The sequence below is a fragment of the Actinomadura sp. NPDC048394 genome (genome assembly GCF_040651755.1).
Taxonomy (GTDB): Bacteria; Actinomycetota; Actinomycetes; order Streptosporangiales; family Streptosporangiaceae; genus Spirillospora; species Spirillospora montaniterrae.
Genome location: NZ_JBEZJL010000005.1, coordinates 1 through 56,071, shown reverse-complemented (window position 1 = coordinate 56,071; position 56,071 = coordinate 1). Strand labels below are relative to the sequence as shown.

At 75.2% G+C, this 56,071-nt stretch carries 51 protein-coding genes (1 of these 51 cut by a window edge); 23 read left to right on the top strand and 28 right to left on the bottom strand.

Translation table 11 applies throughout. The features are described from left to right. Positions 1-536, bottom strand: the 5' portion of a protein-coding gene (locus AB0C78_RS04270) for a phosphatase PAP2 family protein (protein WP_360741488.1). The gene continues 157 nt to the left of window position 1, outside the view; only the first 536 of its 693 coding nucleotides appear in the window; the start codon lies at positions 534-536; the stop codon falls past the left edge of the window. Between the two features lie 106 nt (positions 537-642). Between AB0C78_RS04270 and AB0C78_RS04265 the strand changes: the two genes are divergently transcribed. Then, the gene (locus tag AB0C78_RS04265) at positions 643-1,401 is read left to right on the top strand and encodes a TetR/AcrR family transcriptional regulator (protein WP_360741486.1); all 759 of its coding nucleotides are present in this window, start codon (positions 643-645) and stop codon (positions 1,399-1,401) included. A 167-nt stretch (positions 1,402-1,568) separates the two neighbouring features. After that, positions 1,569-2,627, top strand: a complete 1,059-nt coding sequence (locus tag AB0C78_RS04260) for an alpha/beta hydrolase family protein (protein WP_360741484.1) — start codon at positions 1,569-1,571, stop codon at positions 2,625-2,627. 115 nt (positions 2,628-2,742) lie between these two features. Here the strand turns inward: AB0C78_RS04260 and AB0C78_RS04255 are convergent, their stop codons facing one another. The 5 genes from AB0C78_RS04255 to AB0C78_RS04235 all read right to left on the bottom strand — a co-directional run bounded on the left by AB0C78_RS04255 (position 2,743) and on the right by AB0C78_RS04235 (position 8,615). Further along, on the bottom strand, positions 2,743-4,677 hold the full coding sequence (locus AB0C78_RS04255) for a glycoside hydrolase family 3 protein (protein WP_360741482.1): 1,935 nt from the start codon (positions 4,675-4,677) through the stop codon (positions 2,743-2,745). A 154-nt stretch (positions 4,678-4,831) separates the two neighbouring features. Then, the gene (locus tag AB0C78_RS04250; RefSeq protein WP_360741480.1) at positions 4,832-5,446 is read right to left on the bottom strand and encodes a TetR/AcrR family transcriptional regulator; all 615 of its coding nucleotides are present in this window, start codon (positions 5,444-5,446) and stop codon (positions 4,832-4,834) included. A gap of 30 nt (positions 5,447-5,476) precedes the next feature. Next, on the bottom strand, positions 5,477-6,163 hold the full coding sequence (locus AB0C78_RS04245; RefSeq protein ID WP_360741478.1) for an ABC transporter ATP-binding protein: 687 nt from the start codon (positions 6,161-6,163) through the stop codon (positions 5,477-5,479). After that, on the bottom strand, positions 6,160-7,269 hold the full coding sequence (locus AB0C78_RS04240; protein ID WP_360741476.1) for an FtsX-like permease family protein: 1,110 nt from the start codon (positions 7,267-7,269) through the stop codon (positions 6,160-6,162). The genes AB0C78_RS04245 and AB0C78_RS04240 overlap by 4 nt, the downstream gene beginning before the upstream one ends. A 77-nt stretch (positions 7,270-7,346) precedes the next feature. Continuing rightward, entirely contained in the window at positions 7,347-8,615 is a 1,269-nt protein-coding gene (locus AB0C78_RS04235) for an AI-2E family transporter (protein WP_360741474.1), read from the bottom strand. 219 nt (positions 8,616-8,834) lie between these two features. Here AB0C78_RS04235 and AB0C78_RS04230 point away from each other — a divergent pair, with 219 nt between their 5' ends. Further along, positions 8,835-9,662 carry an alpha/beta hydrolase gene (locus AB0C78_RS04230; RefSeq protein WP_360741472.1) on the top strand — a complete coding sequence of 276 codons (828 nt, stop codon included), beginning with the start codon at positions 8,835-8,837 and terminating at the stop codon, positions 9,660-9,662. Positions 9,663-9,731: 69 nt separating this feature from the next. Here the strand turns inward: AB0C78_RS04230 and AB0C78_RS04225 are convergent, their stop codons facing one another. Together AB0C78_RS04225 and AB0C78_RS04220 are read right to left on the bottom strand one after the other, a co-directional pair. Beyond that, entirely contained in the window at positions 9,732-11,204 is a 1,473-nt protein-coding gene (locus AB0C78_RS04225; protein WP_360741470.1) for an RICIN domain-containing protein, read from the bottom strand. 215 nt (positions 11,205-11,419) lie between these two features. Beyond that, the gene (locus AB0C78_RS04220; RefSeq protein WP_360741468.1) at positions 11,420-11,776 is read right to left on the bottom strand and encodes a nuclear transport factor 2 family protein; all 357 of its coding nucleotides are present in this window, start codon (positions 11,774-11,776) and stop codon (positions 11,420-11,422) included. Positions 11,777-11,963: 187 nt separating this feature from the next. Here AB0C78_RS04220 and AB0C78_RS04215 point away from each other — a divergent pair, with 187 nt between their 5' ends. Beyond that, a complete protein-coding gene (locus AB0C78_RS04215) occupies positions 11,964-12,407 on the top strand; it encodes a thioesterase family protein (RefSeq protein WP_360741466.1) in 444 nt (147 codons plus the stop codon). 164 nt (positions 12,408-12,571) lie between these two features. Here AB0C78_RS04215 and AB0C78_RS04210 read toward each other — a convergent pair whose 3' ends face one another. From AB0C78_RS04210 to AB0C78_RS04200, 3 genes are all read right to left on the bottom strand, one after another. After that, entirely contained in the window at positions 12,572-13,534 is a 963-nt protein-coding gene (locus AB0C78_RS04210) for a DUF6569 family protein (RefSeq protein WP_360741464.1), read from the bottom strand. Positions 13,535-13,638: 104 nt separating this feature from the next. Beyond that, on the bottom strand, positions 13,639-15,015 hold the full coding sequence (locus AB0C78_RS04205) for a hypothetical protein (RefSeq protein ID WP_360741462.1): 1,377 nt from the start codon (positions 15,013-15,015) through the stop codon (positions 13,639-13,641). A 159-nt stretch (positions 15,016-15,174) separates the two neighbouring features. Further along, entirely contained in the window at positions 15,175-15,852 is a 678-nt protein-coding gene (locus AB0C78_RS04200) for a TetR/AcrR family transcriptional regulator (protein WP_360741460.1), read from the bottom strand. Between the two features lie 101 nt (positions 15,853-15,953). Between AB0C78_RS04200 and AB0C78_RS04195 the strand changes: the two genes are divergently transcribed. Further along, positions 15,954-16,901, top strand: coding sequence for an ATP-binding cassette domain-containing protein (locus tag AB0C78_RS04195; protein ID WP_360741458.1), 948 nt, complete (start codon positions 15,954-15,956; stop codon positions 16,899-16,901). 42 nt (positions 16,902-16,943) lie between these two features. Then, complete coding sequence (locus AB0C78_RS04190) at positions 16,944-17,714, top strand: ABC transporter permease (protein WP_360741456.1); 771 nt, start codon at positions 16,944-16,946, stop codon at positions 17,712-17,714. 36 nt (positions 17,715-17,750) lie between these two features. On the opposite strand, the gene AB0C78_RS04185 is transcribed toward AB0C78_RS04190, so the two are convergent. Next, on the bottom strand, positions 17,751-18,803 hold the full coding sequence (locus AB0C78_RS04185) for an EamA family transporter (protein WP_360741454.1): 1,053 nt from the start codon (positions 18,801-18,803) through the stop codon (positions 17,751-17,753). A 127-nt stretch (positions 18,804-18,930) separates the two neighbouring features. Here AB0C78_RS04185 and AB0C78_RS04180 point away from each other — a divergent pair, with 127 nt between their 5' ends. After that, on the top strand, positions 18,931-21,861 hold the full coding sequence (locus AB0C78_RS04180) for a hypothetical protein (protein WP_360741452.1): 2,931 nt from the start codon (positions 18,931-18,933) through the stop codon (positions 21,859-21,861). Between the two features lie 125 nt (positions 21,862-21,986). Beyond that, entirely contained in the window at positions 21,987-23,114 is a 1,128-nt protein-coding gene (locus AB0C78_RS04175) for a WYL domain-containing protein (RefSeq protein ID WP_360741450.1), read from the top strand. Positions 23,115-23,138: 24 nt separating this feature from the next. On the opposite strand, the gene AB0C78_RS04170 is transcribed toward AB0C78_RS04175, so the two are convergent. Beyond that, a complete protein-coding gene (locus tag AB0C78_RS04170; protein ID WP_360741448.1) occupies positions 23,139-23,765 on the bottom strand; it encodes an ABATE domain-containing protein in 627 nt (208 codons plus the stop codon). Positions 23,766-23,845: 80 nt separating this feature from the next. On the opposite strand from AB0C78_RS04170, the gene AB0C78_RS04165 reads away from it, so the two are divergent. Beyond that, positions 23,846-25,204: an MFS transporter gene (locus AB0C78_RS04165; RefSeq protein ID WP_360741446.1), complete on the top strand. Its 1,359-nt coding sequence runs from the start codon at positions 23,846-23,848 to the stop codon at positions 25,202-25,204. Here the strand turns inward: AB0C78_RS04165 and AB0C78_RS04160 are convergent. The 3 genes from AB0C78_RS04160 to AB0C78_RS04150 all read right to left on the bottom strand — a co-directional run bounded on the left by AB0C78_RS04160 (position 25,152) and on the right by AB0C78_RS04150 (position 28,161). Beyond that, positions 25,152-25,754, bottom strand: a complete 603-nt coding sequence (locus AB0C78_RS04160; RefSeq protein WP_360741444.1) for an ATP-binding protein — start codon at positions 25,752-25,754, stop codon at positions 25,152-25,154. The two genes, AB0C78_RS04165 and AB0C78_RS04160, sit on opposite strands and share 53 nt — an antisense overlap. Positions 25,755-26,293: 539 nt before the next feature. Continuing rightward, the gene (locus AB0C78_RS04155) at positions 26,294-26,497 is read right to left on the bottom strand and encodes a DUF3040 domain-containing protein (protein ID WP_360741442.1); all 204 of its coding nucleotides are present in this window, start codon (positions 26,495-26,497) and stop codon (positions 26,294-26,296) included. Positions 26,498-26,553: 56 nt separating this feature from the next. After that, positions 26,554-28,161, bottom strand: coding sequence for a family 10 glycosylhydrolase (locus tag AB0C78_RS04150; protein ID WP_360741440.1), 1,608 nt, complete (start codon positions 28,159-28,161; stop codon positions 26,554-26,556). A gap of 179 nt (positions 28,162-28,340) precedes the next feature. Between AB0C78_RS04150 and AB0C78_RS04145 the strand changes: the two genes are divergently transcribed. After that, positions 28,341-29,402 carry an Rv2578c family radical SAM protein gene (locus tag AB0C78_RS04145; protein ID WP_360741438.1) on the top strand — a complete coding sequence of 354 codons (1,062 nt, stop codon included), beginning with the start codon at positions 28,341-28,343 and terminating at the stop codon, positions 29,400-29,402. 33 nt (positions 29,403-29,435) lie between these two features. Here AB0C78_RS04145 and AB0C78_RS04140 read toward each other — a convergent pair whose 3' ends face one another. Next, complete coding sequence (locus tag AB0C78_RS04140) at positions 29,436-30,026, bottom strand: HAD family phosphatase (RefSeq protein ID WP_360741436.1); 591 nt, start codon at positions 30,024-30,026, stop codon at positions 29,436-29,438. A gap of 35 nt (positions 30,027-30,061) precedes the next feature. Then, the gene (locus AB0C78_RS04135) at positions 30,062-31,111 is read right to left on the bottom strand and encodes a helix-turn-helix domain-containing protein (protein ID WP_360741434.1); all 1,050 of its coding nucleotides are present in this window, start codon (positions 31,109-31,111) and stop codon (positions 30,062-30,064) included. Between the two features lie 57 nt (positions 31,112-31,168). Between AB0C78_RS04135 and AB0C78_RS04130 the strand changes: the two genes are divergently transcribed. Next, positions 31,169-32,545: an MFS transporter gene (locus tag AB0C78_RS04130; protein ID WP_360741432.1), complete on the top strand. Its 1,377-nt coding sequence runs from the start codon at positions 31,169-31,171 to the stop codon at positions 32,543-32,545. Positions 32,546-32,613: 68 nt separating this feature from the next. Here AB0C78_RS04130 and AB0C78_RS04125 read toward each other — a convergent pair whose 3' ends face one another. Next, a complete protein-coding gene (locus tag AB0C78_RS04125) occupies positions 32,614-33,378 on the bottom strand; it encodes an NAD(P)H-dependent oxidoreductase (RefSeq protein ID WP_360741430.1) in 765 nt (254 codons plus the stop codon). A 188-nt stretch (positions 33,379-33,566) separates the two neighbouring features. On the opposite strand from AB0C78_RS04125, the gene AB0C78_RS04120 reads away from it, so the two are divergent. Then, a complete protein-coding gene (locus tag AB0C78_RS04120; protein ID WP_360741827.1) occupies positions 33,567-34,526 on the top strand; it encodes a helix-turn-helix domain-containing protein in 960 nt (319 codons plus the stop codon). Between the two features lie 32 nt (positions 34,527-34,558). Here AB0C78_RS04120 and AB0C78_RS04115 read toward each other — a convergent pair whose 3' ends face one another. The 3 genes from AB0C78_RS04115 to AB0C78_RS04105 all read right to left on the bottom strand — a co-directional run bounded on the left by AB0C78_RS04115 (position 34,559) and on the right by AB0C78_RS04105 (position 37,220). Beyond that, complete coding sequence (locus tag AB0C78_RS04115; RefSeq protein WP_360741428.1) at positions 34,559-35,602, bottom strand: trypsin-like peptidase domain-containing protein; 1,044 nt, start codon at positions 35,600-35,602, stop codon at positions 34,559-34,561. Positions 35,603-35,688: 86 nt separating this feature from the next. After that, the gene (locus tag AB0C78_RS04110) at positions 35,689-36,219 is read right to left on the bottom strand and encodes a GNAT family protein (protein ID WP_360741426.1); all 531 of its coding nucleotides are present in this window, start codon (positions 36,217-36,219) and stop codon (positions 35,689-35,691) included. Positions 36,220-36,332: 113 nt separating this feature from the next. Beyond that, positions 36,333-37,220, bottom strand: a complete 888-nt coding sequence (locus AB0C78_RS04105; protein ID WP_360741424.1) for a helix-turn-helix transcriptional regulator — start codon at positions 37,218-37,220, stop codon at positions 36,333-36,335. Between the two features lie 189 nt (positions 37,221-37,409). Here AB0C78_RS04105 and AB0C78_RS04100 point away from each other — a divergent pair, with 189 nt between their 5' ends. Further along, positions 37,410-38,171 (top strand): SDR family NAD(P)-dependent oxidoreductase, encoded by a 762-nt coding sequence (locus AB0C78_RS04100; RefSeq protein WP_360741422.1) that lies wholly within the window; start codon positions 37,410-37,412, stop codon positions 38,169-38,171. A gap of 87 nt (positions 38,172-38,258) precedes the next feature. Here the strand turns inward: AB0C78_RS04100 and AB0C78_RS04095 are convergent, their stop codons facing one another. Beyond that, complete coding sequence (locus tag AB0C78_RS04095) at positions 38,259-39,107, bottom strand: SDR family oxidoreductase (protein ID WP_360741421.1); 849 nt, start codon at positions 39,105-39,107, stop codon at positions 38,259-38,261. Positions 39,108-39,206: 99 nt separating this feature from the next. On the opposite strand from AB0C78_RS04095, the gene AB0C78_RS04090 reads away from it, so the two are divergent. From AB0C78_RS04090 to AB0C78_RS04075, 4 genes are all read left to right on the top strand, one after another. Beyond that, positions 39,207-39,914, top strand: coding sequence for a spermidine synthase (locus AB0C78_RS04090; protein ID WP_360741419.1), 708 nt, complete (start codon positions 39,207-39,209; stop codon positions 39,912-39,914). A 127-nt stretch (positions 39,915-40,041) separates the two neighbouring features. After that, entirely contained in the window at positions 40,042-40,638 is a 597-nt protein-coding gene (locus tag AB0C78_RS04085) for a biotin transporter BioY (RefSeq protein WP_360741417.1), read from the top strand. A 255-nt stretch (positions 40,639-40,893) separates the two neighbouring features. After that, on the top strand, positions 40,894-42,129 hold the full coding sequence (locus AB0C78_RS04080) for an isochorismate synthase (RefSeq protein ID WP_360741415.1): 1,236 nt from the start codon (positions 40,894-40,896) through the stop codon (positions 42,127-42,129). Between the two features lie 60 nt (positions 42,130-42,189). After that, a complete protein-coding gene (locus AB0C78_RS04075; RefSeq protein ID WP_360741413.1) occupies positions 42,190-43,212 on the top strand; it encodes a WYL domain-containing protein in 1,023 nt (340 codons plus the stop codon). Positions 43,213-43,228: 16 nt separating this feature from the next. Here AB0C78_RS04075 and AB0C78_RS04070 read toward each other — a convergent pair whose 3' ends face one another. Next, positions 43,229-44,044 carry a DNA-formamidopyrimidine glycosylase family protein gene (locus AB0C78_RS04070; protein ID WP_360741411.1) on the bottom strand — a complete coding sequence of 272 codons (816 nt, stop codon included), beginning with the start codon at positions 44,042-44,044 and terminating at the stop codon, positions 43,229-43,231. 13 nt (positions 44,045-44,057) lie between these two features. Further along, a complete protein-coding gene (locus AB0C78_RS04065; RefSeq protein ID WP_360741409.1) occupies positions 44,058-45,083 on the bottom strand; it encodes an acyl-CoA desaturase in 1,026 nt (341 codons plus the stop codon). 262 nt (positions 45,084-45,345) lie between these two features. Between AB0C78_RS04065 and AB0C78_RS04060 the strand changes: the two genes are divergently transcribed. From AB0C78_RS04060 to AB0C78_RS04050, 3 genes are all read left to right on the top strand, one after another. After that, positions 45,346-46,152, top strand: coding sequence for a tyrosine-protein phosphatase (locus AB0C78_RS04060; protein WP_360741407.1), 807 nt, complete (start codon positions 45,346-45,348; stop codon positions 46,150-46,152). 51 nt (positions 46,153-46,203) lie between these two features. Continuing rightward, the gene (locus tag AB0C78_RS04055) at positions 46,204-47,496 is read left to right on the top strand and encodes a serine hydrolase domain-containing protein (RefSeq protein ID WP_360741405.1); all 1,293 of its coding nucleotides are present in this window, start codon (positions 46,204-46,206) and stop codon (positions 47,494-47,496) included. 68 nt (positions 47,497-47,564) lie between these two features. Continuing rightward, positions 47,565-48,278, top strand: coding sequence for a diguanylate cyclase (locus AB0C78_RS04050; RefSeq protein ID WP_360741403.1), 714 nt, complete (start codon positions 47,565-47,567; stop codon positions 48,276-48,278). A gap of 140 nt (positions 48,279-48,418) precedes the next feature. On the opposite strand, the gene menD is transcribed toward AB0C78_RS04050, so the two are convergent. The 3 genes from menD to AB0C78_RS04035 form a co-directional block, all read right to left on the bottom strand. Beyond that, positions 48,419-50,086, bottom strand: coding sequence for a 2-succinyl-5-enolpyruvyl-6-hydroxy-3-cyclohexene-1-carboxylic-acid synthase (menD, locus tag AB0C78_RS04045; RefSeq protein ID WP_360741401.1), 1,668 nt, complete (start codon positions 50,084-50,086; stop codon positions 48,419-48,421). Next, positions 50,083-51,042: an o-succinylbenzoate synthase gene (locus AB0C78_RS04040; RefSeq protein ID WP_360741399.1), complete on the bottom strand. Its 960-nt coding sequence runs from the start codon at positions 51,040-51,042 to the stop codon at positions 50,083-50,085. The genes menD and AB0C78_RS04040 overlap by 4 nt, the downstream gene beginning before the upstream one ends. Before the next feature lie 63 nt (positions 51,043-51,105). Next, entirely contained in the window at positions 51,106-52,005 is a 900-nt protein-coding gene (locus AB0C78_RS04035) for a 1,4-dihydroxy-2-naphthoyl-CoA synthase (RefSeq protein WP_360741397.1), read from the bottom strand. 101 nt (positions 52,006-52,106) lie between these two features. Here AB0C78_RS04035 and AB0C78_RS04030 point away from each other — a divergent pair, with 101 nt between their 5' ends. The 3 genes from AB0C78_RS04030 to AB0C78_RS04020 all read left to right on the top strand — a co-directional run bounded on the left by AB0C78_RS04030 (position 52,107) and on the right by AB0C78_RS04020 (position 55,959). Beyond that, positions 52,107-53,267 carry an AMP-binding protein gene (locus tag AB0C78_RS04030; protein ID WP_360741395.1) on the top strand — a complete coding sequence of 387 codons (1,161 nt, stop codon included), beginning with the start codon at positions 52,107-52,109 and terminating at the stop codon, positions 53,265-53,267. Positions 53,268-53,331: 64 nt separating this feature from the next. Beyond that, positions 53,332-54,339, top strand: a complete 1,008-nt coding sequence (locus AB0C78_RS04025; RefSeq protein WP_151543602.1) for a cation diffusion facilitator family transporter — start codon at positions 53,332-53,334, stop codon at positions 54,337-54,339. Positions 54,340-54,594: 255 nt separating this feature from the next. Beyond that, positions 54,595-55,959 carry an RNA polymerase sigma factor gene (locus AB0C78_RS04020; protein WP_360741392.1) on the top strand — a complete coding sequence of 455 codons (1,365 nt, stop codon included), beginning with the start codon at positions 54,595-54,597 and terminating at the stop codon, positions 55,957-55,959. The last annotated feature ends 112 nt before the right edge of the window (positions 55,960-56,071 follow it).

The following is a 56,071-nucleotide window of genomic DNA, read 5'->3' as shown; positions in this document are numbered from 1 at the left end:
GCGACGACGGCGACGGCGACCAGCGCGGCCAGGGTGTGCGCGGCGATCGTCCAGCGGCGCGGCGCGCCGGCCATCGCGGCGATGAACGGCAGGCAGGCGGCGGCGTTGGCGGCGTGCCCGGACGGGAACGACAGGTGCCCGGCGGCGAACATCTCGTCCGCGCCGTACAGCGGCGCGGTCCGGGCGAACAGCACCTGCGCGGCGCGCACGACCAGCTCGGTGCAGGCCAGCCAGACGCCCGCGCGCAGCAGCAGCGGGACGCTGCGGCGCCGCCACGCGGCGGTGACCGCGGTGATCCCGGCGAGGCTCCCGACGATCCAGTACTGGCCGCCGTTGACGATCGTCCGCCACGTCCAGTGCCAGGCGCCGGTGCGGGGCGGCAGGCCGCCGGAGAACACCCACTGGTCGAGGTGGCGCAGCGGGCCGTCGGCCAGCACGTCCAGGACGGCCGCGGCCGTGGCGAGGGCCGCGGCCGCCGCCAGTGCCCGGGGCGGCCGCCGGTCCGCGCGCCCGCCCCCCGGCCGATGCGCCCGCATCCCTCGATCCTGCCCCACGCGCGGGACCGGTCACGCCGAGACGTGGCTCACACGCCCCGCCGGGCGTCGGGCGGGCGGGGGGCGGCGTGCCGCTAGGGTGACGCGCATGGCAGGTGAGGCGGCGCCGCGCCGGCGGCCCCCGTTCCGGCGGCTGTCGCAGGACCGCCGCCGCGAGGAGATCATCGAGGCCGCGATCGAGGCGTTCGGCCGGCGCCCCGAGCCGGAGGTGTCGATCGACGACGTGGCGCGGGAGGCGGGCACGTCCCGCTCGTCGGTGTACCGGTACTTCGAGGGCAAGCAGGAGCTGTACGAGGCGGCCGCGGACCGGGTCGGCGCGGAGCTGACCGACCGGCTCGGCCAGGTCGCCGGGGGGCCGCCGTCGGTGCAGATGATGCGGCGGCTGGAGCTGTACGTCGACTTCCTGGAGCGCTACGAGGTCGGGTACGCGGGCCTGCTCGGCGCCGGGAGCCGGCGGGCGCCGGAGGCGACGCTGTCGACCGCGCAGCGGGTCCGCGACGAGATCTGCGCGCTGACCTACCGGACGCTGCGGGTGGACGAGCCGAGCGGGACGCTGCGCTCGACCGTCCAGGCGTGGATCGCGGGCGTGGAGTGGACGGGCACCGAGTGGCTGCGGACCCGCGAGCCGGCCCGGCCGGTGCTGGAGGCGACGATGGCGTCGCAGTTCACCGCGATGCTGCTGGCGGCGGCGGTGTTCGACCCGCTGTGCGCGGACCGGGTGGCGTGGCTGCTGCGGGTGGAGCCGCCGGACGCGCCGTTCGGGGCGCTGGTGCGGGCGGTCGCGGGGACGTTCGACGCCGGCATGGTCGGCGATCTGGCCGGGTTCCTCAGCCACCGCCCCGCCTGACCCGAGCGTCACCGGTCCATCACAGCACCGCCTGAATGACTCACATATCTACAGTCATCCCGATCCTTCTTTGTTACTCCGGTTTGTAGATCATTTGGCGGGTCGGCGGCACACTCGGCGGGAGTCGCGCGGCCACGGGGGTCGGGCCTGTTCCGCAAGGTGAGCACATGACACCCTCTGTCCGCCGTCCGGTACTCGCGGTCGTCCAGTGGCGGCGCTCGGTGACGGCGGGCGCCGCCGCCACGGTCCTGGTGGCCGGGATCGGCGCGGCCGGCGCCGGGGCGGCGCAGGCGGACACGTCGCCGGCGAAGGCGGACGACGGCGCGCGGATCACCCAGGAGACCAAGGTCGCCGACCACGAGGTGGACGTCACCATCTCCTCCCCGGCGCTCGGCAAGTCGGTGAAGACCCGGATCCTGCTGCCCAAGGACTGGACGCGCGGCGCGACGCGGACGTGGCCGGTGCTGTACGCCTTCCACGGCGGGCAGGACAACTACACCTCCTGGACCAAGAACACCGACATCGAGGCGTGGGCGGCCAAGTACGACGTCCTGGTCGTGATGCCGGAGGGCGAGAACGGCTCGTACACCGACTGGTACAACTACGGCAAGGGCGGGACTCCCAAGTGGGAGACCTTCCACACCGCCGAGGTGCGCCAGCTGATGGAGCGCAACTACGGCGCTGGAGCGGTCCGCGCGGCGATCGGCAACTCCTCGGGCGGGCAGGGCGCGTTCGCCTACGCGGCCCGGCACCCGGGGCTGTTCAAGTACGCCGCGTCGCTGAGCGGCGTGCTGTCGATGCGGTCGGCGGGGATGCCCGCGATGCTGATGTTCACCAACGCCGGCAACGGGCAGGACCCGTTCGCGATCTGGGGCGTCCCGTGGGCCGACGACGCCAACTGGGCGGCCCACGACCCGTACGCGCTGGCCGACAAGCTGCGCGGCACGCAGCTGTTCTTCTCCGCCGGGACGACCGGCAGGCCCGGTCCGGGCGACCCGGACGTGGCGCCGTGGGACATCGGCCTGCTGAGCGAGATCGCGGTCGGCGCGGACAACCAGGAGTTCAAGAAGCACCTGGACGAGCTGAAGGTGCCCTACACCGCCGACATCTACGGCGACGGCCGCCACAACTGGCCCGCGTGGATCCGCGAGGCCGGCAAGATCTGGCCGACGATGATGAAGGCGATCGGCGCCAAGCAGGTGGCCGTCACCGCGCGGCACCGCTGACCGCCCGCCTCTCCCCTGCACCTTTGCCCGGCCCGGTTCCGGGGACGACTGCGGCTGTCGTCCCCGGGACCGGGCCGTCGCCGTCCCGCGTGAGCGCCTTGAGTCGTGATCGGGTTCAGTGGTGGTAGGTCAGGCCGTGGCCGAAGGGGTAGAGGGCGGTGCCGGGGTCGTCGCGGGTGGGGATGGCGACGGGCAGCGTGCCCTGCGGGTCGATCTCGCCGAACAGGGTCTTGACGGCCGAGCGCTGTGCTTCGGCGGTGTAGGAGTAGGTGGCGAGGTAGGTGGCGGCCTCGGGGAAGTAGGCGATGTCGTAGGGGTCGCGGACGGCGATGACGACGACGGGTCTGCCGGTGGCGACGAGCGCCTTGACGAGGTTCGCCTGCCCGGGGCCCTGGTGGCCGGGTTCGGTGCTGACGTCCCAGGCGCGGTTGGTGACGGCGACGACGAGGTCCTGGCCGGAGGCGGCGGCGACGGCGTCGTCGATCTGCGCCTGGGTGGGGCTGAGGCCGGTGCTGCGGACGGTGGTGGCGGCGCCGCGTTCGGCGATGCCGGCGGCGAGCCCGGCGGTGCTGGAGGCGGTGGCCCATCCGGCGACCAGGACCTTGCGGGGGCCTGCCTTCAGCGGGAGCAGCCCGGCGTCGTTCTTGACGAGGGTGGTGGTGCGGTCGGCGGCGCGCTGCGCGGCGGCCAGGTGCGCGCGGGTGCCGACGGTGCCGCCGATGCGGGCGGTGTCGGCGTAGGGGTCGCGGAACAGGCCGCGCTTCTGCTTGAGGGCCAGCACCCGGTACACCGACGCGTCGAGGCGCTGCTCGCTGATCTCGCCGGTCTTGACGGCGTCGACGACGGCGGCGAGCTGGCGGGCGAACACGCCGTTGCCGGAGGCGTCGGCGGGCGGTTTGAGCAGGACGTCCGCGCCGGCCTTGAGGGCGAGGACGGGGATGCGCTCGTCGCCGTACTTGTCGCGGACGCCCTGCATGTCGAGGGCGTCGGTGACGATGACGCCGCGGTAGTGCAGCTGGTCGCGCAGGATGCCGGTGAGGATCGGCTTGGACAGGGTGGCGGGGTCCTCGGAGGGGTCGAGGGCGGGCACGATGATGTGCGCGGTCATGATGGACTCGACGCCCGCGGCGATCGCGGCGCGGAACGGCGGCAGGTCGAGTTGCTCCCACTGGGCGCGGGTGTGGCCGATGCGCGGGACGCCGGTGTGGCTGTCGGTGGTGGTGTCGCCGTGGCCGGGGAAGTGCTTGGCGGTGGCGGTCACTCCGCCGGACCGGTAGCCGCGGATCTGCGCGGTGACCATGGACGACACCAGCGAGGGGTCGGAGCCGAAGGAGCGGACGCCGATGACGGGGTTGGCGGGGTTGACGTTGACGTCGGCGTCGGGTGCGTAGTCCTGGTTGACGCCGATGGCGCGCAGTTCCTGGCCGGTGATGCGGGCGAGCGCGCGGGCGTCGCCGGTGGAGCGTCCGGCGGCCAGGGCCATGCTGCCGGGCGACTGGGTGGCGGGCGGCTGGATCCGCGCGACGATGCCGCCCTCCTGGTCGGTGGCGATCGTCTCGGGGACGCGGTGCGGCTGGGCCATCGCGGCGCGCTGGATGCCGTTGGACAGGCCGGCGACCTGGCGGGGGTCGGTGACGTTGTTGGCGTAGTAGATGAACCCGCCGGGGTGGTAGCGGGCGACGATCTGCGCGGCGTTGTCGACCCCGTACAGCTTGCGGTTGGCGGCGACGTCGGCGGTGTCGGTGGTGTCGGCGCTCTTGCCGTAGACCTGCAGGACGAACAGCTGGGCGGCCTTGTCCTGCAGGCTCATCGAGCGCAGCAGCCGCAGCAGCCGGGGGTCCTTGCCGGCGTCGGGTCCGGTGGCCTGGGCGTGGGCGGCGGGCGCGGTGAGCGCGGGCACGGTGAGGGCGGTGGCGGCGAGCGCCGCGGCGGCCAGGCCGGCGGCGGCGCGGCGGGCGGGGCCCGTGCCGGGCCGGCGGGTGCCGGGTGAGCCGGTGCGGTGGCCGCGGGCCGGGGGCCTGGGAGGACGGTGCGTGCGGGGCAGGTGCATGACGGCTCCCTCCGCCCCCGAGCTGCCAATTGATCAAGGTTCTGCTGGCACGCTAACCCCGCGGGGCGGGCTCGTCCACGGCAATGGTCGACGATGTGGTCCGGGTCCGTCCTGCTGCCGGTAAAGGCCGCGCCCCTCCCCCGGGGCACGGCGGTCAGGGGCGGGTGATGAAGGCCAGGGCGGCGTCGGTGACGGCGGCGGGGTCGCGTCCGGCGTCGATGAGGCGGGCGGCGCCGTCCAGGGTGCCGAGGATGAGCGCGGCGGTGGCCTCGGGGTCGGGGTCGCCGCGGTCGGCGAGCGCCTCGCGCAGCGGCGCGACGAGGGCGCGCTGCTGCGCGGCGACCCAGTCCAGGCATTCGGCGGGCAGCCCGGCGGCGGCGATGGCGTCGGTGACGCGGCGGTCGTCGCTGCGGGCGAACTCCAGGTGGCCGCGGACGTAGGCGGCGATGCGCGCGGCGGGCCCGTCGCCGCCGGCGGCATCCGTGGCGGCGTCGGTGGCGGCGGCGTCGGTGGCGGCGGCGTCGGTGGCGGCGCGCAGCCGACCGGTCCAGTCGGCGAAGACGTCCGCGGCGAGCTGGGCGAGAATGTCGCCGGTCGAGGAGTAGTACTTGTAGACGCTGGAACGGGCGAGGCCGGCGCGGGCGCCGACCGATGCCGGGGTCACCGCCTGCGCGCCGTCGGCGAGCAGGATGTCGCGGGCGGCGGCCTGCAGGGCGGTGTGCCTGCGGGCGCGGTGCTCGGCGACGGTCGGGGCGGTGATCCTCGGCATGCGGTCTCCTTCCGCGGCGGGGGCGGGCGGCTAGTTCATTCTGCCGTCCCGGATGCGCACGACGCGGTCGGCGGCGCCGAGCAGGCCCTCGTCGTGGGTGACCAGGACGGTGGCGGTGCCGCGGTCGCGGGCCTGGCGGGCCAGCAGCGCGACGACGTCGCGGGCGCGGTGCTGGTCGAGGGCGGCGGTGGGCTCGTCGGCCAGCAGCAGCGCGGGCCGGTTCATCAGGGCGCGGGCGATGCCGACGCGCTGGCGTTCGCCGCCCGACAGCTCGTGGGGGCGGCGGGACGCCTTGGCGGTCATCCCGACGGCGTCCAGCAGCCCGTCGGCGCGGTCGCGGTCCTCGCGGGTGACGCGTCCGGCCAGGTGCGCGATGAGCAGCAGCTGGTCGCGGGCGGTGAGGGAGGGCAGCAGGTTGGCGGACTGGAAGACGTAGCCGATGCCGGTGCGGCGCAGCGCGGTGCGGCGCGCGGGGGTGGCGGCGGTGACGTCGGCGCCGCCGACGGCGACGGTGCCCTCGGTGGGCGCGATCAGCGCGCCGGCGACGGCGAGGAGGCTGGACTTGCCCGAGCCGGACGGGCCGGCGACGGCGACGACCTCGCCCGGTGCGACGGTGAGGTCGACGCCGTCGAGGGCGGTGACGAGGGTGTCGCCGGCGCCGTAGCGCAGGGTGACGCCGGACAGGGTGAGCCCGGCGCGGGTCGCGGTGGCGGTCATCGGCTGCCTCCCAGGGCGGCGAGCGGGTCGACGGAGGTCACGCGGCGCAGCGTGACGACGGCGCCGAGCACGCCGAGCACGATCAGCAGCGCGGCGGCGGTGGTCAGCGGCGCGGCCTCCAGGGCGATCGGGACGGTGCCGGACGCGGCGTGCAGCGCGGCGGTGATGCCGATGCCGGCGGCGGTCCCGGCGGCGGTGGCGGGCACCAGCACCGCCAGCACCTGCGCGACGGCGTCGCGCGCCAGGTACCGGGCGGATCCGCCGAGGGCCCGGACGAGGGCGATCTCCCCCTTGCGCTGGACGGTCCACACGACGAAGAACGCGGCGACGACCAGCATCGAGATCAGGTACAGGAACACCTTGATCAGCGTCATGGTGGCGGTCTCGGCGGCGAACCCGGGCGAGGCGGAGTAGGACTTGTCCTTGGTGACGACCTGCGCGTCCGCGGCGCCGGTGATGGAGGGCGCGGCGTCCAGGGCGATGGCGGTGGCCTGGTGGTAGGCCTGCTCGGGCGGTGCGCCGGGCAGCCCGTAGTGGATGCGCTGCCAGGTGCGCAGCGGCGCGTAGACGACGGCGACGTGGGTGAAGGACGCGTCGCCGACGGTGCCGATGACGGGCAGCGCGGCGCCGCTGCGCTCGACCCGGAGGGTGTCGCCGGTCTTCACGCCGTCGGCGGCGAGGCGGCTGGAGATCAGCACGCCGTCGGGGACGGTGCCGAGGGGGCGGCCGGTGGCGGGGCGCGGCGCGATGAAGGAGCCGGGGTCCATGCCGAAAACGGCGATGTCGAGGTCCTGGCCGGTGCGGGCGTCCTTGGCGTGGGCGAGCTGGTTGCCGTAGGCGGCGGCCCTGCGGACGCCGGGCCGCTTCGCCCAGGCCGCGGCGTCGTCGGCGGGCACGGTGCTGCGCGAGTACAGGTCTCCCTCGACGCCGCGCTGGAAGGCGAAGTGGGTGACGGGCAGGGCGCGCAGGGCGGACACGCCGTCGCGGGCGAGGCCGGACGACAGGCCGGTCAGGACGGCGGCGAGCACCGAGATCAGTGCGATCACGGTGCCCATCAGCAGGAAGCGGCCGCGGGCGAACCGCAGGTCGCGGAGGGCGAGGAACACGGAGGGGCTCCGGGGATAGTTGGCGACACTGTGTCGCCAACCTTATGTTGGCGACACAGTGTCGCCATAATCGGGGGTCACTTCCGGCGCCGGAGCCACCGCGGCGGCGGCCGCCGTTCGCGCCGGGCGGGGGTCGTGCGGGTCAGCGGGTGCTCCTCCACCTCGTAGCGGCGGATGTAGGCGCCGGCGAACGCCTGCACGCTCGCGCCGAACGGCAGCGCCACCACCGCCCCGACCGGCCCGGCCACCGCCACCCCGGCCAGCACCAGCCCGAACGCGACCGCGGGGTGCATGTCCAGCGTCCGGGCGGTGATGCGCGGCTGCAGCAGGTAGTTCTCCACCTGCTGGTAGGCGACGATGAACAGCAGGATCCACAGCGCCGTCGACGGCGAGCGGGTCAGCGCGATCAGCACCGGCACCGCGCCCGCCAGGTACGTGCCGACCGCCGGGATGAACTGCGACACCACCCCCACCCACAGCGCGAGCGTCGCCGCGTACGGCACCCCGAGCCCGATGAGCGCGATGTAGTGCGCGACGGCGGAGATCAGCGCCAGCAGCGCGCGGGAGTAGATGTAGCCGCCGGTCTTGTCGATCGCGATCTCCCAGGCCCGCAGCACGGACCGCTGCCGGTGCGGCGGCAGCAGCGAGCACACCGTCCGGCGCAGCTGCGGGCCCTGCGCCGACAGGTAGAAGGTGAACAGCAGCACCCCGAGCGCCTTGAAGACCACCCCGAAGGCGGTGGCGCCGATCCCCCACACGTTCTGCGCGAGGTCCGACAGGTGCCGCGACAGCGTGCCGGTCACCGTCGGGAGCCGCTGGAACAGGGTGTCGCGCGACAGGTGGGTGCCGAACGTCGCGTTGACCCAGTCGACGACGTGCCGGACGTAGCCGGGGAACCCGTTGATCAGGTGGGTGGCCTGGGTCGCCAGCAGCGACCCGATGCCGCCGGCGAACCCGGCCAGCAGCACGCCGATCACCACGAACATCAGCGCGGTGCCGGCGCCGCGCCGCCACCCGCGGGCCGCCAGCCAGTTCACCGCGGGCTCGATCGCGAACGCCAGGAACAGCGAGACCAGTACGAGCAGCAGCAGCCCGCGCAGCCGTTCCAGCAGCCACAGCAGCGCCATGAACGCCAGCACGATCACCCCGGCGAGCGCGAACGCCCGCGGCAGCCACGCCGGCATCCGCCGCGGGCCGCCCCGTCCCGCGGCGCCTGGGGCCTCCGGCGCCGGGCCGGGAGGTCCGGGCGGTCCGGGAGGGCCCGGGGGCGCGGGCGGTGCCGGGGGCGCGTCGGGCGGGACGTCGGCGGGCGCGTACGCGGGCCTGGCGCCGGGCGTCTGCGGCATGGCCGCACGCTAGCCGCGCGCGCCGCGCGTCCCCGCCCGCACGCGCCCGCCTTTGCCGAGACTTCAGCCGCCGCCGGACCCCTGCGGCGCGGTGCGGGGGCCTGACGAGGTGCGGGGCGTAAAGAAAGGTCGACCCGGCCTTGTCCCGTGATCCGGGTAGCGGCGCGCCCGCACGGGAACGCCCGCCGGAACGCACCGATACGTCTGGGGGTTCACGGGATGGGGTTCGTCACGACGCGCGACGGCAACGAGATCTTCTTCAAGGACTGGGGGTCGGGCCCTCCGGTGGTGTTCGTCCACGGTTGGCCGCTGAACGCCGACGCGTGGGAGGACCAGTTGAAGGCGGTCGCCGACGCCGGGTACCGCGGCATCGCCCACGACCGCCGCGGGCACGGGCGCTCGTCGCAGCCGTGGGAGGGCTACGACTTCGACACCTTCGCCGACGACCTCGCCGACCTGCTCGGCGCGCTGGACCTGCGGGACGTCACGCTGGTGGCGCACTCGATGGGCGGCGGGGAGCTGGCCCGCTACATCGGCCGGCACGGCACGGGGCGGGTCGCCAAGGTCGTGCTGCTGTCGGCGATCCCGCCGCTGATGCTGCGGACCGACGCCAATCCCGAGGGCGTCCCGGCGCAGGTGTTCGAGGACATCAAGGCCGGGATCCTGCGGGAGCGCTCGCAGTTCTGGCGGGACGTCTCGGAGACCTTCTTCGGCACCAACCGCCCCGACGCCAGGGCGACGCAGGGCAACCGGGACGCGTTCTGGTTCATGGCGATGCACGAGAGCGTCAAGGCGGGCGTGGACTGCACGACGGCGTTCGCCGAGACCGACTTCACCGACGACCTGAAGAAGATCGACGTTCCGACGCTGATCGTGCACGGCGACGACGACCAGATCGTCCCGATCGACGCGACCGCCCGCAAGTCCGCGCGGATCGTCCCGGACGCGACGCTGAAGGTCTACGAGGGCGCCTCGCACGGCCTGGCGATGGTCCCGGGCGACAAGGAACGCTTCAACCGCGACCTACTGGACTTCCTGGCCGCCTGACGGGAGGCGGCGCCGCCCCCGGCCGGCCGGAGCCAGGGGGCGGCGGGTCGGAGCGCGGGGGCGGCGGGGTCAGGCGTGCTCTTCCAGGCGCCAGAGCTGGTTCGGGTGCTGGGAGGGGTCGAGCATGTCGGTGGGGCAGGTCCACTGCTCGACGTTGGCGCCGGAGGCGGTGCTCGCGCCGGTGACGTCGAGGCACAGGCCGCTGACCGCGGAGACGAGCCGGTAGCGGGAGTCGTCGACCCGGACCATCTTCCACGCCTGCGCGGCCGAGCCGTTGCAGGTGTACTGCCAGACGTTGCCGCCGGGGTCGGTCGAGGAGTGCGCGACGTCCAGGCACTTGCCGCTGACCTGGCTCTTGATCTCGTACCTGTCGCCGCCGAGGTTGCGGAACCGCCAGTCCTGCGCGTCGGCGCCGTCGCAGTCCCACTGGCGGACGTTCACCTGGTCGGCGGTTCCGGAGTCGGTGAGGTCGAGGCATTTCGAGCTGTGCGCCGCGCGGAGGCGGAAGGTGTGGCCGGGCAGGGTGCTCGGCCGGCCGCTGGTCCACACGACGTCCTGGATGTACATGCCGCGGTCGGAGTTGCCGGGCGGCGGCGCCGGGTTCTCGTCGGCGTGGAAGACGACGTGGACGCCCTTCTCCGGGCCGGGTGAGGTGACGGTCACGACGTCGACGCTGCCGGGCCCGCGGAACAGGGGTGTGTAGTCGATGCTGGTGAGCTTGGTGCCCTTGGTGTAGGGGCCCCAGATGGCGGTGGCGGTGGCGTAGCGCGAGTAGTAGTCGTCGTGGTCCCAGGCGCCGCCGGAGTAGACGAGGGCGTAGGAGTCGGGGCGCCTGACCAGGTCGGGCGCCTCGGTGGTGTACCCGTCGACGACCCCTTCGCCCTTCTCGTGGACGAGGGTCCCGGGCGAGCCGAGAAGGGTGACTCCGTCCTCGCCGACCTTCTGCATCTGGATCGAGGAGTCCTGGTCGCCGAATTCGGGGCGGTTGGCGACGTGCGACCAAAGGAGGTAGCGGCTGCCGTCGGTGTCGACGAAGCTGCTCGGGCCGATCGAGTCGTAGGGCTCCCAGGTGTCGGCCGCGGTCTTGGCCGCGCAGATCAGCGGCTCGGCGCCCACGGGGGCGAACGGGCCTTCGGGGCCGTCGGCAAGGGCCGCGCCGATGCATTTGCGGAAGGAGCTCTTCGCGTCGCCGGGCGTCGGCATGGAGGCGGTGTAGTACATGAGGAATTTCCCGTCGGCGCGGCGGGAGACGTCCGGCCCCCAGGCCACGCCGGAACCGACCCAGGCGGGGTATTGCGGCAGCGGGTCGGTGCCCAGGCGGGTCCAGGGGCCGTTGAGCGCCGGGGCGGTGGCCATCTGGACGTGGGCGGGGCCGTCGCCGGTGGCGTAGGCGTACCAGGTGTCGCCGACCCGGTAGACGTCGGGGTCGGCGAAGGTGGCGCTTATCAGCTGCTTGGGCGAGGGCGAGGCCGCCGCCGTCGGCGACGTGCCCAGTACCACGGCCGCCGCCGAGGCGGCAATGGCGAGAAGACGGTTTCGCATCGGGCTCCTGTACGATTCCAAGAAGGGCCTCCGGAATCGTACAGGCGGCGAAGTATTTCGCGTTCGGTGCGGCGGTTCCACGGCGCCTTAATTGCTGCGGTCCGGCATGACTCGCAGGTGAATTCAGGTGGCCGAATGCGGCCGAATGCCGGGCCGGGAGAATCCGGGCGAGACGGCGGGCGGCCCCCGAAGGGGCGGGCCGGGCGGGCGCGGGGTCAGGGGGCGGGGGTGGTGAACTCGGGTTGGTCGAGGACGCGGAGCCAGCTGCCGTCGGGCTGGCGGCGGACGACCTGGGCGCGGGCGCCGGCGCCGTCGCGGGGCGGGGTGGAGGTGAGGGCGATGTCCCCGCTGACCAGGGTCGGCAGCGGCTCCTCGGGTTCGAAGTGGGGGCGGGCGGCGAGCACCTTCTCCCACAGCGCGCGGATCGCGTCGCGTCCGACGGTCTGCGAGCCGGGCGGGTAGGCGAGCACGGCGTCCTCCTCGTAGAGGGCGGCGACTCCGGCGGCGTCGCCGGCGTTGGAGCGCTCGACGAACAGGCGGGTGATGTCCTCGGGGCGCATGGCCTTGTCCATCGTGTCGTCCTTCCTGGTGGCTTGGTGGTTCACCTCCTATGCTCGGCGCCCGGGAGCCAGAAGTCCAACAGATGGTTCTTCTCAGTTGCAGAAGTGATGGTTATGGCTTTCGCCTGGGCCGTGCGGCAGGGGCCGGCCGGGGATGTCGCCGTTCGTCGTGTGCGGGAGTGCGGCAGGATGTGGCGGTATGGGGAAGATCTTCACGCATCGGCTGCGGGTGCGGTACAGCGAGTGCGACCAGCAGGGCGTGGTGTTCAACGGCCACTACCTGTTCTTCTACGACGTGGCGCTCACGGAGTTCTGGCGTGCGGCGGTGTGCGGGCCGGACGAGATGGTGGGCGCGGGCTACGACCTGGTGGTGGCGGAGGCGCGGATCCGGTACCGGGAGGGCGCGCGGTTCGACGATTTGGTGGACGTGGAGATGCCGGTCGCGCATCTGGGGACGACGAGCATGGTGGTGCGTCCGCGGTTCACGGTGGGCGGGCGGCTGATGGCCGACGGGGAGGTGCGGCACGTGTTCGTCGACCCGGGCTCCAAGTCCAAGCGGGAGATGCCGGGGGACGTGCGGGCGGCGCTCGCGCCCTACCTGGAGGAGACGGGACAGGTGGCCGGCACCGGGTCGGGCTCCTGATCGCTTGGCGACGTGATGAGCGTCGTGCGAGATCCGGACGTGGAATCCGGGTTTTCGCCTGACGGGTCCGGCTCAGTTCCCGTGGGTCCGATTCAACTGGGTGGGGGCCGCCCGGGGCAACCCCTTTTGGGGGCCGTCCCGGGCGGGTCCGCGCGGAGGCCGGGTCAGCGGGCGAACAGGGAGGCGTAGACGGCCTGGCCGCCGTCGGTGACGACCTGCCCGGCCAGGTGCGGTCCGGTGACGGTGGACAGCCGCAGGTCCAGGTAGCGTTCCTCCTCCTGCACGTCGGCGGCCTCGTCGAGCGCGGCGGCGGCGAGCCGGGCGGCGATGCCGGTGAGGCGGGCGGCGCGGTCGCGGTCCAGGGCGCCGCGCAGTTCGGCGAGGGTGGCGGCGTCGTAGGGGGCGGCGGGCGCGGGGGCGGGTTCGGCGCGCCAGGCGGCGACGCCGTAGGCGAAGCAGGCCAGCGCGGGCCACATCTCGGCGAAGTAGCGGGGGCCGGGGCAGATCTCCAGGCCGGCGAAGCGGCCGTCGACCAGGAACAGGGCGCCGACCTGCCCGGGCTGGGGTTCCAGGCGGCTCTGGAACTGGGTGAGGACGGGCCGCTTGCGCGACAGGATCTGCTCGAGGTGGCCGCGGCGGGGCAGCCCGCAGCGCTGGTTGAGCTCGGCGATGTCGTCCCACAGCTTGGCGTAGCCGTGGACGCCGCGCAGATCCAGGGCGCGGGCGCGCAGTTCGCCGGGCAGGACGAAGAACCACTGGTCGCGTCCGGTGAGGTAGCCGCCCTGGGTCTGCTGGACGCAGCAGGCGTCCTCGAACAGCAGTTTCTGGCCGGGGGCCAGGAACGCCGACCGGCACAGGGCGTGGTTCTGGGCGGCGTCCTGGACGTAGCCGATGTGCAGGGGGACGATCGCGACGCCGTCGGCGGCGCCGTTGCGCAGTTCGAGGCGTCCGTAGCCGGTGACGCGCGACAGCTTCAGCCCGGTGCGGGGCGGGACGAAGCCGGGGCGGTCGGGGCCGGAGATCGGCACCATGGTGAAGGCGCCGGCCTGCTGCGGGGTGCCGAGGCGGTGCCCGGCGAGGCTGAGCGGGCCGGGCACCAGGGTGTCGAGCGCCGTCATCTCGGTCATGCGGTGCTCCTTTCGTTCGTGCCGGCGGCCGGGGCGTCCCGGCGGGCGTCCCGGCCTGCGCGCGGGTGGGCGCGCCGGGGGGCGCGGGCCTGCGGTGGGGCGGGTCAGGCGGCGAGGGCGGTGGTGAGGTCGGCGGCCTGCCGGTCCAGGGCGTCCAGGCGGGCGTGCAGGGCGGTGCGCAGCCAGGGGCGGCCGGCGGGGCAGTGCGCGAACATCCAGGGCAGCAGGGCGGTGAAGTCGTCCTGGTGCCAGAACCCCCGCTGCGGCAGCGACGGGTCGGGGCGGCGCAGGGTGAGGTCGTCGGCGGCGGTGAACAGGGCGTGGCAGAACACCACGGGGGTGGTGACGCCGGCGCGCGGGAGGGTGGCGGTGACGCGGGCGAGGTCGCCGGGGAAGCGGTTCTCGTAGCCGTCGGAGACGACGGCGACCAGGTCGGGGCCGGCGGCGAGGGCGTCCAGCACGCCGGTGGCGAGGTCGGTGGCGCCGCGGGGGGCGCGTTCGTCGCCGCCGACCTCGACGACCTCGAGCCGGTCGCAGACGCGCGACAGCAGCATCCGCAGCGCGGCGGCCTGCGACAGCACGGCCCATTCGCGTTCGCCGTAGCCGCGCATGGACGCCGAGGCGTCCAGGACGAGCGCGACGGTGCCGGCGAAGCGGGGGAAGGCGCGGGCGGCGTCGTCGACGTAGCGGCCGAGGGCGGCGTACAGGTCCTCGGCGGGGCCGCCGCGGTACAGGTGGACGAGGGTGGCGGCGATGTCGCCGCGGTTGGTGGCGGTGACGGTGGAGGGCTGCCGGCGGGCGGTGTCGAGGGTGAGGGCGGGCTCGTCGGGCAGGGGCCGCGCGGCGCCGGCGCCGGCCGCGGCGCCCGCTCCCGTCGCGGTGTGCGCGGGCGCGGGTGCGGCGGCGGCGTAGAGGGCCTGGACGCGGGCGGGTGCGGCGGCGGGGACGGCGAGGAAGCGCAGCAGGCGGCGCCGCAGGTAGTCCGAGCCGGTGTCGCCGTCGTCGATGCGGCGGGCGCAGCCGCGGGCGGCGGTCTTGCCGAGCGCGTGCTCGAAGCAGTCGAGCAGGGCGGGGCGGCGGGCGGCGATGAGGGCGTCGGCGTCGGGGTGCTCCAGCACGAACCGCAGCACGGTGCGGGTGGTGTGCTTGTGGTTGGCGCGCAGCCGGCGCAGCGCGAGCAGGACGGTGATGACGTGCGCGGGCGGCAGCGCCAGCGTCAGGACGCGGGCGAGGCGCGCGAGGGTGTCGCGGGTGGCGTCGTCGAGACCGGCCTGGGAGGCGGCGAGGGTCTGCAGCAGGACGCGGGCGCGCTGCCAGGGCAGCGTGCCGGGGGCGAGGGCCAGCAGCGCGTAGTGCTCGGGGCCGGCGGCGTGGGCGGCGCGGTGCAGGTCCGCGTCGTCCCAGCGCAGGGTGCCGCCCCGGGGCAGGGTGAGGGGGGTGTCGTGGGTCTGCAGGTGGGCAAGGAGCGTGGGGGTGTCCATGATTGATCGCCTCCGCAATCATGGATTTTAGGAACGCCGCGGAGCGCCTCGACACTCATTTTCCGGCGCCGTACCCGGACCGGTGCGGGGCCATGCGTCTCCGGCCCGGGCGGACGCCGGTGGCGGGGGCGCCGCGACGGGCGCGGCCGGGCGCCCGCGCTACTCGCCGGGGGCGGGTTTGGGGGCGTAGTCGCCGATGCCGTGTTCCAGCATGTCGAAGACGCGGGCGGCGGAGGCGTAGACGTCGTCGCGCATCTCGGCGAGGGTCTCGCCGGCGGCCTTGCGGGCGGCGATCTCCTCGATGAGCACGCCCTGCGCGGCGTAGATCATGGCGGCGGCGACGCGGGGGGCGACGTCGTCGGGGCCGGCGCCGGTCTCCTCGGCGAGCAGGCCGGCGAGGGCGTCCTTGAGCTGCTGGCCGAGCTCGCGGGAGCGGGCGGTGAGGGCGGGGCTGTCGCTGACGGTCTTGAACCACACCTCCGAGCCCTCGTGGAAGGCGGTGCGGTAGGAGCCCTGGTCGAGTCCCTCGAGGTAGGTGCGGCGGTAGAGCGCGACGACGCCCTCGCCGGGTCGCCGTTCGCGGAAGGCGCGCCCGACGGCCTCGACCATCTCGTCCTGGCGGTCGAAGAACAGGTCCTCCTTGGTCCTGAAGTAGTTGAAGACCGTGTTGACCGACACGTCGGCGGCGCGGGCGACGTCGGCGACGGTGACGTTGTCGAAGCCGCGCGTCATGAACAGCCCGGTGGCGATGTCGGCGATGCGGCGGCGGGTCTCGCGCTTCTTGCGCTCGCGCAGGCCGAGTTCGGGTTCGGACCGCCGGTCGAGCTCCTCTGCCATGCCGGAGATCCTACCTTCGCTGGCGTCACTGAAAACTTGGAGTGACTGCAAATTTGTGGTTACTCTATCGGCGAGTCGTTCACCCCCCACCGGAGGTCATCGTGATCGAGGCACGCGGGCTCGCCCGCACGTTCACCGGCAAGCACGGGACGGTCGAGGCCGTGCGCGGCGTGGACCTGTCCGTGGCGCCCGGCGAGATCGTCGGGTTCCTCGGCCCCAACGGCGCCGGGAAGACCACCACGCTGCGGATGCTGACGACGCTGCTGGCGCCGACCGCCGGCACCGCAACGGTCGCCGGGCGGGACCTGCGCGCCGACCCGGGCGGGGTGCGGCGCCGCATCGGGTACGTCGCGCAGGGCGGCGGCACCGACCCGTCCGTCCCGGTCGGCGAGGAGCTGGACCTGCAGGCCCGCCTGTACGGGGTGGACGGCCGCGCGGAGCGGATCGCCAAGCTGTGCGCGCGGCTGGAGCTGGAGGGCCTGCAGGACCGTCCGTGCGGGGCGCTGTCGGGCGGGCAGCGGCGGCGGCTGGACGTCGCGCTGGGGCTGGTGCACCGGCCGCCGCTGCTGTTCCTGGACGAGCCGACGACCGGCCTGGACCCGCAGAGCCGCGGGAACCTGTGGGAGCACGTCCGGTCGATGCGCGCCGAGGACGGCACGACGGTGTTCCTGACCACGCACTACCTCGACGAGGCGGACGCGCTGTGCGACCGGCTGTTCATCATCGACCGGGGCCGCATCGTCGCGGCGGGCACGCCCGCCGAGCTGAAGCGCCGCGTCGCCGGTGACGTGGTCACCCTCGAGCTCGCCGACCCGTCGGGCGCGGCGCGGGCCCGCGAGGCGCTGGCGCGGCATCGCGCGGTGCGGGAGGCGGTGGCCGCCGGCGGCGCCGTGCGGCTGACCGTCGAGGACGGCGAGCGGCAGCTGATGGGCCTGGTGCGGGCGCTGGACGCGGCGGGGGTGGAGCTGGCGTCGCTGAACCTGGCCCGTCCCAGCCTCGACGACGTGTTCCTCACCGTCACCGGCCGTTCCCTGCGCGACGCCGCCTGACCGGCGGCGGGCCGCGTTCCAACCAACAGAAGGAGGAGTGCGATGTCCTTGGCACGGACCGCCGCCGACACCCGCCTGGTGTTCGGCCGGTATCTGCGTCAGACGCTGCGCAGCAAGGTCGCGGTGGTGTTCGGCGCGATGCAGCCGCTGCTGTACCTGGTGCTGTTCGGGCCGCTGCTGTCGCGGCTGGTGGACGTGCGCGGCTTCGGCGCGGGCAACGCCTGGCAGGTGTTCGTGCCGGGCGTGCTGATCCAGCTCGCGCTGTTCGGCGCCGGGTTCGTCGGGTTCGGGCTGATCGGGGAGCTGCGGTCGGGGGTGGTGGAGCGGCTGCGGGTGACGCCGGTGAGCCGCACCGCGCTGCTGCTCGGCCGGGTGCTGCGCGACACCGTCATCGTCACGGTCCAGGCGGTGATGCTGGTGGCGGTCGGGCTGGCGCTGGGGCTGCGGGCGCCGGCGGGCGGCGTCGCGGTCGGGCTGCTGTTCGTGATGTCGCTGGCGGTCGCGGTCGCGTCGCTGTCGTACGTGCTGGCGATGCGGACCCGCAGCGAGGACGCGTTCGCGCCGCTGCTGTCGGCGGTGACGCTGCCGCTGCTGCTGCTGTCGGGGATCCTGCTGCCGATGAGCCTGGCGCCGGGCTGGCTGGACGCGGTGTCGCGGTGCACGCCGTTCCGGTACGTGGTGGACGCGGTGCGGGCGGCGTTCCTGGGCGACTACGCGACGGCGGCGGTCGCGGAGGGCGCGCTGGTCGCGGCGGTGCTGCTGGTGGTGTCGGTGTGGCTGGGGGCGCGCCGGTTCCGCGCCGAGAACGCCTGACCGTCCGCCCCCGCATGCCCCGCGCTGGAGGGCCGGTCAGTGCGGGGCGTCGGCGGGCCGTGCCGCGGGCGCCGCGCCTTTCCCGGGCGCGGCGCCCGCGGCGAGGGCGTCTGCCGGGACCGCGGCGTCCGGCGGGGCGGCGGCGCGCTGGGCGATGTAGGCGCCGGCCAGGACGATCACGCCGCCGGCCATCTGGACGGCGGTGAGGCGCTCACCGAGCGCCGCCCAGGCGATGAGGGTCGCGGCGACCGCCTCGGTGTAGCAGATGGCGCCGCCGACCTGCGCGGACAGCCGGTGCAGGCCGGCGATCCCGGTCAGGTAGGCCAGCACGGTGCTGACCAGCGCGATCCAGGCGACCAGCGCCCAGCCGGGCGCGGTGTGCCCGCCGACGGGGACGGCGGCGCCGAGCACCCGCCACGGCAGCGCCCACGGGGTGGCGAGGGCGGCGAGCGCGGCCGCGGCGACGACGCTGCCGGCGGTGGTGATGACCAGCGGGTCGACGCGTCCGGCGAGGCGGTCGACCAGCAGGAAGTAGGACGCCTGGCAGGCGGCGGCGCCGAGCCCGGCGGCCAGGCCGAGCGGGTCCAGGCTCAGGCCCGTCCACACCTGGACGACCAGCGCCAGGCCCGCCATGGCGACGGCGACGCCGGCGGCCGCGGTGCGGTGCACGGGGGCGCGGCGCACCAGCCGCAGCCACGCCAGCACCATGACCGGGCCGGTGAACTCCAGCAGGATCGCCACGCCGACGGGCAGCCGGGACGCGGCGAGGTAGTAGCAGGCCTGGCAGCCGGCGACGCCGGTGAGCCCGTAGGCCGCCAGCCGCCCGAGGTGGGGCCGCAGCTGCGCGCGCAGGGGGCGGGCGCCGCGCCGTGCGCCGCGCCGTGCGCCGCGCCGGGCCCGCGCGGCGCACACGATCGGGACGAGCGCGAGCGCCGAGACGGTGATGCGCAGCCACACCGCCTGCAGCGGGTCAAGGCCGCCTTCGATGAGCGCCTTGCCGAACGGGCCGGACGCGCCGAAGCAGACCGAGGAGAACACCGCGAGCGCGAGTCCCTGGGCGCGGGTGCGCGCCGCCGCGTCGACGCCCATCGCCGCTCCCCTCTCGACCGTTCAGGAGCATCGTGCCATAACACTCATTACGCAGAGAGGGGCGGGCAAACGACCTCCAGAACACGACATGCCGGACACTCCGCCGGGGAGGACTACTATTCGCCGGGTGAGCTGGCAGGGGGCCGGGGCGGGACCCGGCGGGACGGGAGGCGGCCCGAGCGGGGACCTGTTCGCGGCGGTCGAGGGCAACGTGCGCGAACTGGTCGCCTCGCCGTGGTGGCGGACCGCCCAGCCGCAGGACCGGGCCGGGCAGATCGCCGCGCGGATGCTGTGGGGCGCCGGGGAATGGTGGCTGTTCGGCGCGTGGGGGCGCTGGTACCGGTGCGGGCTGGACGGCGCCTGGCACCCCTGCCCTCCCCCGCCCGAGCCCGCCGACCGGCGCGTCGCGGTCCCGGCGCCGCGCGGCGCCGGCACCCCGCCCGTCCCGCCGCAGCTGTACCCGACCGGCCCCGACCTGGCGGCCGGGCGCGTGGCGCCGCTGGGATTCCTCGGGCCCGTCCCCGACACCGCGGTCGTCGCGCGGATCTCCCAGGCCATCACCACCGCCCTGGCGGTCGACCCGCAGCAGTTCGCCCAGCGCGACCCGATGTTCCAGCCCGGCACGCCCAGCACCATCGCCGCCGCATGGGGCGCGCTGCTGTGGTGCGCGGGCTCGCCGGTGGTGCTGACCGAGCACCCGCTGATCGAGTCGTTCATCCCGTTCCTGACCACCTCCGCCGACCAGCTGCACTGGATGATGCCGCCCGACTTCGGCACCCTGGCCGGCTACTACATCCACCGGCTCGGCGCGGGCGACGGCGGCGGCGCCGCGCACATCGCGCGGGTGATGTACGAGGTCGCGGCGGGCCTGCAGGCCGACCCGCGGTTCCGGCCCGGCGCCGACGCGCTCGCCGCCGTCACCGCCGCGTCGCTGCGGATGGTCAACCAGGACATGGCCACCGTCCGCTACGGGCCCGAGGCGATCGTGCAGGAGTGGCGGCGCCGCTGCCCCGCCGAGTTCGCCACCCCGATGGTCCGCGACACCGCGCCGGGCGAGTACCTGCGCCTGGCCCTGTACGACCTGGAGCAGATCGTGCACGGGCTGACCGGGCCGCGTCCCGCGCCGGGCGGCCGCAGCCACGACGAGGTCCGCCGCGCCGGGATCGCGGTGCTGGCCGCCGACCTGGCGGCGGCGCCGGGCGCGCTGCCGGCGCTGCAGCGCTGGCTGGACCCCGACAGCGCCCGCACACTGCAGGCGGTGCTCGGCGATCCCGCCAACCCGCTGCGGGCGCTGTGGCCGCGCGACGGGCGGCTGCCGGACGCGCTGCGCCGCGACGACCCCGACGCGCTCGCGGCACTGCTGGCCACCACCTACACCCTCGGGCTGACGTGGTGCCGGCTGGCGCAGGTGCCGCCGCCGGCGACGGGGTTCGCGGTGCCGCAGGCGGTCGCGGCGGAGCTGACGTCGCCGGCGATGCACTCCCCGCCGTCGACCGACGAGCTGTCGGCGTGGGACATCATCAAGGCGGCGCGCGCGCACATGGCCGCCGAGCGGGCCTCCTCGGGCGCCGACCGGCCGGTCGCGCCGGTGCCGGAGCCCGCGCAGGACGCGCCGGGCCCGCCGCCGGCCGTCGCGCCGGTGGAGCCGCCGTCGGCCCCGCCGATGCCGCCGCCCCCCGTCTCGCCGCCTGTCTCGCCGCCGGTGTCCGCGCATGCGGCGCATGGCGCGGACCCGTCGGTCCCGCCCGCGCCGTCTCCGGCGGTGCACGGTGAGCGGCCGGGGCCGGTGAACCCGCTGGCGTCCGACGTCCCGCCGCCACGGATCGCGCCGCCTCCTCCGCCGCCCGCCGCCCCGGAACCGGACGCGCCCGCGGCGGCCCGGCAGGAACCTGTTCCCGAACCCGCGCCGCCCGCTCCCCCGCCGCCTGCTCCCGCTGCGATGGAGGAGCCGCGGTGGCCGTCGGAGCCCGTCCAGGACGGGGCGGACGGGCCGTCGTGGCCGCCGGAGCCCGAGCCGCCGGCGGTGCACGCACCGGCGACGCAGCTGGACACCGACGCGTTCCGCACCAAGCTCGACCAGGGTCCGGCGTGGCCGGGCGCGCCGATGCCGCCGGCCTCGCCGCCGCCCGCCCCGCGACCCGCCGCGCCACCGGCGGCACCGCCCGTGGCACCGCCGGCGGCGCAGCAGCCGGACCTGCCGCCGCCTCCGGTGCCGGTGCCCGAGCCGGTCCCGCCGGCGCCGCCCGCGCCGGTGCCGGACTCGGCCCCGCAGGTCGCCGAGGCGTACGGGATCCGGTTCCTGTGCGGCGCCGACGACATCGGCCGGGTGGTGACGGAGGTGCGGCGGCGCGGCAAGTGGGCACGGCGGCTGCGCGGGCAGGAGGTGTCGAGCGCGTCGGCGCCGGCGCTGCTGCTGATCGGCGCGCCGTCCAGCGGGCAGCGGCGGCTGGCGCGGATGGTGGCGCGGGCGCTGGCGGAGGTGGAGGCCTCCAGCGGCGAGGTCCGCTCGGTGCACGCCGAGGACCTGCGCGACGCGGGCCCGGAGGGGCTGCGGTCGGCGCTGGAGGAGCACGCCGGGCACGTCCTGCTGCTGGACGGCCTGGACGGGCTGATCCTCGACGAGGCGCAGGGCGCGGCGTACGCGTCGGTGCTGTACCGGACGCGGCTGGAAGGCGTCAACGACACGGCGCTGCTGGGCACCTGCGAGCCGGACCGGGTCGGGGAGCTGTCGGCGGCGTCGCCGGAGCTGGTGACCGATCTGCGGGCGGTGCGGCTGCCGGATCTGGCCGACGGGCGGGCGCGGTCGGCGCTGGTCGGGCTGCTGGCCGAGGAGCGGTCGCTGCGGCTCGGCTCGGACGCGTGGGCCGTCGTGGAACGGGAGGCGGCGACGCTGCGCCCGCGCGGCCGGCTGACCGGTGCGCGGCTGGTGGAGGCGTATCTGGACCGGGCGGCGACGCGGCATCTGGGCAGCGCGGAGGCGACGCAGGCGATCGGCAGCGCGCTGACGCTGACGGCGGCGGACTTCGAGGGGCTGGCGGCCGAGCTGTCGGGCCGCTGACCCTCCGGGGCCGTCCGGCCGGCCGTCCCCGGGGAGGGCTGGGAGGGCCGGGATCGCCTGTGCCGTAAGGGTTACAGGCGTCTTCGGCGCCGCATAATGTCGGTGGCGGCGGTCACGATGGGTGTGTGGAGCATGCCGATCGGGTGGACCGGCTCCTGGCGCTCGTCGCGGAGCTGCGCGCCGCCTCGCCCGAGCCGCTGGAGCAGCGGGAGCTGGCCGCGCGCCTCGGGGTCAGCGAGCGGACGGTGCGCCGCGACCTGGAGCTGCTGACGCACGGCGGGCTCGCGGTCCGGCCGCACGGCCGCCGCGGGTACGTGCTGGAGGAGCCGGCGGAGCCGGAGCCGCTGGGGCAGGTCGCGTCGCTGATGGGCCCGGTCCGCGACACGCTCGCCGAGGCGGTGCGGCGGCGCCGGGTCGTCCGGCTCGCCTACACCGATCAGGCGGGCGCGCGCAGCTTCCGGGACGTGGAGGCGCACGGGCTGGTCACCGCCCCCTATGGGGAGTACCTGGTGGGGTGGTGCCTGATGCGGGACGGGCCGCGGATGTTCCGGCTGGACCGGGTGGGCGCGGCGGTGCTGTCGGGGCGCGGCGCGGACGTAAGGGATCTGGACGGGCTGCTGGCGGCGCTGCGGGTGCCGATGCCGCGGCCCGCGGCCGACGAGCGGCGCAGCGGCCCGGCGGGGGCGGCGCGGGCCCGGGCGTGGACGCTGGACCGGCTGGAGTTCGTGCGGTCGCGGCTGCGGGAGGCGGCCGCGGAGGTGCGCGGCGGCGGTGAGGGCGCGGCGGCGCTGCGGGGCGTGCTGGGGCATCTGGCGGAGTGGACGCGCTGGCAGCTGGCGGCGGTCCGGGCGGCGGCGACCGGTGAGGAGCCGGTGCTGGAGGGGCGGCGCCCTCCGTTCCCTGCGGCGTTCGACCGGGAGCTGCCCTATGACGCGCGGGAGCGGATGATCCAGGACGCGATGGCGCTGCGGTCGCTGGGGGATCTGGCGCGGGATCTGAACCAGGTGCTGGAGGCGGCGGCGCACTGGGCGGCGGACTGCGACGACGCGCTGTGGGAGGGGGAGCTGCCCGATCCGCGGCCGTACGGGGCACCGGGTCCTCCGCGTCCGCTGGCGGATCTGCTGGCGGGCTGGCGGGGGCCGCTGGCGCACATCGAGTGGCATCTGGACCGGCTGACCGACGAGCCGCCGCGTCCGCCGTCGGGGGACGAGGAGGAGATCTGGGTGGTGGACCGCTGCCCGCTGCAGGCCTGACCCCGGGGGCGTGTCAGGGGCGGGTCAGGGGGTGTGGCCGCGGGCGTGCAGGGCGTCCTTCTTGGCGCGGTTGCCGCAGGTGTTCATGGAGCACCAGCGGCGGGTCCCCGGGCGGGAGGTGTCCAGGAACAGGGCGCCGCAGCGGTCGCCGGCGCAGGCGCGGACGCGGTCGAGGGCGGTGGAGGTGACCAGGTCGAGGGCGTCGCGGGCCAGGACGGCGAGCATCGCGGTGACGGGGTCTTCGGCGTGGTGGCGCAGCCGTCCGGCGGGGTCGAGGGCGGGGACGGGGACGGGCCGGGCGGCGGCGGCGTTGACCAGGTCGCGGGCCGCGGGGTCGGCGGTGGCGGGGCCGCCGTCGAGGGCGGCGGTGACGAGCCGGTGGATCGCCTCGCGCAGGGCACGCGCGGCGAGCAGATCGGCCGCGTCGGCGTGCCCCCCGGCGCGCGTGCCGTCCTGTTCACCGTCCGGGCCGATGCCGTCCGGGCCGGTGTCGTAGGGGCCGAACTGGCGGATCCAGGCGTCGAGGGCGGCGGGGCCGGCGAGTTCCTCGACCGCGCCGGGCGCGCCGCGGTGGCGCAGGGTGCGGATGAAGTCCAGGCAGGGCCGGCCGGCGCCCTGGCGGAACGGGGCGGTCGGGGCGGAGGGGTTCATGGCGTCGAGGATAGCCGCGAACCGGTTTAACTGGTACCGTCCTGAACCGTTATAACCGGTTCTTCTGTGAGGTGCGTCCGTTGCCCCCGTCTCCCCCCGACAGCCCCTCCCCTGATGCCGCGTCCTCCGGCCCGCCGCCGTCCGATTCCGGTGAGGCGCCGGGTGAGGCGGTCCTCGGGCGGCGGCTGACCTGGTTCCTCGCGCTGACCTGCGGGGTGACGGTCGCCAACATCTACTTCCCGCAGGCGCTGATCCCGCTGATCGCCGACGGGCTGCGCGTGTCCGGCGGCACGGCGGCGCTGGCGGCGACGTCCGCGCAGCTCGGTTACGCGGCGGGGATGTTCCTGCTGGTGCCGCTCGGGGACCGGGTGCCGCACCGGCGGCTGATCGCGGTGCTGACGGCGCTGACCGGTGCGGGGCTGCTGGCGGCGGGGCTGGCGCCGGACGCGCGGGTCCTGGTCGCTGCGGGCGCGCTGGTGGGCGCGACGACGTCGGTCCCGCAGATCATCCTGCCGATGGCGGCGGGGCTGGCGGGTGAGCGGCGGCGCGGCGCGGTGACCGGCACGCTGCTGAGCGGGCTGATTGGCGGGATCCTGCTGGCGCGGGCGTTCGGCGGGGTGGCCGGCGCCCAGCTCGGCTGGCGCGCCCCGTACCTGATCGCGGCGGTGCTGGCGCTGCTGCTGGCGCCGGTGCTGGCGGTCGTGGTGCCGGTGACGGCGCCGGCGTCGCGGCAGCGCTATCCGCGGCTGCTGGGCGAGGCGGTGCGGCTGCTGCGCGACGAGCCGGACCTGCGGCGGTCCTGCGTGTACCAGGCGGCGATGTTCGGCGGGTTCAGCGCGGCGTGGACGGCGGTGGCGCTGCTGATCAGCGGTCCCCGCTACGGGCTGGGCGCGCAGGCGGTCGGGCTGGTGGCGCTGGTGGGCGCGGCGAGCATGGTTTGCACGCCGGTCGCGGGGCGGCGGGTGGACCGGGCGGGGCCCGACGCGGTCACCCCGGTGTGCGCGCTGGCGGCGCTGGCCGCGGCGGCGGTGCTGGCGTTCGGGTCGGCGGGCGGCGCCGCGGGGATGGCGGCGCTGGTGGCGGGGATGCTGCTGCTGGACGCGGCGGTGCAGTCGGGGCAGGTCGCCAACCAGGCGCGGATCTTCGCGCTGCGGCCGCAGGCCCGGGCGCGTCTCAACACCGCCTACATGACGTGCTCGTTCCTGGGCGGCAGCGCGGGGTCGTGGCTGGGGGTGCGCGCCTACGAGCGGTTCGGGTGGGCGGGGGTGTGCGGGCTGGTGGCGGCGCTGGCCGCGGCCGTGCTGGCCCGGCACGTCCTGCGCCGCCCCGCCCGCTCCCCCGCCCCGGCCTCGCCGTCGGCTGCCGGCGGCGCGGCCGGTGGGGTGGTCAGTGGTGGGGCGGAGCCGGCTTCAGCGCCGGGGCGGCCCCGGCGGCGGTGACGGGCCGGCGTTCGGCGGCGCCGGTGCGGTGCAGGTCGCGGGTGAACCAGACGGTCTTGCCGGCGGGGTGGGAGCGGGCGCCGAACGCGGTGGCGAGCGCGGTGACCAGCAGCAGCCCGCGGCCGGCCTCGGCCCAGTCCAGGACGGGCGGCGCGGGGCGGGCCGGGCCGGGGGCGGAGGGGTCGGCGTCGCCGACCTCGCCGGTGAGGCGGGCGCCGTCCAGGTGCAGGCCGAGGCGGACGGGGCCGGTGCCGTGCACGACGGCGTTGGTGACCAGCTCGTCGACGATCAGGACGATGTCGTCGACGTCGCCGGGGTCGGTGACGTGCCAGGCGTCCAGGGTCCGTGCGGTGAGGGCGCGTGCGCGGGCCGCGGTGCGCGGCTCGGCGGGCAGTTCCCAGGACGCGCCCGGTCCGGCGGCATGCCCGCCCGTGGATGGATCGATGATGACGCCGCTACCGGTCGTGCGCCCGGCGCCGGCGCCGGTGCCGGCTGCGGTGCCGGTGCCTGCGGCGATAGCGGTGTCGGCGCCGTTCCCCTCTGGTCCCACGTTCCCCGTCTCCTCACCGTGCGGTGGTGTGCGCGGGCCGGTGGCGCCGCCGGGTGTTCCCCGTCCCGGCGGCCGGTTCCGGCGTTCTCCGCGTCGGTTCATCTTCAGGGACGCATCGGGCGCGGGGGCGGTGCACGGGCGCAGGCAACCGTCACCCGCGGGTGAGGTGATGGTGGACACGCGGGCGGCCCCGGTGGAATGAGCAGTGCCCGGTTGCCGTTATGGTGGGTGGCGTCGGTGTGGCATGTGTCCCCCGGGCTCTACACAACGCCTTCGGGGAATACCGCCGGTCCGTACGGTCCGGGCTGGAACTCCGTTGTGCCTTTCGCCGTGAGGCGACCACCACACCGGCCTGAGCGCCGAGGCCCCGGCGAGATCCGTTCTCGCCGGGGCCTCGGCGTTCGCCGTCTCCAGGCCGCGTCACATCGGGGTCAGGGCCGGGGGCGGTGTCCCGCGGGTGTTCAGGGGTGGGCGTGCGCGGGGCCGCGGGCCGTCCGGGGTCGCGGGCGGCGGGCGGCCGGGGCGGGTGGTGGGGCGGGTCACTGCAGAAGGACGGCGGCGATCGCGGCTCCGACGGCCGCCAGGACGACGACGGCGGCGATGGCCGCCGCGGTGATCACACGGGCGCGGCGGCCGCGCGGGGTGCCGAGCCGTGCGAGGCGGCCGGCGAGCCGCGGGTCGTCCTCGCTCAGGCGGACCTCGATCTGGGTGAGGATCCGCTGTTCCTCCATCGACAGCGCCATGCTCTGTACCTCCGGGGGGCGGGCAGTGCTGTGTTCTTCCCCACGGAGCATGATCATTATCCTTCGGCGGCGGTAACCGTTGAGCCGCGCGCGGGAGCGCTCTCGTGGTGGAGGCGGTCCAGGGCGGTGACGTAGTAGGTGTAGGCGCGGCCGGGCTTGGCGGAGGGGTCGATGACGCCGCCGCCGCGGACGTCGCCGATGAGGCGGGCGCCGCCGAGGGGCGCGCATCCGGCGGTCTTGCCGTCGGCGCGGTACACCGCGTAGGACACCGCGTCCTGCGAGGGCCGCCACTGCACCTTGACGCCCTTGCCGTCGGGGACGGCCTTGGTGTCCTGGACGGGGGGCGGGGCGTGCCCGCCGCGTCCGGTGACGGCGGGCGGGATCGCGGGGCGGGAGTAGTGGTCGTCGCGGACGCGGGCGGCGAACCCGCGGCGGTTGGCGGCGATGTCGGCGGCGCTGAAGAACACGTCGCCGCGGACCTGCGGGTACTTGCGGTTGAGGGTGAGGTGGCGCGACAGCTCGGCGGGTTTGCGCCAGGCGCCGGGTTCGCCGACGCGGTAGCCGGCCTGCCCGATGGTCAGCTGCACCCTGGTGCCCTTGACCTGGCCGGCCCACCAGGCGACGAGTTCGGCGTAGTCGGCGCGGGGGTCGCCGATCGGCCAGTACAGCTGGGGGGTGACGTAGTCCAGCCAGCCCTTCTTGATCCAGCCGCGGGTGTCGGCGTAGATGTCGTCGTAGCTCTGCAGGGCGCTGGTGGCCGACCCGTTGGGGTCGCTGGACTTGTTGCGCCACACCCCGAACGGGCTGATGCCGAACCGGACCCAGGGTTTGGCCTGGTGGATCTGCTGGGACAGGGTCTGGACGAGGGTGTCGACGTTGCGGCGCCGCCAGTCGGCCTTGGACAGGCCCTTGCCGTAGGCCTTGTAGGTGGCGGCGTCGGGGAAGTCGCCGTCCTCGGGGTAGGGGTAGAAGTAATCGTCGAAGTGGACGGCGTCGACGTCGTACTTGTGGACGACGTCCAGGACGGCCTTGGTGGCCAGGTCGCGGACCTGCGGGAGGCCGGGGTCGTACCACAGGCCGCCGCCGTACTTGCGGACCCAGTCGGGGTGGCGGCGGGCGGGGCTGTTCGCGGCGAGCTTCTTCAGGTCGTCCTGGCGGCTGACGCGGTAGGGGTTGAACCAGGCGTGGAACTCCAGGTTCCGCGCGTGGGCCTCCTTGACCATGAAGTCCAGGACGTCGTAGCCGGGGCTCTTGCCCTGGGTGCCGGTGAGCCACTGCGACCACGGCTCGTACGGGGAGGGGTAGAAGGCGTCGGAGTCGGGGCGGATCTGCACGAACACCGCGTTCATGTTCATCGCCTTGGCGGTGTCGAGCAGGCGGGTGAACTGCTTCTTCTGGGTGGCGGCGGACTGGCCGGGCTCGGTGGGCCAGTCGGTGTTGCCGACGGTGGCGATCCACATGCCGCGGACCTGGCGGGCGGGGCCGTCGCCGTCGGGCGCGGCGACCTTGGGGCATTCGGGCTTGGCGCCCGCGGTGACGGGGCCGGCGCGGTCGCCGTCGCCGCCGCCGAAGGCGGGCACGCCGCAGCCCGCCGTGCTCGTCACCGCGCCGGCCGCCAGCACCGCCGCCGTCGCCCGGATCCGGGTCCCCGTTCGCCATGCCATAGCGAGCCATTGTTACGCATCCGTTGCGGTGGTACGGACGGAACGGGGATGTCCGTGTGATGCCTCACGCTCCCGCCGTGTCCCTTTCGCCGGACGGCCCCACCCCGTTGCGATCTTCGAACAGGCGTTCCATACTGGCCGTCCCACCAGGTCGTTCACATGTTCGAGAGGGGGCGGGTGTGCGCTGGGATCACCTGCGGCTTTCCGGCGACGGCGCGGACGGTGGCGACGGCGCGGTGGCGGCGGCGGTGCCGCTGATCGAGCGGCGGGCGGTGGCGCGCACGTTCGACACGCCGGAGTTCCGCGGGATGACCTTCTACGAGGTCCACGCCCGGTCGGTGATCAACGCGGTGCCGAAGGCGTCCCGGATGCCGTTCCGCTGGACGATCAACCCCTACCGGGGCTGCACGCACGCGTGCGTGTACTGCTTCGCCCGCAAGACCCACGAGTACCTGGAGATGGACGCGGGCGCGGACTTCGACTCGCGGATCGTGGTGAAGGTGAACGCGGCCGAGCGGGTCCGGGCGGAGCTGGCGGCGCCGCGGTGGCGCGGCGAGCACATCGCGATGGGCACCAACGTCGACTGCTACCAGCGCGCCGAGGGCCGCTACCGGCTGATGCCGGGGATCCTCGCGGCGCTGCGTGACGCGGCGAACCCGTTCTCGATCCTCACCAAGGGGTCGCTGATCCTGCGGGACCTGCCGCTGCTGCAGGAGGCGGCCGAGCGCACGCAGGTCAGCGCCGCGGTGTCGGTCGGGTCGGTCGACCCGGACCTGTGGCGGCTGGTGGAGCCGGGCACCCCGGCGCCGCGCAAGCGGCTGCAGGTGTGCGCGGAGCTGAACGACGCCGGGATCGGCTGCTCGGTGCTGATGGGCCCGGTGATCCCCTACCTGTCGGACTCGCCGGCGCAGCTGGAGGCGGCGGTGCGGCTGATCGCCGAGGCGGGCGCGACGTCGGTGTCGGCGATCACGCTGCATCTGCGTCCGGGGGCCCGCGAGTGGTTCATGGCGTGGCTGCGCGAGCACCATCCGGAGCTGATCGTCCCGTACGCGCGGCTGTACGGGTCGGGCGCGTACGCGCCGGAGGGGTACCAGCGGCGGATCTCGGCGCGGGTGCGGGAGCTGGCGGCCCGGTACGGGGTGGGCGCGGGGCGCCGCGGCCCGTCGCGGCACCGCCCGCCGGAGCAGCGCCGTGTCCCCGCTCCCCCGCCGCCGGACGGCGAGCAGCTGTCGCTGCTCTGACCCCCGCCCGCTTGCGCCGGTGGCGGGGGCGGGTCACAGGGCGAGGTCGCGGCGGAGGCGGTCGGCGCCGGTGAACAGGAACGCGCGCAGGCCGGCTGCGCGGGCGGCCTCGACGTTGGCGGGCCGGTCGTCGACGAAGGTCAGGTCGGCGGGCGCGGCGCCCAGGCGGTCGGCGACGTGCGCGTAGATCGCGGGGTCGGGTTTGGCGAGCCGCAGGTCGGCGCTGAAGAAGCGGTGCCGGAACAGTTCGGCGAACGGCGCGGCCTCGATGTGGCGGGCCATCTCCAGCGGCGCGTTGGACAGCAGCGCCAGCGGGACGCGGCGGGCGTCGAGGTCGCGCAGGATCTGCAGGGTGCCCTCGTCCAGGTGCGACCACATCTCCAGGTCGAGGCGGACCAGGGCGTCCAGCAGGGCGGGGGTGGCGGCGCGGCCGAGGCGCCCGCACAGCTCGCCCCAGTATCCGGCGGCGTCGACGGTGCCGAGGTCGTAGGCGGCGCGGCCGCTCCAGTAGGCGTCCCAGAACGCGGCGGGGTCGCCGCCGACGGTGCCGGCGAGGCGGGCGGCGGCGTCCTCGGGCGGCGCGTGGCAGACGACCTCGCCGTAGTCGACGACGACCCATTCCATGACGGCCCCCTGGCGGTGTTCGCTCAACAGTGTTTCTAACACATATCACGTTTATTCGAACATGTGGGGGGTTCGGGGGCGGGTTCACGGTGGGGGTCGGTGAGACGGTCGCCGAGTGGGCTGCGCCGGTACAGCATGTGGCGGCCGTCGCGGGCGCGGGCGAGGAGCCCGGCGGCGTGCAGGATCTTCAGGTGCTGGGAGACGGCGCTGGGGGTGACCGACAGGCGGCGGGCGATCTCCACGGTCGGCAGGGGTTCGCCGAGCATGCCGAGCAGCCGGGCGCGCGGCGCGCCGAGCAGCGCCACCAGCGCCCCACCGCCGGTGCCGCCGATGTCTCGAGGGTCTTCGGCGGGGCGCCAGAGGGTCGCGACGCCGCGGCTGGGATAGACGAGAAGGGGCGGTTCGTCGGGGCTGACGGGCGGGGCGGGCTTGTGCGCGAACGCCGAGGGGACCAGCAGCAGGCCGCGCCCGGCGGCGTGGACGGTGTGCCGGCCGATCATCTTGTCGATGTGCAGGACGCCGTCGTCGAAGCGCAGGTTGGGGTGCATGCCGGCGAACAGGGCGCGGGCGCCGCCGGTGGCCAGGCGGCGGGCGCGGTAGGTCATGTCGGCCTCGAGCACGAGCCGGATCTGCGGCCAGTGGGGACGGACGGCGATGTGCCAGTAGCGGCGCAGCTCGTCGCAGATCGCGTCGTTGAGGCGGGCGACGCGGGCGTCATCGCCGGATTCGGCGTCGGCGAGCGCGGCGGGCGGCGGGCCGGGGGCGTGGACGGCGAGCAGGTCGCGGCGGACCCGGGCGGGCGGGGCGGCGCGGGCGGCCGCGAGCTGGTCGTCGAAGGCGGGGGCGAACGCCTCGGGGCGGGGGGTGAGGTGGTCGGGGATGGCGTGCCGGTCGCCGACCAGCGCCATCAGCAGGGTGGTGTCGACGCCGGTGAGGCGCCGCAGGGCGTCGCGCCGCCAGGGCAGCTGCAGCGCGTAGCGGCCGGGGTCGCGCAGGACCCGCAGGCTCTCCATCGTCTCGCCGAGGGGCGACAGCGCGAAGCGGGTGTCGGCGAGGTCCTCGACGCCGAGCACGAAACGGATCATTAAGCGCCACGCTACATCGTTTCCGCCGGGCCGGGCCGCCGCGGTCGACTCGTGACCATGACGACGAACGCAACGAACATGGCGAACGCGACGAACGCGGCGGGCGCGGCACGTACGTCCGCGCAGGGCGGCGGCGGGCAGGACGTCGGCGCGGTAGGCGGGGAGGCCGGCGGCGGGCGCGTCGCGGGCGAGGGGGCCGGGGCGGGCCGGGGGTTGATCGGGTTGCTGGCGGTGACGTGCGGGGTCGCGGTCGGGAACGTGTACTTCCCGCAGGCGGCGGCTCCGGCGGTCGCGGCGGGGCTGGGGGTCGGTGCGGGGACGGCGGCGGGGGTGGTGTCGGCGGCGCAGTTCGGGTACGCGGCGGGGATCTTCCTGCTGGTGCCGCTGGGCGACCGGGTGCCGCATCGGCGGTTGCTCGTGGTGCTGCTGGCGGTGACGGCGGTGGCGCTGGCGGTGGCGGGCGCGGCGCCGGGGGCTGGGGTGCTGCTGGCGGCGAGCGGCGCGGCGGGTGCGGCGACGGTGGTCGCGCCGGTGGTGGGGCCGATGGCGGCGGGGCTGGTGCCGGCGTCGCGGCGGGGTCTGGTGAGCGGGGTGATGCTGAGCGGGTCGCTGGGCGGGATGCTGCTGTCGCGGTCGTTGGGCGGGCCGCTGGCGCAGTGGCTGGGGTGGCGGTCGCCGTATCTGGTGGCGGCGGCGCTGGCCGTCGTCCTGGCGGTGGTGCTGGCGCGGGTGCTGCCGGTGACGGTGCCGCCGTCGGGGCAGCGGTACGGGCGGTTGCTGCTGCAGCCGCTGGTGCTGTTGCGGGAGGAGCCGGAGCTGCGGCGGTCGTGTTTCTACCAGGCGATGGTTTTCGGGGCGTTCTCGGCGGTGTGGACGGGGGTGGCGCTGCTGCTGGCGGGTCCCCGGTACGGGCTGGGGGCGCCGGCGGTGGGGGCGCTGGCGCTGGTGAACGCGGCGACGATGGTGTGCACGCCGGTGGCGGGCCGGGTCGCGGACCGGCGGGGCGCGGACGCGGTGAGCTTGTGGGCGATGGCGGGGGTGGTGGTGTCGGCGGGGGTGCTGGCGGTGGGGTGCGTCGGCGGCGCGGTGGGGTTGTGCGGGCTGGCGGCGGGGTCGCTGCTGCTGGACGTGGCGATGCAGTCGGGGATGGTCGCCAACCAGGTCCGCAACTACGGGTTGCGGGCGGACGCGCGCAGCCGGGTGAACACCGCCTACATGACGTGCGGGTATCTGGGCGGGGCGGCGGGGTCGTGGCTGGCGGCGCGGGTGTACGGGGGGTCGGGGTGGGCGGGGGTGTGCGTGCTGGCGGGGGCGCTGGCGGTGGTGGCGCTGGTGCGGCATGGGGCGGCGATGCGCGGGCGGGCGCGGGGCGGCGGCGCCCGCCTCGCCGGGGCGGCCGGCCCAGCCCGTTCCGCTGGGGGCGCGGGCGGGTGAGGGCCGGACGCGGCGAGCCCTGGGCGCGCGGGTGCGCGGGTGTGCGGCTGCGGACAGCGCCCGGGGTGTCAGGTGCGGTGGACGGCGAGGTCGGTGCGTCCGGGGGCCAGGTCGGGGCGCAGGACGAGGTCGTCGTCGTAGCCGCCGCCGCGTTCGGGCCGGTAGGGGATGGGGGCGGCGGTGGGCAGGGCGGTGAGGCGGTCGTCGAGGCGGGCGGCGGCGCGGGCGTGCTCGGCGGGTCCGGCGCGGTCGGCGCCGGTGATGACCAGGGGCGGCAGGACGTCCATGCCGCTGTAGAACAGGGTGCCGTGCAGGAGGGGGAACAGGACGTCCTCGGCGTCGCCGTGGACGCCGCGGGGGCCGAGGCCGGTGGCGCGGGCGCCGGCGGTGGTGACGACGAGGGCGCGGTGGCCGGTGAGGCCGCCGTCGCCGTAGCGGCGGGCGCGGCCGTCGGCGTCGTGGACGCCGAAGGCGTAGCCCTGGACGAACACGCGGTCGAACCAGCCTTTGAGGATGGCGGGCATCCCGTGCCACCACAGCGGGAACTGCAGGATCAGCGTGTCGGCCCAGTCGAGCTTGGCGTGCTCGGCGCGGATGTCGGGGGCGAGCGCGCCGGTGGCGCGGGCGTGCTCGGTGGCGGGTCCGAGGCGCAGTGGTTCGCGGGGGTCGTGGGCGACGTCGGCGGGTCCGGCGACGGGGTTCCAGTGCATCGCGTACAGGTCGGAGTGGCGGACGCGGTGGCCGTGGCGGCGCAGGGTGGCGGTGCCGTGGTCGCGCAGGGCGCCGTTGAGGGACCGGGGTTCGGGGTGGGCGAACACCCACAGCACGTTCATCGTGGAGGCTCCTTCCTGCCTGGTGCGGTCGCGGGGCCGGGTTCGATGCTGCCCGGGGCGGGTGGGCCGTCACGAGTGGCCGGTGGGCCATTCTGTGCAAGGATCGGGCCATGAGCGGGGACGTGGCCGGGAGCGCGGGCGAGGGTGCCGGGCTGGGTGCGGGCCGGGGTGCGGGCGGGCGGCATCGGGTGGCGGTGGTGGTGCGCGACGGTGTGCTGCCGATGGAGCTGGGGATCGTGCATCAGCTGTTCGGGCGGGCCCGGTCGGCGGCCGGGGAGCCGCTGTACGAGGTGGTGTCGTGCGGGGTGGCGGCGGGGCCGGTGCGCACCGACGCCGATTTCCGGGTGGAGGTGCCGTTCGGGCTGGAGGCGCTGGAGGGCGCGGGGACGGTGGTGGTGCCGGCGTCGCATGAGCTGGACGAGCGGTGCCCGGGGGCGGGGCCGGTGCCGGCGGCGCTGGTGGCGGCGCACCGGCGGGGCGCGCGGGTCGCGTCGATCTGCACGGGCGCGTTCGTGCTGGCGGCGGCGGGCCTGCTGGAGGGGCGGCGGGCGGCGACGCACTGGCTGTCGGCGGACCGGTTCACCGCGATGTTCCCGCAGGTGGACCTGGATCCGGCGGTGCTGTACGCCGATGAGGGGGACGTGCTGACCTCGGCGGGCGAGGCGGCGGGGATCGATCTGTGCCTGCACGTGATCCGCCGGGACCACGGCGCGGCGGTCGCGGGCGATGTGGCGCGGCGGACGGTGGTGCCGCCGCACCGGGAGGGCGGGCAGGCGCAGTTCATCGCGCGTCCGGTGGCGGCGCCGCGGGAGGCCTCGACGGGCCCGGCGCGGGCGTGGGCGCTGGAGCGGCTGGCCGAGCCGCTGACGCTGGCGGAGCTGGCGGGACGGGCGTCGATGAGCGTGCGGACGTTCACGCGCCGGTTCCGGCAGGAGGCGGGGGTGTCGCCGGCGGTGTGGCTGGCGCGGCAGCGGGTGGAGCGGGCGCGGCAGCTGCTGGAGGAGACCGATCTGCCGGTGGAGCGGGTGGCGGAGCGGTCGGGGTTCGGGACGGCGGCGTCGCTGCGGGCGCATCTGCAGGCGGCGGTGGGGGTGTCGCCGTCGGCGTACCGGGCGACGTTCCGCGGCCCCGGACCCGGCGCGGCCTGACCTCCCGGCGCGCCCGGGCCGGGACAGGGCGGTCAGGCGGGTTCGGTGTCGGTGAGCTCGGTGGGTTCGGCGATGACGTCGACCATGGCGCCGTTGCGGACGACGGTGATGGGCAGGGGCCGGCCGATGGCGCCTTCGAACATCAGCCGCTGCAGGGACTGGGCGTGCGACACCGGCTGCCCGCCGGCGGTGAGGACCAGGTCGCCGCGGCGCAGCCCGGCGCGGTCGGCGGGGCTGGCGGGGACGACCTCGGCGACGCGCAGCGCCTCGTCCTGCCCGGTGCGGGCGCGCAGCGCGGCGGGGACGGGAACGGGCGCGGCGACCAGGCCGAGGTAGGCGCGGCGGACGCGGCCGTCGCGCATCAGCGCGGCGATGATGCGGCGGGTGGTGGCGTTGATCGGGACGGCGAGGCCGAGGCCGGCGCCGGCGACGGCGGTGTTGATCCCGACGACGCGGCCGCGGGAGTCGGCGAGGGCGCCGCCGGAGTTGCCGGGGTTGAGGGCGGCGTCGGTCTGGATGACGTCCTCGATGACGCGGGCGGCGGCGCCGCTGCGGGCGGGCAGGGACCGGCCGAGCGCCGACACCACCCCGGCGGTGACCGAGCCGGCGAGGCCGAGGGGGTTGCCGACGGCGACGACGAGCTGCCCGACGACGAGGCGGTCGCTGTCGCCGAGGGTGGCGGGGCCGGGGACGGCGCCGTCGGCGCGGACGACGGCGAGGTCGGACAGGGGGTCGGTGCCGACGACGGTGAAGTCGGCGGCCGACCCGTCGGCGAACGCGGCCTGGCCGCCGGCGGCGGCGCCGACGACGTGGGCGTTGGTGAGCAGGAACCCGTCGCCGGTGAACGCGACGGCGGAGCCGGCTCCCTCGCCGCGGCGGTGGCGGACGCGCAGCGCGGCGACGCGGGGGGTGAGTTCGCGGGCGACGGCGGACACGGTGGCGGAGTAGGCGTCCAGGGCCTCGGCGCCGGGGTCGCGGGTGCCGTGCTCAGGGCCGTGCTCGTCGGTGCCGTGCTCGTCGGTGGCGGGGTCGTCGTCGCGGGGCGGGCGGGCGCTTTCCTGAGGTTCGGGGGACATCGGGCCACCTCCAGATGATTACAACATTACCGCGCAACATCCGAAGGTGGCCCGGTGTTCCCCGGGGCGGAACCGAGCCGGGGCGGTCAGGGGGTGCCGGGGCCGCGGACCTCGGGCCGCAGCACGCTGTAGAGCACCTCGTCGCGGTACCGGCCGTCGCGGAAGCTGTAGCCGCGCATGACGCCTTCGCGGGTGAACCCGGCCTTCTCCAGGGCGCGCTGCTCGGCGATGTTGTCGACCTCGGTCTCGGCCTGGACCCGGTGCGCGGTGGTGTGCGCGAACAGGTACGACACCAGCAGCCGCTGCGCGCGCGACCCCGCGCCGCGGCCGCGCGCCGCGGGCAGCAGCGAGATCCCGATGCTCCAGCACCACAGCGACCCGGCCGTGGGGACGCGCCGGTAGGACACGATCCCGAGAACCTCCTCGGCGCGCGCGACGGCGAGGTTGCCGGTCTCCTCCCCCAGCATCCCGTCCTGCTCGAACCGGCGCCGGAACCGGTGCGGGTCGCTCCACCCCGCCCACAGGAACGGCCCGGCGAGCTCGGGGTCGGTGCGCAGCCGCTCGATGACCGGCAGGTCAGCCTCGGCCACCGGCCGCAACTCCACATGATCGTTCATGGCCGTCACCGTAGGGCGGGCCGCTCCCGCCGCGCGACCCGCCCCGGCGCCCGGGCGCGGAGCCCGCTGTGCGCGCGTTTGGTGATCAGTGCGGCGCGACGGGGGCGCCCTCGTCAGGGTGTCGTCGGGTGCGGGTCGCCGGCCGGTTCGTCGCGAGCCGGTTCGTCGTGGGCGGTGCCGGTGGGGTCGGTGCAGGAGAGCGCGGCGAGCAGCCGCAGTTTCTCGTCGCTGTCGCTGCCCTTGTCGGGGTAGTAGACGACGAGGATGACGTCGTCGAGGGGGAGCTTGTCGCGGTGCAGGCGCAGGTCGCCGACGACGGGGTGGTGGACGGTGGTGGTGCCCCCGCCGAGGGCGCGGACGTCGTGGCGGGCCCACAGGGTGCGGAACCGCTGGCTGGACAGGGCGAGCTCGCCGACGAGCTCGACGAACCGGGGGTCGTCGGTGTCGTCGCCGATGGTGGTGCGCAGGGCGGCGACGAAGTCGGCGGTGGCCCTGGCCCAGTCCTGGTGGAAGGCCCGTTCCTCGGGATCGAGGAGCAGGGAGCGGAGCCGGTTCTGGCCGGGGCGCAGGCGCGGGGACAGCGCGACGGCCATGGGGTTGGAGGCCAGGACGTCGAACGCGCGCCCTTCGACGAACGCGGGGATCTGCAGGTGGGCGAGCAGCTCGTGCGCGCGCTCCGGTACGTGCTCGGGCCGCTTGCGGCGCGGCGCTCTCGGGCGCGCCGCGGTGAGGCCCAGCAGATAGGTCCGCTCGACGTCGTCGAGCCGCAGGACCCGCGCGAGCGCCTCCAGGACCTGGAGTGAGGGGTTGGTGTCACGGCCCCGTTCCAGGCGCAGGTAGTAGTCGGGGCTGATCCCGGCGAGCAGCGCGACCTCCTCGCGGCGCAGGCCGGGCACGCGGCGGTTGCCTCCGGCGGGCAGTCCCGCCTGCGCGGGAGTGACCAGCTCGCGGCGGGCGCGCAGGTAGCCGCCGAGCCGGTTGCCGGAGTCCTCGTCCTTCATATTTCCACCGTATGCGGTGGGCGGATCTCGAAGGGGGGTCCTGGCAGGACCAGGGAGAACGAGGGCCCTGCCGCCTCCCGCGGATCCCGTCGAGACTGCGATGACAGGGTCTCGAGAGAAGAGACGGGCACCGCTGTCCGCGCCGCGGGCCTGAACGCCGCCGGCGCCCCGCGCTGAAGGGAAGATCTCGTGGACATCTCCAACCGCACCGTCCTCATCGTCGGCGGAACCTCGGGCATCGGGCGGGAGCTGGCCCGCCGGTTCGCCGCGGCCGGCAGCACCGTCGCCGTCGGCGGCCGCGACGCGCAGGCGCTCGCGGACCTCGCCGAGGAGGGCTTCGGCGCGTTCGCCGTCGACGTCACCGACGCCTCGTCCGTCGCGTCCGCCCGCGACGCCGTCCTGGCCCGGTACCCGGATCTGGACACCGTGGTGACCATGTCGGGCGTCATGCTCCTGGAGGACCTGCGCGACCCCGCGCACTTCCAGGCGGCGCGGACGACGATCGACACCAACCTCCTCGGCACCATCCTGGTCATCGACGCCTTCACCCCCCATCTGGTCGGGCGGGGCGCCGGCACCTTCGTCACCGTCACCTCGGGCATCGCGTTCCTGCCGTTCCCGCCGATGCCGACCTACGCCGCCTCCAAGGCGGCGGTGCACGCCTACTCCGAGGCGCTGCGCGCGCAGCTCGACGGCACCGGCGTCGGCGTCGTCGAGCTCGTCCCCCCGGCCGTCGCCATGCCGGGCGAGGAGCAGGTGAACCCGCGCGCGCTGCCACTGGACGACTTCGCCACGGAGGTCATGGACCTGCTGTCGGCGGACCCCACCCCCGGCGAGATCCTCGTCAAGGGCGTCCTCATGCACCGCTGGGCCGAGCGCGACGGCACCTACGGCGACCTCGTCGCGCAGCGCTCCCAGGCCCTGAGCATGCTCCCCGGCCGCCAGGGCTGACACGCCCCGCCCGGGTGCCGCCTTCGGGAACGCGATGCCGGACCGGGGTCAGCGCCGGAGGTCGGCAGCGGGGGTCGGCGCCGGGGGTCAGCGGAGGGTGGACAGGCCGCCGTCGACGTGCACGACCTGCCCGGTGACGTAGGCGGCGCGGTGCGACAGCAGGAACACCACCACGTCGGCGACCTCCCACGCGGTGCCCTGGCGGTGCATCGGGATCAGCGCGGCGACGCGGTCGCGGGCGGCGTTGCCGCCGGAGGCGTCGCGTCCCATGACGGTGTCGATGAGGCCCGGCGCGACCACGTTGGCGCGGACGCCGCGCCCGGCGCCCTCGGCGGCGATGTGCCGGACCAGCCCGGTCAGGCCCGCCTTGGACGCGTCGTAGGACGGGGACCGCGACCCCGGCTTGGTGCCGGCCAGCGACCCGATGAACACCATCGCGGCGCCGGCGTCCAGTGCGGGCAGCGCCGCCTTGCCGACCAGGAACGGGGCGCGCAGGTTCACCTGCATGACGCGGTCCCAGTCGGCCAAGCCGGTGCCGGCCATCCCGTAGCCGATGCCGATCCCGGGGTTGAACACCACCCCGTCCAGGCCGCCGAGCTTCTCCGCGGCCCGCGTGACGACGCGGTCGCAGGATCCGGGGTCGGTGACGTCGGCGATCACGACGTGCGCGTCGCCGCCCTCGGTGGCGATCATGCCGGCGGTCGCGCCGGCGGCGTGCTCGTCGACGTCGGCGCAGGCGACCCGCGCGCCCTCGCGGGCGGCGGTGACGGCGATGGCGCGGCCGTTGCCGACGGGCGCGGCGGGGTCGTCGCTGGGACGGGTCCCGGCGCCGACGACCAGGATGCGGCGGCCGGGCAGCAGCGGCCCGCCGGGGCCCGCGGGCGGGGCGGAGGGGTGCGCGGCGGGCGCGGGGGGACGCGCGGAGGGGTCGGGCATGCCCGGCACCGTAGCCGACCCGCCCCCGCCCCGCCCAGCCCCCGGCCCGCCCGCGGCCCCGCGCCGTGCGGGGCCCGGGGGCGGTTAGGGTCGGGGGCCATGGACGTGATCGGGGAAGGCCGGGCCGAGCCGGTCGTCGTGGAGCGCGCCGCGGGCGTCGGCGGGGAGCTGGTGCTGCGCCGGGCGGGCGCCGACTACGAGATCATCAGCAACGGCACGTTCCTGATGGACACCCGCAACGGCGAGTCCGAGCGGCTGCTGGTCCGCGCCGCCGTCGACGCCGCCCTCGACCGGGAGCAGGACGGGGACGGGGCGGGCGTCGGCGGGGCGCGGGTGCTGATCGGCGGGCTCGGCGTCGGGTTCTCCCTGGCCGAGGCGCTGGCGCACCCGGCCGTCGGGCATGTCACGGTGGTGGAGCGGGAACCGGCCGTCGTCGCCTGGCACGCCGGGCCGCTGCGGCCGTGGTCGCGCGGCGGCCTGGACGACCCGCGCGTCACGCTGGTCCGCGCCGACCTCCTCGACGTCCTGGAGCGCCCGGCGGACGGCGCGTTCGACGCGGTGTGCCTGGACATCGACAACGGCCCGCACTGGACGGTCACGCCCGGCAACGCCCGCCTGTACGGCCCCGGCGGCCTGGACCTGCTCGCCGGGCTGCTGAGCCCGCGCGGGGTGCTGGCGGTGTGGAGCGCGGGCGCCGCGCCCGGCTTCGGCGACCTGCTGGCGTCCCGGTTCGCCCGGGTGGAGGAGCTGCCGGTCCCGGTGCCGCGCGGCGAGCCGGACATGGTGTACCTCGCCCGCCGCCCGTGACCGCGGGGCCTGCCGGACCCACCGGACCCACCGGACCGGCCGGGGGTGGTTCCGGCGACCGCGCGTCCGGTTCCGGACGACCGGTTCGCTAGGTTTCGGCTGACAACACCATCTATGGGAGGTTGAGTTGGCCACTGCCCACGCTGCCCGGCGGGGTCCCGCCGTCCTCGGCGACCTGCTGCCCGGTTCCCTGGCCCGCGACGCCGCGCTCGTCGCGGGCGCGGCCGCGTTCGTCGGCGTCGCCGCCCAGATCGCGGTGCCGCTGCCCGGCACCCCCGTCCCGGTGACCGGGCAGACCTTCGCGGTGCTGCTGGCCGGCGCCGCGCTCGGCTTCGGCCGCGCCGGCCTCGGCATGATCGTCTACCTGCTGGCCGGGATGGCGGGCGTCCCCTGGTTCACCGACGGCGCCTCCGGCGCCGGGTTCCCGACGTTCGGGTACGTGCTCGGCTTCGTCGCCGCCGCCGCGGTGGTGGGCCGCCTCGCCGAGGGCGGCGGGGACCGCACGCCGCTGCGGACCGTCGCGACGATGCTGGCCGGCACCGCCATCATGTACGCGGCCGGCGTCCCGTACCTGATGGCGTCCCTGCACGTCGGGCTCGGCAAGGCGCTGCACCTCGGCGTGACGCCGTTCCTGGCGGGCGACGCGCTGAAGGTCGCGCTGGCCGCGGCGCTGCTGCCGGCGGCGTGGAAGCTGACGGGCCGCCTCACCGGCCGCGCCTCCTGACCCCGTCCCGCGCCGCCATGCCGTCCGCCCCCGCGCGCCCCGCCGCCCGGGGGCGGACGTCCGGGTGGACGCGGGGGCCGGGTGGACGCAGGCGGGTGGACGCGGGGGCCGGGTGGAGGCAGGCGGGTGGACGCATGGGAGCGGGCGGAACGGGCATGTGCAGCCTGACCGGGCGCCGCGATGTGGCGCACACCTCACCGGACGCCGCCGCCCCGCCGGTTTGAACAGGTTCAATTCTGCCGTACAGTGGCTTGCGTGAAGCTCGCCGTGACAGCACCGGACCGCCTCGTCGTCCGCACCGCCCCGGTCGCCGACCCCGGCGACCTCGTCTCGAGACTTCCGCACCCCTCCGCCCTGGCCTGGATCCGCCACGGCGAAGGCATCGTCGGCTGGGGCGAGGCCGCCCGCATCACCCTGCCCGGCGGCGAGGACCGCTTCACCACCGCCGCCGCCCTCCTGCGCGAACTGTTCGGCGCCGCCGACATCGACGACCCCGTCGCCCTGCCCGGCACCGGCCCCGTCGCCTTCGGCGGATTCGCCTTCGACCCCAAATCCCCCGACTCGGTCCTCATCGTCCCGCGCCGCGTCCTCGGCCGCCGCGACGGCCGCGCCTGGCTCACCACCATCGGCGACGACGCCGACCCCCTCTCCCTCGTCCACGAACCCCACGCCCCCACCGGCCTCACCTGGGGCGACGGAGCCATGCCCGCGCACGCCTGGGGCGACGCCGTCGCCACCGCCGTCCAGCGCATCCGCGGCGGCGCCCTCGGCAAGGTCGTCCTCGCCCGCGACCTCACCGTCCACGCCGACGCCCCCATCGACGCCCGCGTCCTGCTGCGCCGCCTCGCCGACCGCTTCCCCGCCTGCTACACCTTCTCCTGCGCCGGCCTCGTCGGCGCCACCCCCGAACTGCTCATCCGCCGCACCGGCGGCGACATCGAATCCCTCGTCCTCGCCGGCACCACCGCCCGCGGCGACACCCCCGGCGCCGACCGCGACCGCGCCACCCGCCTGTTCGCCTCCGCCAAGGACCGCGAAGAGCACCGCTACGCCGCCGACATGGTCCGCGACGCCCTCGCCCCCCTGTGCGCCGACCTGCACGTCCCCGCCGAACCCGAACTGCTCACCCTCCCCAACCTGCACCACCTCGCCTCCCCCCTGCGCGGCCGCCTCACCGCCGACCGCTCCGTCCTCGACGTCGTCGCCGCGCTCCACCCCACCCCCGCCGTCTGCGGCACCCCCACCGACATCGCCATGGACCTCATCCGCGAACTCGAGGGCATGGACCGCGGCCGCTACGCCGGCCCCGTCGGCTGGGTCGACGCCCGCGGCGACGGCGAATGGGGCATCGCCCTGCGCTGCGCCCAGCTCGACGGCACCCGCGCCCGCCTGTTCGCCGGCTGCGGCATCGTCGCCGACTCCGACCCCGCCGCCGAACTCGCCGAAGCCCAGACCAAGTTCCGCGCCATGCAGTACGCCCTGCAAGGCTGACCCGCCCGCACCGCGACCCCGCACGCACCACGCCCCCGCACGCCACGCCACACTGGACCCGTGCGCGCGTCCCGCCTGCTGTCCCTGCTCCTGCTGCTGCAGACCCGCGGCCGCATGACCGCCCGCGACCTCGCCGACGAACTCGAAGTCTCCGTCCGCACCGTCTACCGCGACGTCGAATCGCTGTCGGCCGCCGGCGTCCCCGTCTACGCCGACCGCGGCCCCGACGGCGGCTACCGCCTCCTCGAGGGCTACCGCACCCGCCTCACCGGACTCACCACCGGCGAAGCCGAATCCCTCTTCCTGTCCGGCATGCCCGGCCCCGCCTCCCAGCTCGGCCTCGGCGACGTCGTCGCCGCCGCCGAACTCAAACTCATGGCCGCCCTCCCGCCCGACCTGCGCTCCCGCGCCGCACGCATCCGCGAACGCTTCCACCTCGACGCACCCGGCTGGTTCCGCGCCCCCGACGACGTCCCCCACCTGCAGGCCGTCGCCGACGCCGTCTGGAACCAGCAGCGCATCCGCGTGCTGTACCGCCGCTGGGCACACCCGCAGCAGGTCGAACGCGACCTCGAACCGATCGGCGTCGTCCTCAAGGCCGGCACCTGGTACCTCATCGCCCGCCCTCACCCCGGCGCTCCGCAGGACGACCCGCCACCGGACACCCCACAGGCGCCCGCGGCACCGCGCACCTACCGCGTCTCCAAGATCCTCACCCTCCAGCCGCTCCCCCACCGCTTCGACCGCCCACCCGGCTTCGAGCTCGCCGCCTACTGGGACGCCTACGCCGCCCGGTTCGAAGCCGACTCCTACCGCGACCAGGCCACCGTCCGCCTGTCCCCCGACGGCCTCCTACGCGCCCCCATCCTCCTGCCGCCCGTCATGGCACGCGCCGTCCACGACAACGCCGGCCCACCCGACCCCACCGGCTGGACCACCCTCACCCTCCCCGTCGAATCACTCCGCCACGCCCACGTCGAATTCCTCAAACTCGGCGCCGACGTCGAAGTCCTCGCCCCACCGCCACTGCGCGCCATGATGACCGACACCGCACGCGCCCTCGCCGACCGCTACCTGCACTGACACCCCCGGCGCCCGCTCACCCCGCCGGCGGCTGGCACCCCGGACACCAGAACAGATTCCGCCCCGCCAGCTCCGCCGACGCCACCGCACTCCCGCACACCAGGCACGGCAACCCCGCCCGCCGGTACACGTACACCTCACCACCATGATCGTCCACCCGCGGCGGACGCCCCATCGCCTCCGGCGTGTGCTCCGCCCGCACCGTGTCGATCCGCCCCGACCGCACCCCCTCCGCCATCAGCACCACCAGATCCGCCCACACCGCCGACCACTGCCCCTCCGACAGCGCCCGCCCCGGCAGCAACGGATCGATCCCCTGCCGGAACAGCACCTCCGCCCGGTAGATGTTCCCCGGCCCCGCCACCACCGACTGATCCATCAGCAGCGCCGCGATGCTCGTCCGGCTCCGCGAGATCCGCGCCCACGCCCGCCCTGGATCCACGTCCGCCCGCAACGGATCCGGCCCCAGCCGATCCCGCAGCAGCTTCACCCCGCCCGGCTCCAGCAGTTCGCACGCGTTCGGACCGCGCAGGTCCGCGTGCCCGCCCGCACCCGACAACCGCAACCGCACCGCCCCCTGCGGCACCGGCGCCGGCGCCCCGCCGAACCGCCACGTCCCATAGATCCCCAGATGGACGTGCAGGACGCGCTCGTCGTCGAACTCCAGCAGCAGATGCTTCCCGTACGCCTCGGCGGCGCTCAGCACACGGCCGTCGATCTCGGCCGCACCCGCCGCGAACCGGCCCTGCGGGCTCTCGGCGGCGACGGGACGGCCGCCGAACACCCGGCGGTGCTCGGCGGCCAGACGATGGAGGGTATGTCCTTCGGGCATGACGCCCGCAATCCTACGACCGCAGCGGCTCCCCCACCGACCGCATGTGCGCCAGCGCCTGCCGGTACGACTCCACCAGCCCCGTCTCGGTGAACGGCAGCCCCACCGCCGCGCAGTGCGCCCGCACCAGCGGCTGCACCCGCCGCAGGCTGCACCGCGGAATCCCCGGGAACAGATGATGCTCGATCTGGTAGTTCAGACCCCCCATCAGCCAGTCCACCACCACACCGCCCCGCACGTTCCGCGACGTCAGCACCTGCCGCCGCAGATGCCCCCACCGCTCACCCGGCTCCGGCATCGCCATCCCCTTGTGGTTCGGCGCGAACACCGCCCCCAGATGCACCCCGAACAGCGCGTGATGCAGCACCATCAGCACCACCGCCTTCCCCGGCGACAGCAACGTGAACGCCAGCGACAGGTACGCCACCGCGTGCAACGCCAGCAGCCCGCCCTCCACCAGCTGCTCCCGCCGCGACCTCCCCCGCAGGTACAGCACACTGCCCACCTTCAGGTTCACCCCCTCCAGCGTCAGCAACGGAAAGAACAACCCCGCCTGATGACGCGCCACCCACCGCAGCACCCCCCGCTGCCGCGCCGCCTGCCCCTCCGTCCACGCCAGAACCCCCTCCCCCACATCCGGGTCCTTGCCGACATGGTTCGGATTCGCGTGATGCCGGTTGTGCTTGTCGCTCCACCACCCCTGCCCCATCCCCAGCAGCAGGTTCCCCAGCACCAGCCCCAGCCACCGGTTCACCCGCGCCGACCCCGCGATCTGCCGGTGCCCCGCGTCATGCCCCAGGAACGCCGTCCGCGCCGACAGCACCGCCAGCGGAACCCCCAGCAGCACCACCCACCAGCTCGCCCCCGCCCACCCGATCGCCGCCCACACCGCCGCCGTCGCCGCCAGGTTCACCCCGATCGCCCGCGCGTAGTAACCGGGACGCCGGTCCAGCAGCCCGCTCGCGCGGACCTGCCGCGCCAGCGGAGCGAAATCACTGCCGGCCGCCCGGACGGGCGGGGCGTCGAGGGTCGCGGTCATCGGGGCCTCCATCGGATCGGTGCGCTGACTGACCCGAAGCTACGGAGACGATCACCAAGCGGTCGCCACGCTGCGGAGCCAACCCCTCCCTGGCTCCCAGGTCCCGGTACCCCTCACCCCCCGTCGCCCCCGCGGACCACCCCGCACCCGAAGCCCACCGCGCGAAACCGCCCCGCGAAACCGGCCCGCCCACCGCGCACCCGGTCCGACCCCGGACCCTGCATCACAGACGGAACATCACGTCCATATAGGGTCAGAAGCCATGAGCGAACCGACGCGGTGGATCGACCTGGACGGAGCCGTCAACGCCCGAGACCTCGGCGGGCTCCCCACCGCCGACGGAGCCGCCACCCGCCGCGGCCGCGTCCTGCGCTCGGACAACCTCCAGGACCTCACCGTCGCCGACGTCCGCCTCCTCCTCGACGAATACCACCTCAAGAACGTCATCGACCTGCGCAGCGACGCCGAGGTCCGCCTCGAAGGACCCGGCCCCCTCACCCGCGTCCCCTCCGTCACCCTCCACCACCTCTCGCTGTTCCCCGAAGGCGGCCGCCGCACCGACGCCGCCGCCGACACCCCCGACCGCGCCGACGTCGACAAGGCCCTCCCCTGGCAGAGCCGCGACGCCGAGGGCACCGAACTCGACCGCTCCACCGGCCACTACCTCGGCTACCTCCGCGACCGCGGCGACAACATCGCCGCCGCCCTGCGCGTCATGACCCGCACCGACGGCTCCTCCCTCGTCCACTGCGCCGCCGGCAAGGACCGCACCGGCGTCGTCTGCGCCCTCGCCCTCGACCTCGCCGGCGTCACCCGCGAGGCGATCGTCGCCGACTACGCCATGACCGGCGACCGCATCGACGCCGTCCTCGGACGCCTGCGCGCCAGCGACACCTACGCCGCCGACCTGGACTCCCGCCCCGCCGACACCCACCTCCCCCACGCCGCCATCATGGAGAAGCTCCTCGCCCGCATCGACGAGGAGTTCGGCGGCACCGAAGGCTGGCTCACCGGCCACGGCTGGACCCGCGAGGACACCGACGCCCTCCGCGAACGCCTCCTCGCCTGACCCGCCACGCCTCCGCCACACCTCCCGGCACGGCCGTCTACCGTTGACCGGATGAGGATGGGGATCGATGAGGCCGGCGAATGGCTGCGCGAGCAACTGCCGCGGCTGGCGGAGCAGCACGCGGTACCCGGAGCGGCGGTCGCCATCGACGCCGGCGGGCACGTGGTCGAAGCCGCCACCGGGGTACTGAGCACCGCGACGGGCGTGGAAACGACGACCGACTCGGTGTTCCAGATCGGATCGATCACCAAGGTCCTGACCGCCACGCTGGTGATGGGACTCGTCGACGAGGGGCTGGTCGAACTCGACGCGCCCGTGGACACCTACCTCCCCGGGTTCCGCCAGGCGACCGTCCGGCAGCTCCTCTGCCACACCGCCGGATTCGAAGGCGACGTGTTCACCGACACCGGCAAAGGCGACGACTGCCTGGAAAAGTATGTGGAACTGCTGGCCGACATACCCCAGATCTTCCAGCCCGGGGAAATGTTCTCCTACAACAACGCCGGCTACAGCGTGCTCGGACGCATCATCGAGGTCGTACGAGGCGAACCGTTCGACCGGTGCATGCGCGACCACCTCTTCACACCCCTCGGCATGACCCACGCGGCCAACGACCCGTACGAGGCGATCCTGCACCGCGCCGCGGTGGGGCACCTCCGCGCACGGCCCGCCCCCGTCTGGGCGATGGCCCGCTCGAACGCGCCCGCCGGGTCGATGCTCGCCATGACCCCGCGCGACCTGCTGACCTTCGCCCGCGCCCACCTCACCGACGACAGGCTGCGCGCCATGCGGGAACCGCAGGTCGCCCTGCCCGACATCGGCTGGGGGACGGCTTGGGGCCTGGGCTGGGAGCTGTACGAACTGCCGGGCGGCCCGGTGTTCGGCCACGACGGCAACACCATCGGGCAATCCGCCGCCTTGCGCGTCGACCCCGGCCACGACGTGTCCGTGGCGATCTTCACCAACGGCGGCGATCGCAAGCCGCTGATGAAGGAGATCCTCCGCCACGTCGTCGAAGCACCCGCCGAGCCCGTCCCCGACCCCGCGGCGCGCCCGGACGCCAGGCGCTGTACCGGCGTCTACCAGTCCAGCACCAGCCGGACCACCGTGAGCGAAGACGAGCACGGACGGCTCTGGCTCGAGCAGGTCCCCCTCGGCCTCGCCGTCGGCGCCGGCGACCAGCCGTACCGGACGGAACTGCTCGGCCGGCGCGGAGACTCCCTGCTGCCCGCGGAACCCGGCCACGGACCCGTCGCGTTCCTCGGAGACGACGGCGAAGGCCGCGCCCGTTACCTGCACACGGGCCGCGCCGACGTCCGCGCCGCCGGACGAACCTCATACTGACACCCCGTGTACGGCCGAGCCTCACGGGTAGCGCCGGGAACACCCGACACCACCCGGAGGCAACGCCGATGAAACTGCGCTCACCGCACCTCGCCGCCCTGCGCGCCCTCGCCGACCCCACCGTCCGCCCCCGCGACGTGCGCCGCGCCCTCGGCGTCGAGACCGCCACCCGCCGCTGGCTCATCGGCGGCGTCCTGCCGCTGTGGCTTGGCGCGGGCCTCGCCGACTGGCACCGCCACCGCCGGACCCACATCGAGACCACCGCCGGCACCCGCGAATCGATGATCCACTCGCTGATGATGACCGAGGCCGGGGTGCCCGTCGCCCTCGGCCTGTTCTGCGAGGTCAACCCCGGCGTGCTGGCCACCTGCGCCGGTGCCCTCGCCGTCCACGGCGCGACCGCGTACTGGGACGTCAGCTACGCCGAGGAGCGCCGCCGCGTCACCCCGCTGGAGCAGCACATCCACAGCCTCCTGGAAGTCGTCCCGCTCATGGCGACCGGCTTCCTGACCGTCCTGTACTGGGACCAGGCGCGCGCCCTCGTCGGCCAGAACGGCCGCCCCGACTTCCGGCTGCGGCCGAAGCGCCGGGACCCGCTGTCCCGCCGGACGCGGATCGCGCTGCTCGCCGCAATGGGCCTCTTCGGCGTGCTCCCCTACGGCGAGGAGATGGTCCGCTGCCTGCGCGCCCGCCCCACCCTCAAACCGCAGCCGACCACCGAGCCGGCGCCGACCACGACCCTGTCCATCCCCGCGGACCCGGAACACGCCACCGCCGAATGACTCCGGCTTCTTTCGTCGTTGAGGTTCTGTGGTTTTGAACGTAGGAGGTGATGCAACCCGCCCAGGGCCTTTACATTGTAAGTTGAGGGTTGAATCACCGAAGGCGGCGCCGGCCATCACCGGCACCGCCCTGGGATCCGTCAGGCGAACAGGTCGCGGACGGCGGTGTGGGCCGCCTTGCGCATCTCCGCGTGCAGCACCGCGTTCGCGTCCCGGTCGGTACGGGCCTCCACGATCCGCAGCCCCTCCCCCGCCATCGCCTTCGGCAGGTCCGCCGCCGCCTCCAGCCGCCGGTACGGGACGCCGTGCGCCGCCGCCACCGCCTGCAGGTCCACCTGGTGCGGCGTGCCGAAGACCCGCTCGAACGGGCCGGCCAGCGCCGCCTGCGGCAGCAGCGAGAAGATCCCGCCGCCCTGGTTGTTCACCACGATGATCGCCAGGTCGGGACGGCGGTCGTGCGGCCCGATGACCAGGCCGTTCTGGTCGTGCAGGAACGCCAGGTCCCCCAGCAGCGCGTACGAGCGGCCGCTGTGCGCCAGCGCCGCGCCGATCGCCGTCGAGATCAGCCCGTCGATCCCGCTCGCGCCGCGGCTCGCCATGATCCGGATGCCGCGCCGCGGCCGCATCACCTGGTCCAGGTCCCGGATCGGCATGCTCGCCGCTGTGAACAGCAGCGACCCGCCCGGCATCGCCGCCACCAGGTCCCGCGCCAGCCGCGGCTCGCTCACCTCGGCGATGCCGTCCAGCACGGCGTCCACCGCCGCCGCGGCGGCCAGGTCCGCCGACCGCCACGACTTCAGCCACGCGTCGTCGCCCGACACCACCGGGATCTCGATCTCCGGCGCCACCTGCGTCGCCGACCGCACCGGATCCGGCCAGTGCGCGAGATCAGGGGCCAGGACGATGTGCTCCTCGGCGCGCCGCAGCAGCGACAGCAGCGGCCGCGACAGCCCCGGCTTGCCCAGCGTCACCACCACCTCGGGACGGTGCCGCTCCACGAACTCCGGGATCCCCAGCAGGAAATGGTGCGAGGTCAGCGCGTGGTCGCCGTAGCGGGCGTTCCCGTTCGGCTCCGACAGCACCGGCCAGCCCGCCATCGACGCCGCCGCCACGTACCGCTTGACGTTCACCGCGCCGTCGCCCACCACCAGCACCCCGCGCCGCGTCGGCGGGACGTGCAGCACCGACCCGGGCGTCGCCGCCCGCACCTTCGTCCACGCCCCGGTCGCGTCACCGTCCAGCGGCTCGCACCACGACTCGTCGCCGTCGGGGATCAGCGGCTCGCGGAACGCCGCGTTGAGATGCACCGGACCCGGCACCGGCGCCTGCGCCAGCCCCCACGCCCGGCTGACCAGCGACCGCCAGTACGCCACCATCCCCGGACGGTTCTCCGGCACGCCGACCTCGGTGCTCCACCGCGCCGCCGTCCCGTACAGCTTCACCTGGTCGATCGTCTGGTTCGCGCCGGTGTCGCGCAGCTCCGGCGGACGGTCCGCGGTGATCACGATCAGCGGGACGCCCGACTCGTGCGCCTCCACCACCGCCGGATGGAAGTTCGCCGCCGCCGTCCCCGACGTGCACACCAGCGCCACCGGCCGCCCCGACCGCTTCGCCATCCCGAGGCCCAGGAACGACGCCGACCGCTCGTCGATCCGCACGTGCAGCCGGACCCGGCCGGCCTCCTCCGCGGCGTGCAGCGCCAGCGCCAGCGGCGCCGACCGCGACCCCGGGGCCAGCACCGCGTCGGTCATCCCGCACCGCAGCAGCTCGTCGACCAGGACCGTCGCCAGCGCCGTCGCCGGATTCACCGGTCCACCCCGGCCATCGGCGGGCCCGGCAGGAACGCCTGCGCGTCCGCCGCGCGGCGCCGCCACGCCTCCTCCAGATCGGGCGGCGCCGCGAACCGCCGCAGCGCCTCCTCGTCGAGCACCGGCCGGCGCACCTCGATCTCCCCGTCGCGCTCCGCCAGCGGATCCCGTACGACGTCGCCGTCCATCAGCGACAGCGTCCCGAGCCCGCACGCGTACGGCAGCTCCGGCAGCGCGGCGGCCAGCGCCACGCCCGCCGCCAGCCCCACCGACGTCTCCACCGCGCTCGACACCACCACCGGCAGCCCGCACGCCTCGGCGACCTCCAGCGCCGCCCGGACCCCGCCGAGCGGCTGCACCTTCAGCACCGCGACGTCCGCGGCCCCCGCCGCCCGGACCTTCAACGGGTCCTCGGCGCGGCGGATCGACTCGTCGGCGGCGATCGGCACGTCCACCATCCGCCGCACCCGCGCCAGCTCGTCCAGCGTCGCGCACGGCTGCTCGGCGTACTCCAGCTCCCACCGGTCCAGCGACCGGATCATCCGCGCGGCGTGGTCGACGTCCCAGCCGCCGTTCACGTCGATGCGCACGCGGCCGCCGGGCCCGATCGCGTCGCGGACGGCCTCGACCCGCGCGAAGTCGTCGGCGTCGTCCTGGCCGCGCTCGGCGACCTTCACCTTCGCGGTCCGGCAGCCGGACGCCTTCGTCATCTCGAACGCCCGGTCGGGGCCGACCGCCGGGATCGTCACGTTCACCGGGATCCGGTCGCGGACGGGGGCGGGCCAGCCCTCGTGCGCGGCCTCCCGCGCGGCCGCCAGCCAGCGGGCGCACTCGGCCGGCCCGTAGTCGGCGAACGGCGAGAACTCCCCCCATCCGGCGGGGCCCTGGAACAGGACGCCCTCCCGCCGCGTCACACCGCGGAACCGCGTCCGCATCGGGATGGCGAAGACCCGCACCCGCTGACCCCCTGACCTGCCTGAAGAATCACGCTATTCCGGACGACGCCGCGCGCCGGACATTTAGTAGTACCACGGGTGGCGCGACCAGTCGGGGTCGCGCTTCTCCAGGAACGCGTCGCGTCCCTCGGCGGCCTCGTCGGTGCCGTAGGCCAGCCGCGTCGCCTCCCCCGCGAACACCTGCTGCCCCACCAGGCCGTCGTCGATGAGGTTGAAGGCGAACTTCAGCATCCGCTGCGCCGTCGGGCTCTTCCCGTTGATCTTCCGGGCCCACTCCAGCGCCGTCGCCTCCAGCTCGGCGTGCGGGACGACCGCGTTCACCATCCCCATCCGGTGCGCCGCTTCGGCGTCGTAGGTCTCGCCGAGGAAGAAGATCTCCCGCGCGAACTTCTGCCCGACCTGCCGCGCCAGGTACGCCGACCCGAACCCGCCGTCGAAGCTCGCCACGTCCGCGTCGGTCTGCTTGAACCGGGCGTGCTCGCGGCTCGCGAGGGTCAGGTCGCACACCACGTGCAGGCTGTGGCCGCCGCCCGCGGCCCACCCCGGCACCACGCAGATCACGACCTTGCCCATCATCCGGATCAGCCGCTGCACCTCCAGGATGTGCAGCCGGCCCGCCCGCGCCGGGTCGATGGTGTCGGACGTCTCGCCTTCGGCGTACTTGTAGCCGTCCTTGCCGCGGATGCGCTGGTCGCCGCCCGAGCAGAACGCCCACCCGCCGTCCTTGGGCGACGGTCCGTTGCCCGTCAGCAGCACGCAGCCGACGTCCGAGGACATCCGCGCGTGGTCCAGCGCCCGGTACAGCTCGTCGACCGTGTGCGGCCGGAAGGCGTTGCGTACCTCGGGGCGGTTGAACGCGATCCGGACGGTTCCCTGGTCCACGGCCCGGTGGTAGGTGATGTCGGTGAAGCCGAACCCCTCGACCTCTTTCCAGGCGTCCGCGTCGAACAGCTCCGAGACCATGTGATCCTCTCCCGTCGGGGCCCGCGTCGATCCGGGTCGAGCCCATTCAACCGCCCCGCGGTTTGAACGCGTTCAGCGGGGTCGCCTACCCTGATGAGATCATGGATCGCCGCCTCCACGCCGCCGTGCTGCCGCCCGGGCCCCGCCTGTTCCGGGCGCTCGCCGCCGCCCTCGACGGCGGTCCCGCCGTCTGCCCCCTCTCCCCCGAGCTTCCCGCGCCGGTGCTGGAGGCGATGCTGCAGACGCTCGCCCCCGACGCCGTCGAGACCGAGGACGGCCTCACCCCCTACCGCTTCGCAGGCGAGCACGCCCCGCCCGCCGACGGCACGGCCGTGCTGATCGCCACGTCCGGCTCCACCGGCGCACCCAAGTTCGTCGAGCTGTCGGCCGCCGCGCTGCGCCACTCCGCCGCCGGGACCCTCGCCCGCATCGAGGCCGCGCCCGGCGACCGCTGGCTGTGCTGCGTGCCGACCAGCCACATCTCCGGCGTCCAGGTCCTCGTCCGGTCCCTGCTCGCCGGCACCGACCCGATGATCACGCCCCGGTTCGACACCGCCGCCGTCGCCGCGGCGGGCCCCGTGCACATCTCCCTGGTCCCCACGCAGCTGCGCCGCCTCCTGGACGCCGGCACCGACCTGTCCGGGCTCGGCGCGATCGTCCTCGGCGGCGCCGCCGCCGCGCCCGGCCTGCTCGCCGAGGCCCGCGACCGCGGCGGCCGCGTCTTCACCACCTACGGCATGAGCGAGACCTGCGGCGGCTGCGTCTACGACGGCACCCCCCTGGACGGCATGCGCGCCGAGCTCGGCGCCGACGGCCGGATCCGCCTCGCCGGGCCGTCGCTGTTCACCGGCTACCGGCTGCGCCCCGAGCAGACCGCCGCGGTCCGCGACGGCCAATGGTTCGTCACCCAGGACCTCGGCGCCCTCGACGAGGACGGACGGCTCCGCGTCCGCGGCCGCGTCGACGACGTCATCAACACCGGCGGCGAGAAGGTCGTCGCCGGCGAGATCGCCACCGCGCTGTCGCGGCACCCCAAGGTCCGCGACGTCGTCGTGGTCGGCCGCCCCGACCCCGAATGGGGCGAGCGCGTCACCGCCGTCGTGGTCCCCGCCGCCGAGCCCCCCGCCCTGCCCGAGCTGCGCGCCTTCGTCCGCGAGACGATGCCCGCCTGCGCGGCTCCCCGCGAGCTGGAGCTCGTCGACGCGATCCCGCTGCTGGCCTCCGGCAAGCCCGACCGCGCCCGGCTGCGCGCCGCGAGGTGACACCTGTAGCGCGCGGGACGCGCGGGGCGCATGGCACGGCGACGATCGGGGGAGGACGACCGGCATGGGCGGACAGCGCGAGGAGCCGGAGAACGAGAGCGGCCTGACCGTCCTGCTGGCGTTCCTGGCGAACCTCGGCATCGCCCTCGCCAAGATCGTCGCCGCGCTGATCACCGGGTCGGCGTCGATGGCCGCCGAGGCCGCGCACTCGGTCGCCGACACCTTCAACGAGATCCTGCTCATGGTCGGGCTGCGGCGCAGCGGCCGGCCCGCCGACCGCCGGCACCCCTTCGGGTACGGCAAGGAGCGCTACATCTGGACGCTGCTCGTCGCCGTCGCGATCTTCGGCATGGGCGCGCTGTTCTCCTACTACCAGGGATTCGAGACGCTCATCGGGGCCCGCTCGGGCGCGGAGTCCGACCCGCTGGTCGGCTACATCGTGCTGGCGGTGGCGTTCGTCCTGGAGGGGATCTCGTGGCAGCAGGCCCTCCGGCAGACCCGCGCCGCGGCCCGCGAGGAGTCCCTGCCGTTCCTCGCCTACATCCGCCGCACCGACGAGCCCACCGCGATCAGCGTCCTGCTGGAGGACTCCGCCGCGCTCGTCGGCCTGCTCCTGGCGTTCGGCGGGCTCGGCCTGCACCAGGCCACCGGCTCGGCGGTCTGGGACGGCATCGGCTCGGTCCTGATCGGCGTGCTGCTGACCGTCGTCGCGCTCGTCCTCGGCCGGATCAACCTCAACCTGCTGATCGGCAACCAGGCCGACCCCCGCATCGTCGACGACGTCCGCGCCCGGCTGTACGCCGCGCCCGAGGTGGAGTGGGTCGTCGACATCATCACGATGACGGTCGGCGCCGACCGCGTCCTGGTCTGCGCGCGGCTGGACTTCCGCGACGCGCTCACCGCCGCCGACGTCGAGCGCGCCTGCGTCCGGATGGCGCGCGAGCTGCGCGACGCCCACGAGGAGATCGACGAGGTGTTCCTCGAACCGGTCCCCCGCGACGACCCCGAGCTGCGAGAACGCGTGATCGCGCGGTACGGCCGGACGCTGCGGCCGAAGCAGGAGGAGGCGTAGTGGCGTTGGTCACAGCGTCGCGGCCCGGGGCCTTTACGAAGTAAGGTCAGTATTCGGGCGGGCCGCACGGCATGGAACGCCCCCGATCGGGCACCACGAGGGACCGGATCGTCCCCTCGCGATCCCCTCCGGGAGCGCCGATCCGGCCGGTCCGGGAACAACCGGCCCTCCGCGCGACGTTCCCGTATATGCGTGCGCCCGCAGCGAACGACAATCCGCGCCGCATCCACACACCGAAGGGAGAGGGGTGTCCCCATGCCGCGAAGCGCTATCGAGACCCCGCTCACGGAGTCGGCGAGCCCCGCACTCGACGACCTCCTGAAGCGCGGCCGCGCCCAAGGGCGCCTCTCGCTCGACGAGGTGAGGGGGGCCTTCGAGACCGCCGGCCTCAGCCCGGCGCAGGGCCGCTCGATCCTGCGCGAGCTGTCCGAGGCCGGGATCAGCCTGGCCGGGGAGCCCGACACCGTCCGCAAGATGGCCGCGGCCGCGGACCACGACGGCGGCGACACCGCCCAGGCCACCCCGGGCACCGCCAAGAAGGGCGCCGCCCGCAGGAGCACCGCCAAGGGCGGCGGGCGCACCCGCAGGACCGCCAAGGACACCGCCGGCAAGGACGCCGCCACGCCCGGCGACGCCGACGTGCCCGAGGAGGGCTTCGAGGTCACCGAGGTCGAGGCCGCCGACTCCCCCGCCGACCTGGACGACCAGTCGACCGGCATGGGCGACTCGGTGCACACCTACCTCAAGGCGATCGGCCGCCGGCAGCTGCTCACCGCCGAGCAGGAGGTCGACCTGGCCAAGCGCATCGAGGCCGGGCTGTACGCCGAGCACAAGCTGGAGACCGAGCAGCTGTCCCCGCGGATGCGCGCCGACCTGGAGTGGGTCGCCGCCGACGGGCGCCGCGCCAAGGCCCACATGCTCGAGGCCAACCTCCGGCTCGTGGTGTCGGTCGCCAAGAAGTACTCCGACCGCGGCCTGTCGCTGCTGGACGTCGTCCAGGAGGGCAACCTCGGCCTCATCCGCGCCGTGGAGAAGTTCGACTACTCCAAGGGCTACAAGTTCTCCACCTACGCGATGTGGTGGATCCGGCAGGCGATCCAGCGCGGCTTCGCCGACTCGGCCCGCACCATCCGGCTGCCCGTGCACGTCCTGGAGATGCTGAGCAAGCTCAGCCGGGTCGAGCGCGACATGCACCAGCGGCTCGGCCGCGAGCCCACCCCCGAGGAGCTGGCCGTCGAGCTCGACAAGAGCCCCGAGCAGGTCCGCGAGCTGCTGCGCACCAGCCGCCAGCCGATCAGCCTGGACTCCACCATCGGCGAGGACGGCGAGACCCGCATCGGCGACCTCATCGAGGACACCGACAGCCCCGAGGCGTCCGAGCTGGTGGACCGCCAGCTGATGGCCGACCAGCTGCGCCGCACCCTCGACATCCTGTCGCCGCGCGAGGCGAAGATCATGGCGATGCGGTTCGGGCTGTACGACGGGACGCCGCGCACGCTCGACGAGATCGGCAAGGCGATGGGCCTGACCCGCGAGCGGATCCGGCAGCTGGAGAAGGAGTCGCTGTCCAAGCTGCGGCACCCCAGCAACGCCCGCCCGCTGCTGGACTTCGCCGTCTGAGTCCCGGCCCGCACGACACCGGCGCCCGCCGGATCATTCGTGCCGCGAAGATCGCCAAGGACCGCGGCATCGGCGGCCCGATCCTGTCCGCCAGCAGCTACTTCATGAAGTC

Bases quoted from the DNA above. Each gene is read 5' to 3' on its own strand.
- AB0C78_RS04265 (WP_360741486.1), top strand. From the start codon at position 643: ATGGCAGGTGAGGCGGCGCCGCGCCGGCGGCCCCCGTTCCGGCGGCTG.
- AB0C78_RS04260 (WP_360741484.1), top strand. From the start codon at position 1,569: ATGACACCCTCTGTCCGCCGTCCGGTACTCGCGGTCGTCCAGTGGCGG.
- AB0C78_RS04255 (WP_360741482.1), bottom strand. From the start codon at position 4,677: ATGCACCTGCCCCGCACGCACCGTCCTCCCAGGCCCCCGGCCCGCGGC.
- AB0C78_RS04250 (WP_360741480.1), bottom strand. From the start codon at position 5,446: ATGCCGAGGATCACCGCCCCGACCGTCGCCGAGCACCGCGCCCGCAGG.
- AB0C78_RS04245 (WP_360741478.1), bottom strand. From the start codon at position 6,163: ATGACCGCCACCGCGACCCGCGCCGGGCTCACCCTGTCCGGCGTCACC.
- AB0C78_RS04235 (WP_360741474.1), bottom strand. From the start codon at position 8,615: ATGCCGCAGACGCCCGGCGCCAGGCCCGCGTACGCGCCCGCCGACGTC.
- AB0C78_RS04230 (WP_360741472.1), top strand. From the start codon at position 8,835: ATGGGGTTCGTCACGACGCGCGACGGCAACGAGATCTTCTTCAAGGAC.
- AB0C78_RS04225 (WP_360741470.1), bottom strand. From the start codon at position 11,204: ATGCGAAACCGTCTTCTCGCCATTGCCGCCTCGGCGGCGGCCGTGGTA.
- AB0C78_RS04220 (WP_360741468.1), bottom strand. From the start codon at position 11,776: ATGGACAAGGCCATGCGCCCCGAGGACATCACCCGCCTGTTCGTCGAG.
- AB0C78_RS04215 (WP_360741466.1), top strand. From the start codon at position 11,964: ATGGGGAAGATCTTCACGCATCGGCTGCGGGTGCGGTACAGCGAGTGC.
- AB0C78_RS04210 (WP_360741464.1), bottom strand. From the start codon at position 13,534: ATGACCGAGATGACGGCGCTCGACACCCTGGTGCCCGGCCCGCTCAGC.
- AB0C78_RS04205 (WP_360741462.1), bottom strand. From the start codon at position 15,015: ATGGACACCCCCACGCTCCTTGCCCACCTGCAGACCCACGACACCCCC.
- AB0C78_RS04200 (WP_360741460.1), bottom strand. From the start codon at position 15,852: ATGGCAGAGGAGCTCGACCGGCGGTCCGAACCCGAACTCGGCCTGCGC.
- AB0C78_RS04190 (WP_360741456.1), top strand. From the start codon at position 16,944: ATGTCCTTGGCACGGACCGCCGCCGACACCCGCCTGGTGTTCGGCCGG.
- AB0C78_RS04185 (WP_360741454.1), bottom strand. From the start codon at position 18,803: ATGGGCGTCGACGCGGCGGCGCGCACCCGCGCCCAGGGACTCGCGCTC.
- AB0C78_RS04170 (WP_360741448.1), bottom strand. From the start codon at position 23,765: ATGAACCCCTCCGCCCCGACCGCCCCGTTCCGCCAGGGCGCCGGCCGG.
- AB0C78_RS04155 (WP_360741442.1), bottom strand. From the start codon at position 26,497: ATGGCGCTGTCGATGGAGGAACAGCGGATCCTCACCCAGATCGAGGTC.
- AB0C78_RS04150 (WP_360741440.1), bottom strand. From the start codon at position 28,161: ATGGCATGGCGAACGGGGACCCGGATCCGGGCGACGGCGGCGGTGCTG.
- AB0C78_RS04140 (WP_360741436.1), bottom strand. From the start codon at position 30,026: ATGGAATGGGTCGTCGTCGACTACGGCGAGGTCGTCTGCCACGCGCCG.
- AB0C78_RS04135 (WP_360741434.1), bottom strand. From the start codon at position 31,111: ATGATCCGTTTCGTGCTCGGCGTCGAGGACCTCGCCGACACCCGCTTC.
- AB0C78_RS04130 (WP_360741432.1), top strand. From the start codon at position 31,169: ATGACGACGAACGCAACGAACATGGCGAACGCGACGAACGCGGCGGGC.
- AB0C78_RS04125 (WP_360741430.1), bottom strand. From the start codon at position 33,378: ATGAACGTGCTGTGGGTGTTCGCCCACCCCGAACCCCGGTCCCTCAAC.
- AB0C78_RS04115 (WP_360741428.1), bottom strand. From the start codon at position 35,602: ATGTCCCCCGAACCTCAGGAAAGCGCCCGCCCGCCCCGCGACGACGAC.
- AB0C78_RS04110 (WP_360741426.1), bottom strand. From the start codon at position 36,219: ATGAACGATCATGTGGAGTTGCGGCCGGTGGCCGAGGCTGACCTGCCG.
- AB0C78_RS04105 (WP_360741424.1), bottom strand. From the start codon at position 37,220: ATGAAGGACGAGGACTCCGGCAACCGGCTCGGCGGCTACCTGCGCGCC.
- AB0C78_RS04095 (WP_360741421.1), bottom strand. From the start codon at position 39,107: ATGCCCGACCCCTCCGCGCGTCCCCCCGCGCCCGCCGCGCACCCCTCC.
- AB0C78_RS04090 (WP_360741419.1), top strand. From the start codon at position 39,207: ATGGACGTGATCGGGGAAGGCCGGGCCGAGCCGGTCGTCGTGGAGCGC.
- AB0C78_RS04070 (WP_360741411.1), bottom strand. From the start codon at position 44,044: ATGCCCGAAGGACATACCCTCCATCGTCTGGCCGCCGAGCACCGCCGG.
- AB0C78_RS04065 (WP_360741409.1), bottom strand. From the start codon at position 45,083: ATGACCGCGACCCTCGACGCCCCGCCCGTCCGGGCGGCCGGCAGTGAT.
- AB0C78_RS04060 (WP_360741407.1), top strand. From the start codon at position 45,346: ATGAGCGAACCGACGCGGTGGATCGACCTGGACGGAGCCGTCAACGCC.
- AB0C78_RS04055 (WP_360741405.1), top strand. From the start codon at position 46,204: ATGAGGATGGGGATCGATGAGGCCGGCGAATGGCTGCGCGAGCAACTG.
- AB0C78_RS04050 (WP_360741403.1), top strand. From the start codon at position 47,565: ATGAAACTGCGCTCACCGCACCTCGCCGCCCTGCGCGCCCTCGCCGAC.
- AB0C78_RS04035 (WP_360741397.1), bottom strand. From the start codon at position 52,005: ATGGTCTCGGAGCTGTTCGACGCGGACGCCTGGAAAGAGGTCGAGGGG.
- AB0C78_RS04030 (WP_360741395.1), top strand. From the start codon at position 52,107: ATGGATCGCCGCCTCCACGCCGCCGTGCTGCCGCCCGGGCCCCGCCTG.
- AB0C78_RS04025 (WP_151543602.1), top strand. From the start codon at position 53,332: ATGGGCGGACAGCGCGAGGAGCCGGAGAACGAGAGCGGCCTGACCGTC.
- AB0C78_RS04020 (WP_360741392.1), top strand. From the start codon at position 54,595: ATGCCGCGAAGCGCTATCGAGACCCCGCTCACGGAGTCGGCGAGCCCC.